The sequence below is a fragment of the Streptomyces sp. GL_140 genome, assembly GCF_057834465.1.
This window is the reverse complement of sequence record NZ_CM174404.1, coordinates 1,520,185-1,576,389: the sequence shown is the minus strand read 5'-3', so window position 1 is coordinate 1,576,389 and position 56,205 is coordinate 1,520,185. Positions and strand designations below refer to the sequence as shown.

Below are 56,205 nucleotides of genomic sequence, written 5' to 3'. Positions count from 1 at the left end.
TGCTCGCGGGCCGCGGCTACGATGCCATCGTGGCCCTCGGCGTGGTCATCCGCGGCGGAACCCCGCACTTCGACTACGTCTGCCAGGGCGTCACCCAGGGCCTGGTACAGGTGTCGATCGACACCGGAGTCCCCGTCGGCTTCGGCGTACTGACCTGCGACAACGACGAGCAGGCACTGGACCGTGCCGGACTCGAAGGGTCGAACGAGGACAAGGGGCACGAAGCGGTCACCGCCGCCGTCTCCACTGCCATGACCCTGCGCACCGTCAGCGAGCCCTGGCGGTAGTCCAAGGAATGAACCCCGGCACCGGGGGCCCCGGGTGAACCCTTACTCTGAAGGCATCATGGCGAACACACCCACCAAGAGCTTCGAAGAACTCTTCACCGAGCTCCAGCTCAAGGCCGCCAACGGCGACCCCAGCACCTCCCGTACCGCCGAGCTCGTCTCCAAGGGCGTCCATGCCATCGGCAAGAAGGTCGTCGAGGAGGCCGCCGAGGTCTGGATGGCAGCCGAGTACGAGAGCAAGGAAGCCGCCGCCGAGGAGATCTCCCAGCTGCTCTACCACGTCCAGGTGATGATGGTGGCGCGCGGAATCTCCCTCGACGACGTCTACGCGCACCTCTAGACCGGAGCAGTCCGCGCGGGCCCCGGCACACGCTGCCGGGGCATCCGCACGCCCCGCACACGTAACCAGCACACCCTTTCGCACCTACGCACCAAAGGAAGCCCCATGCTGCGCATCGCCGTCCCCAACAAGGGTTCTCTCTCCGGACCGGCGTCGGCGATGCTCCATGAGGCCGGCTACCGGATGCGCAAGGAGTCCAAGGAGCTCGTGGTCGTCGACCCCGACAACGAGGTGGAGTTCTTCTACCTCCGCCCCAAGGACATCGCGATCTACGTGTCCTCCGGCAAGCTCGACATCGGCATCACCGGCCGCGACCTGCTGCTCGACTCCGGCGCCAGCGCCGAGGAGATCCTGCCGCTGAACTTCGGCCGCTCGACCTTCCGCTACGCGACCATCCCCGGCACCGCGAAGGGCCCCGAGGACTTCCACGGGATGACCATCGCGACCTCGTACGAGGGAATCGTCGCCAAGCACCTCGCCGACAAGGGCATCGAAGCCTCCGTCGTCCACCTCGACGGCGCGGTCGAGACCGCCATCCAGCTCGGCGTCGCCCAGATCATCGCCGACGTGGTCGAGACCGGCACCAGCCTGCGCAACGCCGGCCTGGAGGTCATCGGCGAGCCGATCATGACCTCCGAGGCCGTGGTCATCCGTGGCAACGGCACCGACCCCGAGGACCCGCGCGCGCAGCAGTTCCTGCGCCGCCTCCAGGGCGTCCTGGTCGCCCGCAGCTACGTGATGATGGACTACGACTGCCGCGCCGAGCACCTGGAGCGCGCGGTCGCCCTGACCCCGGGCCTGGAGTCGCCGACCGTCTCCCCGCTGCACAACGAGGGCTGGGTCGCCGTCCGCGCGATGGTCCCCGCCAAGGAAGCCCAGCGGATCATGGACGACCTGTACGAGCTCGGCGCGCGCGCGATCCTCACCACCTCGATCCACGCCTGCCGCCTCTGACGGCGGGGGCAGCCGCCCCGCGCCGCCGTACCCCACTGGCACCACCCGAAGGCATCTGACGAACATGGCCGACGCCGCCCAGCCCGTACCGCCCACCCTGCCGGTCACCTTCCGGCCGACCCGCACCCGGGCCGTCCTGCTGGGCGTCGGCCTCGCCATGTTCCTCACCATCACGGCCATCGCCCTGGTCCTCGACACCCTGCACCCGGGCGAGCGGATCAGCTTCATCTTCACCGCCGTGCTGCTGTCCTCCGTCCTCGTCCTGCTCAGCCGCCCCAAGGTGGTCGCGGACGAGGGCGGGGTCACGGTCGTCAACCTCACCAACACCCGCCGCCTGGAGTGGGCGCAGATCGTGCGCGTCAACCTCCGCCCCGGCGACGCGTGGGTCTTCCTCGACCTCAGCGACGGCACCAGCCTGCCCGCCCTCGGCATCCAGCCGGGGGTCGCCAAGGCCCAGGCGATCGCCGACGCCCGCGCCCTGCGCGCCCTCGCCGACGCCCGCGGAACCGGTTCAAAGAACGACTGACCCCGCCCGACCTCGTCGCTGCGTCCCATTGCGGGGACGATCTCAGTGACTACCCTGGTACGGGGGCGCGACAGTGCGCCCTCCCACCGGCCCCGGGATCCCGCGGCCCGTGGACACCTGCGACTTGAGGAGTGACTCCCTCCAGCAATGGACGGATCGTCCGGTAGTACCCGCGCCGCCCTCCCAGTGGAGGCGGCGGCATGACCATCCCGCTACTCCTGCTCACGGCGGCATTCGCCCTGATCCTCGCCAACGGTTTCTTCGTGGCAGCCGAATTCGGCCTCGTCACGGTGGAGAGACCCGAGGCCGAACGAGCCGCCGCCGAAGGCGACCGCCGTGCCCGCACGGTCGTCAACGCCCTGCGGGAGCTGTCCTTCCAGCTCTCCGGCACCCAACTCGGCATCACCATCACCTCCCTGGTCGTCGGCATGCTCGCCGAACCGGCCCTCGCCGCCCTGCTGGCCGGGCCGCTCGAAGCGACCGGCCTCCCCAAGGGCGCCGTACCCGGCGCCGCCGTGGTCATCGGCATGCTGCTCGCCTCCGCCGTCCAGATGGTCGTCGGCGAGCTCGTCCCGAAGAACTGGGCGGTCTCCCGGCCGCTCCAGGTGGCCCGCTTCGTCGCCGGCCCGCAGCACGCCTTCTCCCGGGCCTTCCGGCCGGTCATCGCGGCCCTCAACGCCATCGCCAACCGGCTGGTCCGCGCCCTGGGCGTGGAGCCGACCGAGGAGATGGCCTCCGCCCGGACCCCCGGCGAGCTGGTCTCCCTGGTCCGCCATTCGGCCCAGGCCGGCGCCCTGGAACAGGACACCGCCGACCTCTTCGTACGGACCATCTCGCTGGGCGAGCTCACGGCCCAGCTGGTCATGACCCCCCGGGTCAGGGTCAAGGCCCTCCAGCACACGGCCACCGCGGCCGACGTGCTCAACCTGACCCGTGCCACCGGCCTGTCCCGCTTCCCGGTCTACCGCGAGCGCATCGACGAGATCACCGGGGTCGTCCACCTCAAGGATGCCCTCGCCGTGCCCGAGTCCGACCGCGCCCGCACCAGCGTCAGCCGGATCTGCGTCGCCCCGCTGCTGGTGCCCGGCTCCCTGCCGGTGCAGCCGCTGCTGGAACGGCTGCGCAGCGAACAGCCCATGGCCGTGGTCGTCGACGAGTACGGCGGCACCGCCGGGGTGGTCACCCTGGAGGACATCGTCGAGGAGCTCGTCGGCGAGGTCCGCGACGAGCACGACATCGCCGAGGACGGCAGCCCGGAACTGGCAGCCGTGCCCACCGAGGACGGCCGCCCCTCCTGGGAGGCCGACGGCAGCTGCCGGGTGCAGACCCTGCGCCGGATAGGCCTTGAGGTCCCCGAAGGCCCCTACGAGACCGTCGCCGGCCTCGTCGCCGACCTGCTCGGCCGCATCCCCGCCCCCGGGGACCGCGCCGAGCTCCCCGGCTGGAAGCTCTCCGTCCGCCAGGTCGGCCGCTTCCGGGCCGAACGGGTCCGCCTCGTGCGCACCGCCCCGCTGGGCACGGTTCCCGCCCCGGCCGAACTGCAGTCGGCGGGTGTCCGGTGAACGCGCTCCAACTCCTCTTCGCCCTGCTCCTCGTCCTGGCCAACGGCTTCTTCGTCGGAGCCGAGTTCGCACTCGTCTCCGTCCGCCGCAGCCAGATCGAGCCCCTCGCGGCCGGCTCCAAGCGGGCCCGCCAGGTGCTCCACGGGCTCGAGAACCTGCCGCGCATGATGGCCGCCGCGCAGTTCGGCATCACCATGTGCTCGCTCACCCTCGGCGCGGTCGCCGAGCCGACCGTGGCCCGGCTGCTGGAGCCCGTATTCCACGCCGCGCACGTGCCCGAAGGCCTGATCCACCCCCTCGGCTACGCGTTCGCGCTCGCCGCCGTGGTCTTCCTGCACCTGGTCATCGGCGAGATGGTCCCCAAGAACCTCGCCATGGCCGCACCCGAGAAGACCGCGCTGTGGTTCAGCCCTGGCCTGGTGGCTTTCGCCCGCGTCTGCGGGCCGGTCACCACGGCCCTCGGAGCCTGCGCCGCGCTGGTCCTGAAGCTCTTCAAGGTGGAGCCCAAGGACGAGGTCGAGGCCGTCTACACCTCCGCGCAGCTGGGCCGGCTGCTCAAGGACTCCCGGCAGGCCGGGCTCCTGGAGCCGGTCGAGCAGGAGCGCCTGGAGGACGCGCTGGAACTGGGCAGTCGCCCCGTCACCGACGTCCTCCTCGCCCGGGACCGGCTCGTCACCGTCGGCCCCTCCGTCACCCCGCGCCAGATCGAGCAGCTGACGGTCCGCACCGGGTACTCCCGGTTCCCCGTCCGTGCCGAGACCGGTGCCTTCATGGGCTACCTGCACGTGAAGGACGTACTGGACCTGGAGGAGCGGGAACGGGCCGTGCCGCAGCGCGTCTGGCGCCGGATGACCACGGTCTGCTCGACGCTCCCGCTGGACGACGCCCTCAGCGTCATGCGCCGCGACGCCACCCACCTGGCGCAGGTCGCCGACCCGTCCGGCCGGGTGCTGGGCCTGGTGGCCATGGAGGATGTCCTGGAGACCCTGGTCGGCGAGGTCCGCGACCCGGCCCACCGGGGGTACGCGCGGAGCGTGTAGGCGGCGGCCGGAGCGGGGGCCGGACGGGCTGGATTTGCCGCGCAGCGGCAAATCCAGCCCGTCCGGCGTTTGAGGACCGGGTCCGGGCAGCGCCCGGGGAAGGGTGGAACTGGGGGTCCCCCCGGACGGAGTCTGGGGGATGGGGCGGGGAGCAGCTCCGCGCAGCGGCTACAGCGGCGGCGGCTCGGGCCGTTCCTGGGGGCCACGGCCCGACAGGACCTCCCCGTAGGCCTGCATCAAATCGGCCAGCCGCAGGGTGGACAGGTCCTCCCGGGTCGGATCACCCGGGAACCCCGCCAGCCGCAAGTCCCGGTACGCGCAGCTCTTCTCGTACAGCGTCCGCAGGAACCGGCCGTTGCCGAGCTCGTCGATCCACCCCTGCTCCACCACGTGCCCGCTGATGCTCCGCAGCTCCTCCAGCGCCTCCGCGTCCCACCGGTCCCCGTTGGCGTCCGCCAGCACCCCGCCGATCGCGGTCAGTTCCAGCGGCCGGTAGCTCGGGAAGTCCACCCGGGTGGTGAACCGCGAGGACAGCCCCGGGTTGGTGGCGAGCAGCCGGTCCATCCCCGCCGGATAGCCCGCCAGGATCACCACCAGGTGGTCGCGGTTGTCCTCCGCCCGCTTCAGCAGCACCTGGAGGGCCTCGTCGCCGTACGCGTCGCCCTTGCTGTAGCCGGAGTTGGAGAGGCTGTACGCCTCGTCCACGAACAGCACCCCGCCGATCGCCGAGTCGATCAGCTCGTTCGCCTTCACGGCGGTCTGCCCGAGGAACTCGCCGACCAGGTCCGCGCGCCCCGCCTCCACGAGGTGGTCGCCGCCGAGCAGGCCCAGCGCGTAGAAGACCCGGCCCAGGATCCGCGCCACCGTGGTCTTGCCCGTGCCGGAGGGTCCCGAGAAGACGAAATGCCGCTTCGGAGGCTGTACGGGCAGCCCCTGGCCCGTACGCAGCCTGGCCATGTGCAGCTGCGCGGAGAGCGCCTTCACCTGCCGTTTGACGGGCTCCAGGCCCACCATCCGCTCCAGCTCCGCGAGCGCCTCGGCCAGCGCCTCCGGATCCGCGGGCCCGGCCGGCAGCCCCGCCGGGCCAGGCTGGGAGGGCAGCGCCACCTTGCGGCGCACGCCGCCGGGGCGGCCGGGGGCGGGAACGGCCGGAGCGCCGGGGCCGTGCCGGGGCTCCGGCGGCTCCAGCGGGGACAGCGGGTCCGCTTCCACCTGCCCGTCGGCAGCGATGTCCTGGACCGGGCCGCCGCCGCCCAGCGCCACCGCGGCGAAGTCCCCGCCCGACGGGGACGGGCCGTGCCCGCCGAGGCCCTCGTAGCCCGAGACGCCCGCGTACCCGGCGAGACCGTCGGCGTCCTCGCTGTCCTCGATCGCCGTCAGCCGGGCCGCCGTGTCCATGAACGCCGGGTCCACCCGGTGCACCGCCCGGTACAGCGGCAGCGCCGCCGCGCTGCGCCCGGTCCCCTCGTGCGCCCGCGCCAGCCAGTACCGCAACTCCTTGCGCTGCGGCTGCTCGCTGCGGCACCGCATCAGCGAAGCCGACAGCAGCGGCTCCGCCTGCCCGTACATCTCGAGCCGGACCCGGGCCATCCCGCCGAACAGGCCCGCCTCGATGCCGAGCAGCGGATCGTCGACGAGGGAGTCGGTGTGCCGCACCAACTGCTCCCAGTCCTTGACGAGATAGGCCCGACAGGCGTGCAGGAACCGCACCTGGGGGTCGGTGTCCACGGGCGGCAGCGCGGCCAGCGCCTGGTCCAGCTCGGGCACGTGGCGGCCGTCCAGCCAGTGCGAGGCATGGGCCAGCAGCAGGTCGCGCCGGCTCTCCAGCACCGGCTGCACCCACCAGCCCAGCCAGTACCAGGAGTTCAGGGTCCGCCGGTGGCGGGTCCGCTGTTCCCCGAAGCGGTCCCGGTGGGCGTACATGCGCAGTAACGCGTTGGTGGTGTCGACGCGCAGCGCGTGCAGGCCCAGCCAGGCGTCCGCCATCGCCGGATCCAGTCGTACGGCCGTGCGGAACTCCTCCTCGGCCTGCGGGTAGGCGCCCATGGTGCAGGCGTCCACTCCTCGCAGCCAGGCGAGTTCGGCCGGGGCGTGTGCGCTGCCCACCGCGGCGAAATCCATCACGTCCCCCACAAGCCTGCCCCCGTGGTGCGCGGCAACCCCCGCGATGAGCACGCGAGTTGGCCCGGCCCCGATGAAATCAGGGGTGCATCGTACCTGCGGTTACGCACCTTACGTAGGGTGCGGCGCAGACGGTTCGGCTGTGCGCCCATGGCGTAAATGGTGACGCAGGGTGAAGGATCCGTGGCGCTCCGACCCGCGCGAACCCGGCACGAAAGGCCGTCGAGGGGTGGATCCGAGGCGGATCGGGGGCAGAACGAAGCCCCCGATCACGGGGGAACGATCGGGGGCTCCGCGTCCGCGGCGGCCGGTGAGAGCCGCTCATTCAGAACGTAAGGCCGGTGCGGCCCCCGGGTCAAGGAGCGGGCGGGGGCCTGCGGCGGGGCCGGTCCGGGGGGTCCGTCAGGTGCGGGGGAGTCCGTCACCCTCGGTGACGGAACCGGGGGTTCCCGCGATCGCAGCAGTCCCGGAAGACCACTCGTATCCCGTACCGCTCTGCCGCACCAGAGTGTCCGCGAAGGGGCGCGAAGGATCGTCCGAGAAGTGCGCGAGCTCCGCGCGCTCCCATCCGTCCCAGAAGTCGGAAAGTTCACGCCCGTCCCGGTTTCGCCCGCGCCCCCAGGACTTCGCACGCGGCATCTCCATCCACAGCAGCCGCGCCAGCCACGGCCGCAACGCACGCCGCCCGGCGCCGACCCCTTCGACGAGCAGCACCGGAGCCGGCTCCAGCACCCGGTCCGGTCCGAAGCGCCGCTCGACCCAGTCGTACGGGGCCCAGTGCGCGGGCCGTCCCGCGGCGAGCGGCTCCAGCACCTGGACGCGCAGCCGCTCGTCCCAGCCGAACAGCTCCTCGTGGCTGGCCACGTCGTCCAGGTGCAGCACGGGCGCGCCCCCGAGAGCCTCGGCGAGCCGCCCCGCGAAGGTGCTCTTCCCGGACCCGGCATGCCCGTCGATCCCGACCAGCCGCACGGGCCCCAGCGAGGGCGCGAGCGAGGTGAGCTCGCGCGCGAGGGCATGAAGGGGCTGGTGTGACTCCTGAGCTTCCACCCGCCCAGGGTATGGGCAATTTCAGCCCCTCCGGCGTTTGAGGAGCGGGGTCCGGGGCGGAGCCCCGGGGAACGGCGGAGGGGTGGGTAGGGGACGGGCCCCGCAGGGCGGTCCCGACAGCGGCGGCGCCCCGTCACCCCCGACACGACCCCGCGGCTTCGCCGCCCGGCATACGGGAACTGGAAGGGTGGGACCACCACCGCACCGACCCCTGGGGGCCACTCCGATGACCGCACCCACACCTCGCCGGGCCCTGCTGGCAGTGGCCCTCGCGGCCGCCACCGCGGCCACCGTCCCCGGCGGCCGCGCCTCGGCCGCACCCGCGCGGGCGGGTACCGGCCCGGACCCCGCGTCCCAGGCCGCAGCCGAGGCCCCGGCCCCGATCCCCGCCCCGGCCGAAGCGGTGACAGCCGATGCCGCTGCCGGGGCCACCCGCAAGATGGTGGACAACCGGTTCTGGTACTCGTACGCCCACTGGCAGGCCGGCATCCACCAGGGCACCACCGCCATCGGCGGCGCCCGTCCCGGGCTGGAGATCAAGACCCCGGCCGGCCGCACCGAGTATGTGGACCCGCACACCGGGAAGAAGAGCACCTGGGAGTACGCCACCTGGACCTCCCCGGTGCACGCCTCCACCGTGCCCGCCACCGAGGCGATCGCCTCCTGGAACGCCCGCACCCCGACCGGAACCTGGCTCCAGGCGGAACTGCGCGGGACCTACAGCAACGGCGCCGCCACCCCCTGGTACGTCATGGGCCGGTGGGCCTCCGGCGACGCGGACATCCGGCGCACCTCCGTGGACGGCCAGACCGACGGGAAGTCCACCGTCTGGACCGACACCCTGGCCCTGGACGCCCCGGCGAAGGCCGGCGGGCTGCGGATCAAGGACTGGCGGCTGCGCCTGACGCTCTACCGCAAGCCCGGCGCGAAGAACACCCCGACCGTCTGGCTGGCGGGCGCCATGGTCTCCGACCTCCCGGACCGGTTCACCGTCCCCGCGTCCGTCCCCTCCGGTGCGGCCGCCCACGAGCTGAAGGTCCCGCGGTACTCGCAGGAGACGCATGCGGGCCAGTACCCCGAGTACGACAACGGCGGCGAGGCCTGGTGCAGCCCCACCTCCTCCCAGATGATCATCGAGTTCTGGGGTCGCAGGGCCAGCGCCAAGTCCCTGACCTGGGTCAAGAAGGGCTACGCGGACCCGCAGGTCTGCCACGCGGCCCGCTCCACCTACGACGCCGCGTACAAGGGCTGCGGGAACTGGCCCTTCAACGCCGCCTACGCCGCCACCTACCGGCAGCTGGCCGGGGTCGTCACCCGGCTCGGCTCCCTCGCCGACCTGGAGACCCTGGTGCGGGTCGGCATCCCGGCCATCACCTCGCAGTCCTTCACCGCCGAGGAGCTCACGGGCGCGGGCTACGGCACGGCGGGCCACCTGATGACCGTCATCGGCTTCACCGCGGCCGGCGACGTGATCGCCAACGACCCGAACTCCCGCGACAACCAGGCCGTGCGCCGCGTCTACCGGCGCAGGGAATTTGAAAACAACTGGCTGCGGACCAAGCGCCACAACACGGCGGGCAAGGTCGTCTCCGGCACCGGAGGCGTCTGCTACCTCTACGGCCCGGCCCGGCCGAATCCGGCGCAGATCCTCGCGCTGCGGGCGGTCGGGGTGCTGTGAAAAATTCCAGTTGACCCGAATGTATGACAAGCGGACGATAAGGGCATAAAGGTCGCGTAAAGGCTTCACGCTTCATAGGAGGCGGCCCGCCATGACCACCCACTCCATCGAACACCACCCCGACCTGGCCGAGATGCGCAGCCGGTTCGAGCGCGTCACCAGTACCCCGGCCGCCCAGGCCGTCGAGGCGTTGGCCCTCCTCACGGGCCTGTACATCGCCGCCTCGCCCTGGATCGCCGGATTCAGCGGACTCAGCTCGCTGGCGATCAACAACCTGATCGCCGGCCTGGCGTACTGCCTGTGCATGAGCGGACTGGGCTCCGCCTACGAACGCACCCACGCGATGGCCTGGACGGCGGTCGGTCTCGCCGCCTGGACGATCGTCGCGCCGTTCGTCATCGCCGGGGACGTCAGCACCACCCGCACGGTGGTGAGCAACGTGATCGCCGGCGGCATCGCCCTGTGCCTCGCACTGGCAATGGCGGGCATGGCGGGGCGCGACCGCGCCACCTGATCCCACGAGCCCCTGCCACTCACGCCCCCGCCCGCACCGCGCGGCCGGGGGCGTGAGGCATGCCACGAGTGACCATCGTCTCTACCGCGATCGCCGCGCCCGCTGTCACATTGGACGGTATGACCGCAGACAGCGCAGCCCTCACCTCACGTGCCCGCAACCTGGCCCGCACCGGCGGACCCGAGGACGGCTCCGCCTGGCTGGAGCACGTGCTCGGCTGGACCCTGGTGGTCGTCATCGCCATGTTCGTCACCCAGGTCGGCTGGTTCTGACCTTTCCAGCCTTTGGCTGTTTCTGCCACAGCAGGTATGTCCCGGCCCGGGGCGGGCAGCGGGGCCGCGTAGAGCACGGTGAGCGCCGGTACGGGCTGGCCGCGCGGCCTCGAAACAGACCCCTCACCCTGCACCGGGCGCTCCCACCACTGGAGCTGACGCCCGGCAGCCACCGCGAAGGTGGCGCCGACGGCGTAGGCCCACAACGGCGCCGCCTGTACGGGGATCACGACGCCTCCAGCCGTAGCCCGTCGGTCCTGATCACGTCGGCGGTGACCAGTGCCTGCTCCGCGCTGACCTGGGTCATGAAGACGAACGGCGGGATCACCGGGGGAGCGGGCAGTCCGTCCGGGCTGAAGGTGACGCAGAGCAGCCCTTCGATGCAGCCGCTGAACCTCGTCAGGTACAAGGTGACGTCGCCGCTCAGGTTCAGGGTCTTGGCGGCCAGCCCGTACTCCTCGCCGCCGTCGCGGGTGCGCAGCCGGTAGTCGGTGAGCGTGGCCGCCTGCATCCGCAGCACCAGCACCTTCAACGGGCCGTCCACCGTGGGCACCTGGGTGACGCCCGCGAAGGCGAAACCCCGGGGCGCGAACAGGGAGGTGGTCACGGTCGGCGGGGTGCGCGCGGCCGTCGGCGCCGCCGACGCGTCCGCCCTGGCCGGCGGGGCGCCCGTGGCCGTCGCGAGCGCGGCGAGCAGCACCACCGGCAGCGCCGCGGCCAGCGTGCGCGGCCCGCTGCCGTCCAGGCTCGGAACGTACGGTCCCTCCTCGCCCTCGTCGGGATCCGCCAGCGGGGTCCAGCCGAAGGCCAGGGCGCTGCCCGCGATGCCCAGCAGCATGCCGAGCAGGAAGCCGCCGAGGTTGGTCGCCACGAAGGACAGCACCGACAGCAGCAGCGCGTGGACGGAGACGTACGCCCGGGTCTGCGGCAGGAGCCACAGGAACAGGCCCGCGGCGATCAGCGCGATGCCGATGCCGATCGCTGCGATCCCGCCGAGACCCAGGCTGACCAGGATGGTGAGCGGGGAGAGCGGGACCAGCAGCAGTTCGGTCCCGCCCAGGATCACCAGCAGCCCGCCCCAGAACGGGCGGGTGCGGCGCCACTCCCGCAGCCGCCGCCGGGGGCCGGGGTACGGGAGCCGCTGCTCCAGCCACCCGGTCCCCGGCCCGGCCGGTCGGCGTAGGCCTAGAAGCACTTCTTGCCGTCCAGGCTGACGTTGAGCTTCATGCCCTTGAGGTGGAAGTTGCCGCCGGTCGCGGACCAGGCGTGCGACTTGACGTCCACGACCTCGATGTTCCCGGCCTGCAGCGCGAACTTCCCGGCCTCGCCCGTGACCCCGCTGACCTGGTCGAGGGTGGAGGCGTCGCGGCCGATCTGGGCGGTGCCGAAGGTGGCGTCGCCGGCCAGGTCCTCGCCGTCGATGACGAGGTTGCTGGCGGTGACGTCCCCGGCCGGGCCGCCGGCGGTCAGTTTGAAGGTCACCTTGCCGAGCGGGGTGTCCACTTCGGCGGCCTGGCAGATGTCGGAGAGGGTGGCCTCGCCGATGCCGAGCAGTGCGACCGGGTGCCCCTTGCCGTCGACGGAGCGGTCCGTCTGCACGTAGGAGGCCAGGCCCTTGCTGCTCAGCTTGGACGAGGAGACCTGGAAACTGGTCCCCGAAACGGCGAAGGAGGCGGCGAGCGCGCCTTGCGCCATGACCATGGCCATCGCCCCGACCGCGACGACCGCGGGCATCGCGGCGGCGGCCGTCTTCTTCCAGTTGACCCGGCCCTCAGGCGTACTTCTGGTCGTGCTCTTCCTGCTGTTGCCCATGATGTGTTCCTCCCGTACGTCGTCCGGTGCGCAGGGGGAGTGCAAGGTGCAAGGGTCTTACAAGATTTTCGTAGCCGGTGATCGCTTCAACTTGCCTGTGGTGTTGGCTGGTTGTCGGTGAGATGCTGGCTGTGTGTGTCGTGAGGGTGGGGGACCTGCTGCCGCAGCTGGCCGCGGTGCAGGTCGAGCGGGTGGAGGCCAGCGAGGATCTGCTGAGGATCACGGCCCGGACCAGGGATGACGCTCCGGTGGCATGTCCGGCGTGTGGGCAACCGTCGAATTGGGCGCACTCTCGATACGAGCGGCATGTCGCGGACGAGGCGGTGGGTGGCCGTGCGGTCGTGATCGACTTATCGGTGCGCCGCTTGTACTGCGAGAACCCTGGTTGCGAGAAGGCCACCTTCGTCGAGCAGGTCCCGGGGCTGACCCGGCGTTACCAGCGCCGCACTCCGGCCCTGCAGGCGGTGGTCAACGCGGTCGCCGTGGCACTGGCCGGGTCGGCCGGAGCCCGGCTGCTGAGTGTGCTGCACCACGTGCTGACCTGGGCGAGCGTACTGAACTGCCTGATGCGCATCACGCCGCCGCCACGGCCAGTCCCGCGGGTGCTGGGCATCGACGAGTTCGCCCTGCGCAGGGGCCACCACTACGCCACCATTCTGATCGACGCCACCACCGGCGAGCGGATCGATGTCCTGCCAGACCGCAGGATGGAGACGGTGACTGCCTGGCTGCAGGCCCACCCCGGCATCCACGTGGTCTGCCGGGATGGCGCTGGGGGCTTTGCCCAGGCCACGACGGATGCCGACCCCGCGATCACTCAAGTTTGCGATCGCTGGCACCTGTGGCACGGCCTGGCCGAGGCGGCACAGAGGGAGGTCGCAGCACACAGCGCCTGCTGGGCCAAGGCCGGTCCGCCGCTTCGGGAGGGCACTCGTGCGCAGACCACCCTCGAGCGGTGGCACCAGGTCCATCAGCTGCTTGATGCCGGCGCCGGCCTGCTGGAATGCTCCCGCCGCCTGGGCCTCGCGTTGAACACCGTCAAGCGCTATGCCCGTCACGCAAAGCCCGAGCGCATGGTCCGTGCACCGCAGTACCGGCCCACCCTGGTCGACCCCTACCGCGACCACCTGCGCCGACGCCGGACCGAGGACCCGGCAGTGCCCGTCACCCACCTCCTGCGAGAGATCAAGGAGCTGGGCTACACCGGCAGCGCGAACCTCCTGGTCCGCTTCATCACCCAGGGCCGGGTCGAGGCCGACCACGCCAGCCTCTCCATGCGCAAGGCCGCCCGCCTCCTGCTCACCGACCCCGTCCACCTGCGCGAGGATCAGCTGGTACTGCGCGACCAGCTCGCCGGAGCCTGTCCGCAGATGACGGCGCTGGCCACGGCATTGGGCGACTTCGCCTCCCTGCTCACCCCGGCACCGGCCAACGCCCGCGCGCTGACCGGCTGGATCACCAGGGTTCGGACCGCGGACCTGCCCTTCCTGCACTCCTACGCCACCGGCCTCGAACGCGACCGTGCGGCCGTCGACCACGCCCTCACCCTTCCCTGGCACAACGGCCGCACCGAAGGCGTCAACAACAAGATCAAACTGCTCAAACGCCAGACCTACGGCCGCGCCGGGCACCGCCTCCTACGCCAACGCATCCTGCTCAGCTGACATCCAGCTCGAAGCGATCACCGGCTACGAAAATCTTGTAAGACCCAGGTGCAAGGTGCAAGGTGCAAAGGGGAGTGCACAGGAGGGGTCTGCCATACTTCGGGCATCCTGTGGCAGTTCGAGGCTAGGGCTGAATTTGAATAATAGTCAACAGCGTGGAACGACCGGGCGTTCGCAGGTTCGGCGAGCCGAACTGATAGCGATCGGGCGCAAGTTGTTCGCCGACACCTCGTATGACGCGCTCAACATGGACGACATCGCCAAGCACGCCGGCGTCGCCAAGGGCCTCATCTACTACTACTTCAAGAGCAAACGCGGCTACTACCTGGCCATCGTCGAGGACTCGGTCGCCGAGCTGGTCGCCCGCGCCGGCGGCGAGAGCGACGTCCCGAACGCCGAGCGGGTGCGCGGCACCATCGACGGCTACCTGCACTACGCCGAACACCACCAGGCGGCCTACCGCACCATCGTCACCGGCGGCGTCGGCTCCGACTCCGAGGTCCTGGCCATCCGCGACGCCGTCCGCGAGGAGCTGATCGCGGCCATCGCCGAGGGCGCGTACGGCCACCGTGCCGTGCCCCCGCTCGCCCGGCTGGCACTCGTGGGCTGGCTGGCGGGGGTCGAGGGCAGCACCCTCGACTGGATCGGCTCGGCGGACGATCTCCCGGGCGCTCCCGGCCGCCCCGACCGGGCCGGGTTCGGCGCCCTGCTCGTACGCACGCTGCGCGCGACGCTCGCCGTCATCGAGGAGTTCGTCCCCGAGTGCCCGGCGCCGCCCGCGGCCGAGGACGAGCTCCGGGGGAGCGATCCGCGTGCGGGCGATCTCCGTGGGGATGATCTCGCACCCGTGACGGGAAGCGCCTGATCGGGCATACTCAACCGCCGCAGCCACTTGAACTGGAACTTCCCGCGATCCGGGAGGGCACCATCGGTTGTGAGCCCCGAGACCCGGTGACGCGTCCCACCCCCACGCGTCGCCCCGTGCTTTGCGAGTGAGGAGAGCGCTGCCATGACCGACCGCGCGCCGCAGCAGGTGGACCGATCGCTGCCGACCGAGGAGTCCCGCGACCTGCTCGCACTCGTACGCGAGATCGCGCAGCGGGAGATCCGCCCCCGGGCCGCCGAGGAGGAGGACCGCGGCACCTTCCCGAGGGAGATCTTCACGCTCCTCTCCGAGTCCGGACTGCTCGGCCTCCCGTACGCCGGCGAGTACGGCGGCGGCGACCAGCCGTACGAGGTCTACCTCCAGGTGCTGGAGGAGCTGGCCGCGGCCCGCCTGACCGTCGGGCTCGGCGTCAGCGTGCACTCCCTGGCCTGTCACGGCCTGGCCGGCTACGGCACCAAGGAGCAGCAGGGCGCCCACCTGCCCGCGATGCTCGGCGGCGGCCTGCTCGGCGCGTACTGCCTCTCCGAGCCGGGCGCCGGTTCGGACGCGGCCTCGCTGACCACCAAGGCGGTCCGGGACGGCGAAGAGTGGATCATCAGCGGTACCAAGGCCTGGATCACCCACGGCGGGGTCGCCGACTTCTACACGGTCCTGGCCCGCACGGGCGTGGACGGCCCCAAGGGCATCACGGCCTTCCTGGTGCCGGGCGACGCCGCGGGCCTCACCGCCGCGATCCCCGAGAAGAAGATGGGCATGAAGGGTTCGCCCACCGCCCAGCTGCACTTCGACGGCGTACGGGTCTCCGACACCCGCCGCATCGGCGAGCAGGGCCAGGGCTTCACCATCGCCCTGGCCGCCCTCGATGCGGGCCGCCTGGGCATCGCCGCCTGCGCGATCGGCGTGGCCCAGGCCGCGCTGGACGAGGCCCTGGCCTACGCGCTGGACCGCAAGCAGTTCGGCCACCCCATCGCCGACTTCCAGGGCCTGCGGTTCATGCTGGCCGACATGGCGACGAAGATCGAGGCGGGCCGCGCGCTGTACCTGGCGGCGGCGCGGCTGCGGGACGCGGGCAAGCCGTTCTCCCGGCAGGCCGCGATGGCCAAGCTGTTCTGCACCGACGCGGCGATGGCCGTGACCACGGACGCGGTCCAGGTGCTCGGTGGCTACGGCTACACGGCCGACTTCCCGGTGGAGCGGCTGATGCGCGAGGCGAAGGTCCTCCAGATCGTGGAGGGCACGAACCAGATCCAGCGCATGGTCATCGCCCGTCACCTGGCGGGTCCCGAGTCCCGGTAGGGTCACGCGGCTCCTGCGCGGCCCGGCCTTCCGGGTCCTCCTGGCTCTCCGGGCCTTCCTGGCCCTCCCGGCCCCTTCTTCGGGTTCAGCCCACGAAGAAGGGGCCGGTCGGCCAGATGGGCGAGGAAGCGATCTTGGTCCACTCCGGATCGCGCCGCCCGGGCACGGTCCGGCCGTCCTGGGCCCAGTGGGTGAGCAGCGCGCGGTAGATGGGCGGGTCGGGTGCGTGCCGAAGCGATTCTTCGCGCTCCGCGGCCGGCGCCCTCCGTCGGCGCCCCACCCTCGGCGTGGAACTCTCCATCGTGGTCATGCCGGGCCAACGCTCCACCGGATCCGCGGGTAACCCCGCCCATCCGTTCGACCCTGCACCCCCGGTCGGTGCCGAGCGTCCCGCCGGATGTCCCCGCCGGGCATCCCCGCCGGGCATCCCCACCCCGCCGCACGACGTGTCTTCCTGACAGTCTGTGCCACACCTCTGGTCCCCGCCCCCCGATCTGACGTACCGTCAACTCCGCTCAAGGTGCCAGCTCCCGCATGCCCCGCACCCACACCCGGAGGTTCGTCATGCCCGCCGACCGGCCCATATCGCTGGACGAATACCCCATCCACCAGGCCCCGTTGTCGATGAAGCACCTGGTCACCGGCGACCGCAACGCCTACGACCGCTGCATCTTCCACGTCTTCGACCACGCCGGCCGCGCCGTCCTGATCCTCGGTCTCGGCGTCTATCCCAACGCCGGCGTCATCGACGCCTACGCCACCCTGCGCGTCGGCGACGAACTCCTCACCGTCCGCGCCTCGGACGCCCTCGGCGACGACCGCATGAACCTCTCCGTCGGACCGCTCCGGATCACCATCGACGAACCCCTCAAGCGCATCGGCCTCACCTGTGCCGCCGACCCGGACGACCCCGACGGGCTCTCGTACGACATCACCTGGACCGCCGAGTTCCCCGCCGTCTGGGAGCCCCACCACACCCAGCGCCGCGGAGACCGGCTCATCCTCGAAGGACGCCGCTTCGTCCAGGCCGGCAACGTCACCGGCACCATCCGGGCCAAGGGCGAGGAGTTCACCCTCGACACCGCCGAGTGGACCGGCACCCGGGACCGCAGCTGGGGCGTGCGCCCCATCCCCGGCGAGGACGGCGGCAGGGCCGCCGAGGAACACCGCCCCGAGGGCTTCCACTGGCTCTGGATCCCCGTCCGCTTCGAGGACCGCTTCCTCATGGTCATCGCCCAGGAGGACGCCGACGGCCTGCGCGGCCTCAGCGAAGCCGTCCAGGTGTTCCCCGAAGGCAGCGGCAAGCACGACGTGCAGCTCGGCTGGCCGCACACCGACATCCGCTACCGCTCCGGCAGCCGCCACCCCGAGAGCGCCGTCGTCCACCTCACCGACCCGGCCGGCCGCAAGCCCCTGGAGCTCGGCGTGGAGATCCTGAACTCCTCGCCGCTGGCCGTCGGCGCCGGCTACCCGCCCGCCTCCGACTGGCAGCACGGCACCTGGCAGGGCCACGACTGGACCGACCGCCGCGTCTACGACCTCTCCGACCCCGCGGCCCACCCCATGGCCGCATTCGGGGTCACCGACCACTCGGCCCGCTTCACCCTCGAGGGCCGCACCGGCTTCGGCATCTTCGAGCACGGCAGCTTCGGCCGCCACGACCCGAGCGGCTTCACCGACTACGGCTCGGTGGCCCCGTAGGACCAGCCCGGAAGCACGCGGAAGCAACCCGCACGCAGGAACAGGAAGGGGTACCCAATGGCAGGACCGGCACCACGCCCCCGCACCTCCACCCGCGAACCCGAGGAACTCGGCCGGCGCCTCGCCGCCTGGCTCGACAGCGAGCTCCCCGGAGCCAAGGTCACCAACGTCTCCGTCCCCGGCTCCAACGGCATGTCCAGCGAGACCCTGCTCTTCGACATCGAGCACCCCGACGCCCCCGTCCGGGCCTGCGCACTGCGCCTCGCCGCCGACCCGGCCGCCTACACCGTCTTCCCCACCTACGACATGCCCCGCCAGCACCGCGTGATGAGCCTCGTCGCCGCCTACACCGACCTGCCCGTCCCGCGCGTGCAGTGGCTGGAAGAAGACCCCGGCCCGCTCGGCGCGCCGTTCTTCGTCATGGCCCGCGCCGAAGGCCGCGTACCGCCCGACGTGATGCCCTACACCTACGAAGGCAACTGGCTGCACGCCGCGAGCGACACCGAACGCGCCGTGCTCCAGGAGGCGAGCGTCTCCCTCCTCGCCCGGCTGCACGACCAGTTCCCGCCCGAGGAGGCGGAGTTCCTGCTGCCGCAGGGCGGGGGCAGCCCGCTGCGCCGCCACGTGGAAGGCCAACGCACCTACTACGACTGGGTGGTGGCGGGAAAATCCCGATCCCCGCTACTGGAACGGGCCTTCGAACGCCTCGAGGAACTCTGGCCGGCCGACGAAGGCGGCCCGGCCGTGCTCAACTGGGGCGACGCCCGCATCGGCAACGTCATCTTCGACGCCGACGGCTTCGAGCCCGTGGCCGTCCTCGACTGGGAGATGGCGGCCTTCGCACCGCGCGAGGTCGACCTCGGCTGGAGCGTCTACCTCCACCGGTTCTTCCAGGACCTGACCGTGAGTTTCGGCCAGCCGGGCCTGCCCGACTTCCTGCGCCGCGAGGACATCGAGCGCCGGTACGCCGAACTCACCGGGCACACGCCCCGGGACATGGAGTTCCACACCCTCTACGCCGCCCTGCGGCACGGGATCGTGATGCTGAGGATCGCCTACCGGCAGGCGCACTTCGGCGAGGTCGAGATCCCCGCGGATCCGGACAGCCTGATCCTGCACCATGCCAGTCTTGCCGCCATGGTGCAGGGAACGTACTGGTAGCTCCTACCCGCCGACCCGTACGGGCGGCTCAGGCGGCCTGCGCGTGCTGTTGCATCTGCGGCAGCGCCGTGGGCACCGGCGTCCGCACCGGACGCGAGCCGGGGCCGCCGACGTGCGAGAAGGGCTGCGTGCGCCAGTCCAGCCCCTGCGGCAGCGCCAGGTGCACGACGGGCTCCAGTTCCTGGCCCTCGTCGACACCGAGGCCCAGGGTGGGCAGGGCGTCGGAGGCGGGCCGCCCGGTGCCCGCGCACACCGTGAGCCCGAAGGGGTTCCACGGGGTCAGGCAGAGGGCGTGCTGCGGCAGGTACTCCTCGTCCGCGACGAGGGCGATCGCCTGACCGCAGTCGGGGCAGGTCGCGTGGTGGATCTCGAACGCCTCGGCGTATTCGAGGTATTCGTCGTCGTCGGCGTAACCACCATCGACGATTTCCAGGGGCTCCGGTTCGGTGCGACCGGCGCGCTTGGTGTTCAGCATGGATGTACTCCCCCTTGGGTGGGCCGGGCGGGCAGGTTCTTCGGCCACGGCCACCCCAAGCACTTCCCGTCACGCGGCACGAGTAACCACTTCCGGTCGCCGTACGCCCGCATACCCCTGTGGCCTTGGTCACATGCCCGCCGCAGGTGCCACGTCAATCCGTGGACACGGCTGTGCCTGGAGCCGTCCGGGGCCGTAAGTTGTGCGGCTATGAGCGCAATGGAGGAGCTGGACCGCCAGATCGTGGATCTGCTCGTGCGGGACGGGCGGATGAGCTACACGGACCTGGGCAAGGCCACCGGACTGTCCACATCGGCCGTCCACCAGCGAGTACGCCGCCTGGAGCAGCGCGGAGTCATCCGCGGCTACGCGGCCGTCGTCGACCCCGAGGCCGTCGGGCTGCCACTGACGGCCTTCATCTCCGTCAAGCCCTTCGACCCGAGCGCACCCGACGACATCGCGGAACGCCTCGCGGGGGTCCCGGAGATCGAGGCCTGCCACAGCGTCGCGGGCGACGAGAACTACATCCTCAAGGTCCGCGTGGCGACCCCACTGGAACTGGAAGACCTCCTGGGCCGTCTGCGCGCCCTGGCCCACGTCTCCACCCGCACGACGGTGGTCCTCTCCACCCCGTACGAGGCCCGCCCGCCGCGCGTCTAAGCAGTCCAGCCTCGCCGGCGTTTGAGGCGCGGGGTCCGGGGCGGAGCCCCGGCTGGGGGTCCCCCGGACGGAGTCTGGGGGATGGTGGAAGGGCGGGTAGGGGACGAGCCCCCGCAGGGCCCGCCCAACCCCGCGTCCTGCCAAGGACTCCGCACACGCGAAACTTGTCCCCATGACCGAGCGCGCGACACCCGCCCCCAGCGACCCCACCCGTACCGTCCTCCTGCGCGGCGGCGAGGTCCACAGCCCCGCCGACCCCTTCGCCACCGCGATGGTGGTGGAGCGCGGCCACATCGCCTGGGTGGGCTCCGAGGGCGCCGCCGACGCCTTCGCGCAGGGTGTGGACGAGGTGGTCGACCTCGACGGCGCGCTCGTCACGCCCGCCTTCACCGACGCCCACGTCCACACCACCTCCGCCGGCCTCGCCCTCACCGGGCTGGACCTCTCCGGGGCCGCCTCCCTCGCCGAGGCCCTGCAGCACGTGCGCGCGTACGCGGACGGCCGCCCCGCCGACCGGGTGCTCCTCGGCCACGGCTGGGACGCCGCCCGCTGGCCCGAGCGGCGCGCCCCCCTGCGGAGCGAGCTCGACGAGGCCACCGGCGGCCGGCCGCTCTACCTCAGCCGCATCGACGCGCACTCCGCCGTGGTCACCACCGCCCTGCTCCACCTCGTCCCCGAGGTCCGCGGAGCCGCCGACGAGCCGCTGACCCGCGACGCCCACCACGCCGTCCGCCGCGCCGCGCTCGGCGCCCTGACCCCGGCGCAGCGCGCCGAGGCCCAGCGGGCCGCCCTGGACCGGGCCGCCTCCCTGGGCATCGGCTCCGTCCACGAGTGCGGCGGCCCCGACATCTCCTCCGAGGAGGACTTCGCCGCCCTCCTGGAGCTCGCCCGCACGCACCCCGGACCCCGCGTCTTCGGCTACTGGGCCGACCGGGACCTCGACCGGGCCAAGGCGCTCGGGGCCATCGGGGCAGCGGGCGACCTCTTCGTCGACGGCGCCCTCGGCTCGCACACCGCCTGCCTGCACGCCCCCTACGCCGACGCCGCCCACACCGGCACCGGGTACCTCGACGCGCGGGCCGTGGCCGAACACGTCGCCGCCTGCACCGAGGCGGGGCTCCAGGCCGGCTTCCACGCCATCGGGGACGCCGCGATCACCGCCGTCGTCGAGGGCGTCCGGGCCGCCGCCGACAAGGTGGGCCTGGCCCGCGTCCGCGCCGCCCGGCACCGCGTCGAGCACGCCGAGATGATGACCCCGGCCACCATCGCCGCCTTCGCCGACCTCGGCCTCACCGCCTCCGTGCAGCCCGCCTTCGACGCGCTGTGGGGCGGCGAGGAGGGCATGTACGCCGACCGGCTGGGCGCCGAGCGCGCCCGTACCCTCAACCCGTACGCGGCCATGCTCAAGGCGGGCATCCCGCTCGCCTTCGGCTCCGACGCCCCCGTCACCCCGCTCGACCCCTGGGGCACGGTCCGCGCGGCCGCCTTCCACCGCACGCCGGCCCACCGCGTCTCGGTACGGGCCGCCTTCGCCGCCCACACCCGCGGCGGCTGGCGGGCCCTTGGCCGCGACGACGCGGGGATCCTCGTCCCGGGCGCCCCGGCCGACTACGCCGTGTGGCAGAACGCCGAACTGGTGGTGCAGGCCCCCGACGACCGGGTCGCCCGCTGGTCCACCGACCCCCGCTCGGGCACCCCCGGACTGCCCGACCTGACCCCTGGTACGGACCTGCCGGTCTGCCTCGCCACCGTGGTCGGCGGCCGGGAAGTATTCGTACGGCCACAGGGGTGATCCGGGGGGCCATGGTTCGGTAAGGGCGACCGGACCCGGATAGGTTCGGCCGGGTCCACCAACCGGACGTCCGAACCGGACGGAGCCGTTCGCTCAACCGCGCCCGCGCCTCGGGGGCGAGGGAAGGTTTCGCCGGAAGGGGTCCCCCCTGCTCCGAAGGGGCTTGGGGGAGGGTGGCCTCAGATCGGGGCCCGGCGGTCCAGTAGACAACGGTCAGGCGGCCCGCAGCCAGCGGGAGCCGGTCCGGCCCGAAGGACCGCGGGCTCCGATCGCTGTTCTAAAATCACCTCTGCGACACCACGTACACGACGTACAGGATGTACGGAACGCAAAAGGGGATTCAGTGAGCGACGGCGGACAGCGAAGCTACGGACCGCTCGGCACGGCCTTGGTGATCATTCCGACCTACAACGAGGCGGAGAACATCGGGCTGATCGTCGGCCGCGTCCGCGCGGCTGTGCCCGAGGCCCACATCCTGGTCGCGGACGACAACAGCCCGGACGGCACCGGAAAGCTCGCCGACGAGCTGGCGGCAGGGGACGAGCACGTCCACGTCCTGCACCGCAAGGGCAAGGAAGGCCTCGGAGCGGCCTACCTGGCCGGTTTCACCTGGGGCCTGGACAACGGCTACGGGGTCATCATCGAGATGGACGCCGACGGCTCCCACCAGCCCGAGGAGCTGCCCCGGCTGCTCACCGCCCTGGAGGGCGCCGACCTGGTGCTGGGCTCCCGCTGGGTGCCGGGCGGCCGGGTCGTCAACTGGCCCAAGAGCCGCGAGTTCCTCTCCCGGGGCGGCTCCACGTACTCCCGGCTGATGCTGGGCGTCCCGATCCGCGACGTCACCGGCGGCTACCGTGCCTTCCGCCGCGAGACCCTCGAAGGCCTGGGCCTGGCCGACGTGGCCTCTGCGGGCTACTGCTTCCAGGTGGACCTGGCCCGCAGGGCCGTGCGCAAGGGTTTCCGCGTGGTCGAGGTGCCCATCACCTTCGTCGAGCGCGAGTTCGGCGACAGCAAGATGAGCAAGGACATCGTGGTGGAGGCCCTCTGGCGGGTCACCCAGTGGGGCATCAAGGAGCACGCGGACAAGCTGACCGGCAAGATCCGCGGCAAGTAGTACGCCGCCGGGGGCCGGACGGCGAGACCTCCGGCCCCCGGCCCCGGTACCCCTAGGGGATGTCCGATACTTCCGACTGAGGACGCTTTTACGTCGGCCCAGGCACACTGGTGGTATGACGACCGGAGTTCCGACACAGACGGCCCGTCGGCGCCGTTCGCCCGCCCGTACGATCCTTCCCCTGGCCGTCGCCGCCTGGCTGATCCTGGAGATCTGGCTGCTCAGCCGGGTCGCCGCAGCCGCCGGTGGCGGGACCGTCGCCCTGCTGCTGGCAGGCGGCATGGTGCTCGGCGTGGTGGTCATCAAGCGGGCCGGGCGGCGCGCCTTCAAGAACCTCACGGAGACCTTCCAGCAGGCCCAGGCGGGCGCCGCGCCGACCCCGCCGCAGCCCGGCGCGGGCAATGGCCTGACCATGCTGGCCGGCCTGCTCCTGATCGTGCCGGGCCTGCTCTCGGACGTGGCGGGCCTGTTCCTCCTGCTCCCGCCGGTCCGCGCTTGGATCGGCCGCCGGACGGCCCGCGCCCTGGAGCGCAAGATGGCCTCCGCGCCGGCCGGCACCTTCGGCGACGCCTTCCAGCAGGCCCGCATCCACTACCCGGACGGCAAGGTCGTCCAGGGCGAGGTCGTCCGCGAGGACCGGCCGCAGCAGCCGGGGCCCGGTTCGGGCCCCGACGGATCCGACTACCGGCCTCCGCTCACCCCCTGATGATCACCCACTGGTCAATGCCGGGTTCCTGGCCGAGTTTCTGATCCCGGTCCGAATGGTCCTCACGGACAGTACGCCGAGGGCCCCCGCCACACAGTGTGTGGCGGGGGCCCTCGGCGTTGGTTGAGCTGTGTTGCTGTCGTCCGGGTGTCAGGCGGACTTGCGGCTGTCGCGCGGATGCACGGCAATGTTCATGGCGCCGGAACGAAGGACCGCGAGCCTCTCGGCCAGCACTTCCTCCAGCTCCTCGCGGGTGCGCCGCTCCATGAGCATGTCCCAGTGCGTTCGCGCAGGCTTGCCCTTCTTCTCTTCGGGCCCGTCCCCGTCGACCAGGAGTGCCATGGCGCCGCACGCCTTGCACTCCCACTCCGGCGGAATTTCTGCCTCAACCGAGAACGGCATCTCAAATCGATGTCCGTTCTGGCATGCGTACTCCACCGCCTGGCGCGGGGCCAGATCGATGCCGCGGTCCGTCTCGTAGCTGGTAACCACGAGCCGCGTACCGCGGAGAGCTCGCTCACTCATGAATCGTGCCTCCCGGGCTTGTCGCCCACAGGACAGGTGTCGCTGTCGTCGTCATCCGGTCAACGTCCGGTCGGCGGTATAGATTCCCGCTCCGGGTCATGCGTCGCCCGTCGTGCCGCCCCTTGTTGTACCCACCAATGCCCGTTTTGTCACATCTGGCAGCAGATGTCACCCAACGTCTTCACTTAGTGAGCACGCAGTAACGGTCCGCCTGGCAGGCCAAAGGCGTACACTACCGGCCCTTCGCTTGAACGTCGAAATCTGTTCCGAATTCGCGTCCCCGGATCCGGTCAGATCCGTTCCGGTACAGGATTCCCCGCCGCCTCCACCGCGCGCCGGACCGGCACTCTGGCGAGCAGCACGAAACCCAGTGCGAAGAACACCACCAAAGAGATGATCGCGTCCCGGTAGCTCCCGGTGACCTGGTAGGTGATGCCGAAGACCAGCGGTCCCACCCAGCTCAGCCCCCGGTCGCTCATCTCGTACGCCGAGAAGTACTCGGCCTCCTTGCCCGCCGGAACCAGGTGCGAGAAGAGCGAGCGCGACAGCGCCTGGCTCCCGCCCAGCACCAGCCCGATCATCGAGGCGAGGGCGAAGAACCAGACCGGGGTGCGGGCCGGCAGGAAGTACCCGGCCGCCAGCGTCAGGCCCCAAGCGGCCAGCGAACCCAGAATCGTCCGCTTGGCGCCGTAGAGCACGGCCAGCCGGCCCATCCCCAGCGCGCCCACCACGGCGAGGATCTGTACGAGCAGCACGGCCACGATCAGCGTCGACTGCTCCAGCTCCAGCTCCTCCGAGCCGTAGATGGACGCCTGGGAGATCACGGTCTGCACGCCGTCGTTGTAGATCAGGTACGCCAGCAGGAACGACAGGGTCAGCGGATAGCGCCGCATGTCCTTCAGGGTGGCGACCAGCTGCTTCCAGCCGCTGACGGTCGGGCCCGCCTCCCGGACCACGGCCCGGTCCCGCAGCCGCCGCAGCGGGATGATCGTGAAGGCGCCCCACCAGAGCCCCGCCGAGGCCAGGCAGATCCGTACGGCCTCGCCCTCGGAGAGCCCGAAGGAGTCGTGGCCCTGGAAGAGCACGAGGTTCAGTACGAGGACGAAGGCGCCCGAGGTGTACCCGAAGGCCCAGCCGCGCGAGGAGACGGTGTCCCGCTCGTCGGGGGTGGAGATCTGCGGCAGATAGGCGTTGTAGAGCACCATCGAGACCGACAGCGAGGCGTTCGCGACGATCAGCAGCAGCCCGCCGAGCAGGTAGCGGTCGCCGCCCAGCAGGAACATCCCGGTGGTCGCCGCGGCTCCCGTGTAGGCGGCCGCCGCCAGCAGCGGCTTCTTGCGGCCGCTGCGGTCGGCGAGCGCCCCGGCCAGCGGCATGATCAGGACGGCCAGGATCACCGAGGCCGACACGGAGTACGCGAAGTACGAACCGGCCCGGACCGGGATCCCCAGCGGATGCACGTACCCGTCGGCGTCCGCGGCGGCCTTGGCCACGGCGGTCAGGTACGGCCCGAGGAACACGGTGAGCACGCTCGTCGAATACACCGAGCAGGCGAAGTCGTAGAAGTACCAGCCGTGCTGCTCGCGCTTGCGCGCCGCCGCCGAGGCCGCCCCTCTGCCGTCCTCCGCCCCGGATTCCGCTTGATCTGTGGTCTGCGCACTCATGAGTGCCCCCTCGCTGGTCCCCGTACCGCCGCGGCCGCCGCACCGGGCGCGCAGGTCCACGGGCTCGTCAGGCCCAGGCCCCGCGCCCGTCCAGCACCGTGCGCAAGATGTCGATCCGGTCGGTCATGATGCCATCGACACCCAGGTCGAGTAGAGCCTCCATGCGTTCCGGTTCGTTCACGGTCCACACGTGGACCTGCAGACCCCGTTCGTGCGCGGCGCGGACGAACCTGCGGTCCACCACGCGGATGCCTCCCTGGGTCTCCGGAACCTGCGCCGCCACCGCCCCCGCGCGCAGCGCCGCCGGGATCGCGTACGAGCGCAGCCGCAGCCCGAGCACCCCGAGCACCCCGTACGAGGTCGCCAGCCGGGGACCGGCGATCTTCTGGGCCCGCGCCACCCGCCGCTCGGAGAAGGAGCCCACGCACACCCGGTCCCAGGCCCCGGCCCGCGCGATCAGATTGACCAGCGGGTGCAGGGCGGACTCGTCCTTGATGTCCACGTTCCAGCGGGCGTCCGGGAACTCCTCCAGGAGGTCCTCGAAGAGCGCGAGCGGCTCGGTCCCGCCGACCCGGGCCTCCCGGATCCGGCTCCACTGCTGCTCCCGGATGCGGCCGTGCCCGTCGGTGACCCGGTCCAGGGTCGCGTCGTGGAAGGCCACCAGCTTCCCGTCGGCGCTGGCGTGGACATCGGTCTCGAAGTACCGGTAGCCCGCGTCGGCGGCCCGCCGGAAGGCCGCGGCGGTGTTCTCCAGCCCGTCCGCGGCCCCGCCGCGGTGCGCGAAGGGGATCGGAGCCGGGTGGTCGAGATAGGGGTGGGGGAGGCGTACGTGCGTCACGGCGGCAGTATGCCTGCTGTCCCCGCCGGGGTGGGAGCGGCCCGGTGTCCGCCCGGTGAACGCCCGCGTGGCACTCTGGACCTGCGGAAGCAATCCAATTCCACCCCTCGACGGGGCGGTAGAGGCCAATTAGACGAAGGTGGACCGGATCCCATGGCGCAGTGGACCTCGGCCGTAGGTGCCGCACAGCTCGGCCGGCTCATCACCTCCCAGCAGGGCCGGACCGCGGTGCCCGGTGTGCGCAAGCCGCCCGCGTACCGCAGCCTCGCCGACGGGATCCGCCTCCTCGTCCTGGAGGGCCGGGTGCCCGTCGCCGCCCGGCTCCCCGCCGAGCGGGAGCTCGCCGTCGCGCTCTCCGTCAGCCGCACCACCGTCGCCGCCGCCTACGAGGCCTTGCGCGGCGAGGGGTTCCTGGAGTCCCGCCGGGGCGCCGGGAGCTGGACCTCCTTGCCCGCCGGCAACCCGATGCCCGCCCGCGGTCTGGAGCCCCTGCCCCCCGAGTCCCTCGGGTCGATGATCGACCTCGGCTGCGCCGCCCTCCCGGCCCCCGAGCCCTGGCTCACCAAGGCCGTCCAGGGCGCCCTGGAGGAACTCCCGCCGTACGCCCATACCCACGGGGACTACCCGGCCGGGCTGCCCAATCTGCGCCGCATGCTCGCCGACCGCTACACCGAGCGCGGCATCCCGACCATGCCCGAGCAGATCATGGTCACCACGGGTGCGATGGGCGCCATCGACGCCATCTGCAGCCTCTTCGCCGGCCGCGGCGAGCGGATCGCCGTCGAATCCCCGTCCTACGCCAACATCCTCCAGCTCATGCGCGCCGCCGGGGTGCGCCTCGTGCCGGTCGCGATGGGGGAGGGGCTGACGGGCTGGGACATGGACGTCTGGCGCCAGGTCCTGCGTGACTCCGCCCCCCGCCTCGCCTACGTGGTCGCCGACTTCCACAACCCCACCGGGGCGCTCGCCTCCGACGAGCAGCGCCGCGCGATGGTGGAAGCGGCCCGTTCGGCCGGGACCGTGCTCGTCGCCGACGAGACCATGATCGAACTCCAGCTCGACCCGGCCATGGAGATGCCGCGCCCGGTCTGCTCCTTCGACCCGTCCGGCTCCACGGTGATCACCGTGGGCTCCGCCAGCAAGGCCTTCTGGGCCGGCATGCGCATCGGCTGGGTCCGCGCGGCCCCCGACGTCATCCGCAGCCTCGTGGCGGCCCGCGCCTACGCCGACCTCGGCACCCCCGTGCTGGAGCAGCTCGCGGTGAACTGGCTGATGCGCACCGGCGGCTGGGCCGAGGCCGTGGAGATCCGCCGCGACCAGGCCCGCGAGAACCGGGACGCACTGGTGGCGGCGGTGCGCAGGGAGCTGCCGGACTGGGAGTTCCGGGTGCCGCTGGGCGGTCTGACCCTATGGGCCCGCGCGGGCGGGCTGTCCGGCTCCCGGCTGGCCGAGGTGGGCGAGCGGGTCGGCGTACGGGTTCCCTCGGGGCCCCGGTTCGGCGTCGACGGGGCCTTCGAGGGCTACGTGCGGCTCCCGTTCACCGTCGGCGGCCCGGTGGCCGAGGAGGCCGCGGCCCGGCTGGCGGCCGCGGCCCGGCTGGTCGGCACCGGAGCGGGCGGCGGCGGCGCGGAGCCGCCGCGCACCTTCGTCGCGTAAGGCCTTCGACCCGTAGGCCTTACGCGACGTGGGCCTGGCTCCATGGGCCTACGGGGCGTCCGCCGGGACCTCGGGGATCTCCGAGGCGTCGATCGCCGGGCCCTGGGGGCGGGCCGACGGCTGGACGATGTGCAGGGGCTTGCTCGGCGTGACGTGGTCCGGGACGGGCTTGGGCTGCGCCTGCCGCTCGGGCAGCAGTTCCAGCACCCCCTGCCGGTGTTCCGGGTGGACGGCCTCGTCGTACGGGTCCGGGGTGGCGGGCACCTGCAGCCGGTGCACAGGACCGGCGCCGAGCCTTGCGTACCCGCGCCCCGGCGGCACGACGGTCGTGGGCGTGGTGTGCGGGGGCAGCCCCAGCACGTCGGCGATCTGCTGGATGGTGGCGGCCCCGAGCACCACCCGGGCCCTGGTGTGCTGCCAGACGGAGTCGTGCAGCAGCTCGAGGTGGTCGAACTGCTCGGCCACCACCACGGTGACGTGGGCGGCCCGGCCGTGCCGCAACGGCACCTGGAGCTGCGCGAGCGGATCGGGTGCGCCCTCGGCGGTGGCCAGGTGGGCCAGCACGCTGGGCCGGTCGAGCAGGATCCACAGCGGGCGCCGGGTGTCCTCGGGCGCGGGCCGGGCCTTCGCGGGCCCGGTGGGCGGCGATCAGGCGCCGCTCGGTCTCGCGGGCGGCCCACTCCACGGTGGACAGCGCCCCACTGGGCCCGCACTCCACGGCGAGGACCCCGGAGCGGCCGGAGAAGCAGGAGTACTCGCCGCTGCCGCCGCCCTCCACGATCAGTACGTCGCCCCCGTGCCGCAGGGCCTGCAGGGCGACCGAGCGCAGCAGCGTGGACGTGCCGCTGCCGGGCTGGCCGACGGCCAGCAGGTGGGGTTCGCCGGAGCGCGAGCCGGTGCGCCAGATGACCGGCGGCATGTCGCGGGGCTCGTCGCCCTCCAGGACGGGCAGGGTGCGCTGCACGCTGCCCGGGTCGGTGAAGCCGAGCACGGTCTCACCCGGGGAGGTCACGAAGGGCTGTGCGGCGATACCCGTCGGCAGCGCCGCCAGCACACTCAGGTCGAGCTGGTTGCCCTCCTCGTCCCAGTCGAAGAGATACTCCCGTCCGCGCCCGGACTTGGCGTGCAGCAGTGCCTCGATCCGGGCCCGTGACGCGGCCTCGCCATCGGTGAAGTAGGCCGGGTAGCGGATGTGGAGCCGGGTGACGCGGCCCGCCTCGTCGAACTCGTAGCCGCTGAAGGCCTTGTCCCACTCGCCGCCGTGGGCGAAGAGCGGACTGGGGTCCTCCGGGATGGAGAAGTACGGCACGAGGGCTTCGTAGAGGGAGCCGAGGCGTTCGGTCTCGGCATCGCTGGGCCCGGTCTTCACCGGGGTGCGGTCGCGTCCCTGCCAGGCCGCCGCCGCCATGATGACGATCAGGGCGGTGAGGGGGCCGTAGGGGACGAGCGCGACCACGAGGACGCAGGCGGCTCCCAGGAACAGCGCGGGACCACGCTTGTCCTTTGGGGTGTCGCACCATTTGCGCCGCCCGGCCGAGGCCAGGATGCGCAGGCCGCGTCCGATGGTGAGGAGCGGATGGAGGACGTCCGTGGCGCTGTCGGCGGCCGTGCGAGCGAAGTCGCGGCCCCGGGCCAGCGACACGGTGCCGCTGCTGAGGATGCGGGGAAGTGGGCGCCGGGCCACGGGCGTCTCCTGGAGTTGTGGATGCTTCGGGTGGGTGCCTGGTGCCGGGCGCTAGAGCTTGATCCCGCCGAGAAGGCTCGCGAGGCTCGCCGTGCTCGCCGTGATGCTGGGGGCGATGGCGGACCCCGCGAGGAAGAAGCCGAAGAGCGCGCACACGAACGCGTGCGTCAGCTTCATCCCGTCCTTCTTGAAGAAGAGGAAGCAGATGATGCCGAGCAGTACGACACCTGAGATGGACAGGACCATGAGAAGTTCTCCTGGTGGGTGGGGACGGTCACCATCAGTTCTTCCAGGCTCACAGGAAGTATCAATGCGACAAAAGGTGCATACGGGTGAATCCCCGAGTTTTTCACTTGACCGGCTCAGCCCGGCTGGCGCGCCGGGCATGTAGGGCGCTAGTGCTGTGGCCAGCCGCAGCGCCAGAGCTCGCGGGGTGATCATTGCCTCGGCCCGGCCCGCTCATGTGCAGGTCCGGGCGCTACGCTGACGATTCACCCGTACGGACGCATTGCCGTACGCACCCCTGCCCGCGCAACCCCGGGTAACCCCGTGAAAGGCGGTACGACCGATGAGTGAGCACGTCGAGGACAGCTCGCAGGACGTTCCCGACGAGGACGTCATCGAGCTGGCCACCAAGATCTTCGACCTCGCCCGTCAGGGTGAGACCGAGACCCTCGCCGCTTACCTGGACGCGGGCGTCCCGGCGAACCTCACGAACGACCGCGGCGACACCCTCGTCATGCTCGCCGCGTACCACGGCCACGCCGAGGCCGTCACGGCCCTGCTGGCCCGCGGCGCCGAGGCCGACCGCCCCAACGACCGGGGCCAGACCCCGCTCGCCGGAGCGGTCTTCAAGGGCGAGGAGGCCGTCATCCGCGCGCTCCTCGCCGGCGGGGCCGATCCGGAGGCCGGAACCCCCTCCGCCGTGGACACCGCCCGCATGTTCGCAAAGGCTGACCTGCTGGAACTTTTCGGAGCCAAGTAGTCCGCTTTTGGCAGTTCCTTGCGCGGCCGTTGGCCGTTCCAGACCTCACGGATTGGTCACGGCGGCCTTAAATGTGGTCGCGGCGCACAAACCGCCTGGGTCATCATGACGTCGGATTCGATTCGCGGACAGGACGGACGGGCAGGAGCGGGCAGGACACAACGGGTGTCCGACCCCACCCCTGCCGGGGGACCGCCGCCCTGGCCGCGAAGCACCGACGAGAGTGAGAAGGCAATGGTCTACATCGAGCGGAACATGACGGCGGACGACCTCACATGCTGTTACGCGGCCCTGTGAATCCCGATTCCCGGTTGCGTCCCCAGCTTGATTTGAGGCCATTCCCATGTTCGAACCAGTCATAGCGCCAAGCGGCACCCTGCTCGGGCTCCTCCAGCGGGGGCGCGGCGACGGCACGCTGCACGCACTTGCCGCACCCAGGGCCGAGGCCCTGGCCGCGCTCAACCAGTGCGTCACCGGCGATCCCCGCCAGGACTGGCAGGTCGAGAACCGCTCTTTGTACTACGCACGCCTGTACGTGGATCTCGACGGCCCCCTCGGCGAGATCGAGAACCACCTCCTCGGCGTCGACGACCTCGTCGACGAGGACGAGCACCGCACCGGCCTCGCCCTGTCCGTGCTCGGGCACCTGGCCTCGTACGGCCGTGACGACGCGCTCATGCTGCTGCGCCGCTACGCCGCCACGGGAGCCGGCTGGGCCTGGGCCCTCGACGAGCTCGCCCTGCGCGACGACGACGAGGGGCTGCGCTCACTGGCCGCCCCCGTGCTCGCCCGCTTCCCCGCCACCGCGGAGGGTGAGGCGCGGCTCGCCGCCGCCGTCCGCGACGCGTACGAACCCAGGCCCTGGTGCCTGTGGGAGGAGGACCCCGCCTACGGCGAGCGCCTGCGCGCCGCCCGCCAGCAGGGCTCCTTCGACCGCTGGCAGCGCCAGCTCACCCCGCGCGGCCCCCAGCCCGGCTGGGGCGTCCAGGCCGTCTTCGACTGGGCCGCCGACGGCCTGCGCCGGGGCACCCCGCTGCACGTCCCCGCCGCCCGCTGCCTCGCCGCCGTGGCCACCCCAGAGGACCGCTCCGCGATCCTCGCGGCCGCCGCCGGCGCCGGTGGCGAGGCCGCCCGCGCCACCGCACTGCACCACCTGGTCCTCGCCGAGCCGGAGAATCCGGCCGTACTGGACCTCATCGAAGCCGCCGGGGACGAGCCCGCCGTGGCCGCCTACGAGCGCATGTGCGGCCCCGCCGCCGTCGAGCGGGCCCGACGCTGGGCCCACCGCCCCGACGCCCTCGGAGGGGCCGCCGCGGCCCTCCTGGCCGCCCGGGGCGGAGCCGAGGACGCGGGCTCGGTGCTCGGAGCACTGCGCTCCACGGTGCGGGGCTCCGGCCCCGACTCGGTGCGCCTGTTCGCCCTGGTCGACGGGGTCGGCCGGCTCGCGATCGCCTGCTCCGCGCCGGTGCTGCGCCACATCTACCGGGAAACCGCCTCCTCGCACCTGAGGGGCCGGGCCGCACGGGCCCTGGCGGCCACGGACCCGTCCTTCGGATCGGGCTTCGCCGTGGAATGCCTCTGGGACTGCGAGGAGACCACGCGCGAGGTGGCCGCCCACCATGCCGAGACGGCCGACGCCCGCGTCGCGCCCAGACTGCGGCGACTGGCCGCGGACCCGGCCGAGGAAGAGGACGTGCAGTCGGCCGTGCGCAACCGGATCGCGCCGGAGTCGGCGGTGTAGTCGGCGGTAGGGCCGCGCTTCAGGGTCCCGGGCCCGCCGCACCGGGCCCGGGGGCGCCTGAAGGGCATGGCGGCGCGTGTGAGGTAATGGGCCGACGGCCCAAGGAGGTTGCGTGATGAGCGGAACGGTTCGCCGACGGGTCGCGCCGGTGCTCGGGGCCGCGATCGAGAGCCTCGGGTCCTACGACCACGTGGACGCGGTGGCGGTGGACGTGCCGGCCGGAACGAGCGCCGCGGACTTCGTCCGGCTCGTCTCCGCGGGAGGCCCGGCCTGGGTGGGCCGGCTCATGGCCCTGCGCGACAGGCTGGTCGCCCCGTTCGGCCTCCAGGTGCAGGAACGGGGCAAGCCGGCCGAGACCCGGATCGAACCGGGCGTCAGACGCGGGCCGTTCCGGGTCCTGTCGGTCACGCCGGACGAGGTCCTGTGCGGGGACGACGACAAGCACCTCGCCTTCCGGGCCTCCTTCGCCGTGCGGGCCAAGGCGGACGGATCGGGCCAGGAAGGCGTCTGCACCACGGTGGTCCGGTTCGAACGGACCGCCGGGCGGCTCTACTTCCGTGCCATCGAGCCCTTTCACCACCTCGTCGTCGTAAGCCTGCTGCGCCCCCGCCGCCCCCGCCGCCCCCGCTGACCGTCCGGCGGGTGGTTGACTGCGCCCCATGGATCTCGCGCGAGTCTTCCCGCCGTGTGCGGACGTGACGGCCGGGCGGCCGTCGTGAGCGCGCCGCCCTTCGACCGCGAACTGGGCTGCGCGCTCGCGGCCCTGGGGGACGCGGTGCGCGAGCCGTTCACCCCCGGGAACCTCGCCGCCCGCCAGGAGCGGGACGCCGCGGTCCGGTCGAGGCCGACGGCCCGGGACCTTGCCGACGGCGGCCGCTTCGAGGTGGACGAGCTGCGGGTGCCGGGACCGCCGGGCGGACCGGACGTCACCCTCGTGAGCGCGCGGCCCGCCGCAGCCACCGGGCCGCTGCCGGCGCTGTACTACATGCACGGCGGCGGAATGATCATGGGCAACGCGTGGTCCGTGCTCCCGCGGCTGCTCCGGGAATGGGCCCTGCCGCTCGGCCTGGCCGTCGTCTCCGTCGAATACCGGCTGGCGCCGCGGGCCCAGTACCCCGGACCGCTGGAGGACTGCTACGCCGGGTTCCTCTGGACGGCCGGGCACGCGGACCGGCTCGGCATCGACCCGGACCGCATCCTCGTCGGCGGCAAGAGCGCCGGCGGCGGACTCGCGGCGGCGCTCGCCCTGCTCACCCGCGACCGGCGCGGGCCCGCTCCGATCGGGCAGCTGCTCCTGTGCCCGATGCTCGACGACCGCGACGACACCTTCTCCGGCCGCCAGATGGCCGGAGTCGACCTCTGGGACCGGACTTCCAACGCCACCGCGTGGCGGGCCGCGCTGGGCGAGCGCTACGGCGCCGCGGACCTGCCGCCCTACGCGGCTCCGGCCCGCGCCACCGACCTGTCCGCACTGCCCCCGGCGTACATCGAGGTCGGGTCGGCGGAGACCTTCAGGGACGAGGACGTGGCCTACGCCAACGCCATCTGGCAGGCCGGCGGCCAGGCCGAACTGCACGTGTGGCCCGGGGCCTTCCACGGGTTCGACACCCTCGCACCGGAGGCGGCCCTCAGCCGGGACGCCCGCGAGGCCCGGCTGCGCTGGCTCAGGCGCATCCTGACGACGGCCTAGGGCTGCGGCCCCCCGCAGGCCCCGGGGCCCGTCGTCACCGCCGTACGAAGCGCACCGTCGCTCCCGGCCTGGCCTGCGCCGCCGCGTCCAGGGCGGGGCCCGGCGGGACCACGCCGACGACCGGGTAGCCGCCCGTCACCGGGTGGTCGGCCAGGAAGACCACCGGAAAGCCGTCCGGGGGGACCTGGACCGCGCCCAGGACCATGCCCTCGCTCGGGAGTTCCCCGGACCGGGCGCGCAGCAGGGGCGGACCCGCCTCCGTGCGCAGGCCGATGCGGTTCGAAGCCGGGGAGACGCGGTACGGGGCGCGCAGCAGGCGGTCCGTCAGCGACCGGGCGTCGAACCAGTCGGCCCTCGGGCCCAGGCGGAGCGGGAGGACGAGCTCGCGGGGCGGGCCCGGGGTGGCGGGGGCGTCCACCCCGGCCACCGGATCCGGGCCGGGCGGGCCCACCGGCAGCACGGCTCCCGCCGTCAGGACCGGGGGCCCCAGGCCCGACAGCAGGTCCGTCGAGCGACTGCCGAGGACCGGGTCCACGGCGAACCCTCCCCGCACCGCGACGTAGCTGCGCACCCCCGCCTCCGCCCGGCCCACGGAAAGCTCCGCCCCGGCGCGCAGCAGGACCGGGGCTCCCCAGGGTGCGGCCCGCCCGCAGACCCGTACCGCACAAGGGGCGCCGGTCACGGCGACGAGCAGGGGGCCGGCCAGGGCGCGCAGGGACACGCCGTCGAGGGTCGTCTCCAGCACGGCGGCCCGGGGCGGGTTGCCCAGGAGGCGGTTGGCCAGGGTGTGGGCCGCCGTGTCGAGGGCGCCCGAGCGGGGTACGCCGAGGTGCGCGTGGCCGGGGCGGCCCCCGTCCTGGACCGTCGTCAGCGCGCCCGGCCGGACCACTTCGAGGGCCCTCATGCCGGCACCTCGGTCGTCTCCGTGAACCGGACCCGTACCCCGGGCGCGAGGAGGGCGGCCGGTTCCCGTGCCGGGTCCCACAGCACCGCGTCGGTGGAGCCGATCAGCTGCCAACCGCCGGGGGAGGAGCGGGGATAGACCCCCGCGTACTCGCCCGCCAGCGCCAGCGAGCCCGCCGGGACGGCCGTACGGGGACTCGCGCGGCGGGGCAGCCGCAGGCGGGCCGGGAGGCCGGTGAGGTAGCCGAAGCCGGGGGCGAAGCCGCAGAAGGCCACGCGGAAGGAGACGGAGCCGACGATGCCGGGGACCTCCTCGGGGGCGACCCCCCACAGGGCGGCCACCTCCGCCAGATCGGGCCCGTCGTAGCGCACCCGGACCGTGACCAGGGGGCCGTCGGCGGCGGCGAGCGGCGGGATCCTCCAGCGGCCGATGCGGGCGGCCAGGGCGCGCGGGTCGCGCACGCCGTCGAGCAGGACGGTACGGGCCGCGGGCACGATGTCCCGTACGCCGTCCGGTCCGGCGAGCTCGCCGGCGTCCCGGCGGCGCAGCAGTTCCGCGTGGAGCGCGGCCACCTCCTCGGCGGAGTCCACCTCCAGGAGCAGCGCCCCGGCGCCCACGGGCAGCGCCCTCACCGCGCCGTTCACGCGAAGGCCTCCACGCGGACCCCGGCCGCGCCGAGCGCCGACCGGACGCGCAGGGCCAGTTCCGCCGCCCCGGGGGTGTCCCCGTGCAGGCACAGCGAGCGGGCGGCCACGGGGATGCGCGATCCGTCGGCGGCCACCACCGCGCCCTCGGCGGCCATCGCGACCGCGCGGGCGACCACCGCGTCCGGGTCGTGCACGACGGCTCCCGGCTCGCCGCGCGGCACGAGGGTGCCCGCCGGGGTGTAGGCGCGGTCGGCGAAGGCCTCCGGGACGGCCGGTAGTCCGGCCCGTTCGGCGGCGGCGAGCAGCAGCGAGCCGGGCAGGCCCAGCACCGGGAGGCCCGCGCTCCCGGCCGCCAGCAGCACGCCCGAGACGACGGCGCCGGCCTGATCGGCGTCGTGCACGGTCCGGTTGTAGAGCGCGCCGTGCGGTTTCACGTACGACACCGTGGAGCCGGCCGCCTTCGCGAACACCTCCAGCGCCCCGATCTGGTACGCCACCTCGTCGGCCAGCTCACCGGCCGGCACGTCCATGGCGCGGCGCCCGAACCCGGCCAGGTCGCGGTACGAGACCTGCGCGCCGATCCGCACCCGGCGGGCGGCCGCCAGCTCGCAGACGCGGCGCATGATGGACGGGTCGCCCGCGTGGAACCCGCAGGCGACGTTGGCGCTGGTGACGACGGACAGCAGAGCCTCGTCGTCGGTCAATGTCCACCGTCCGAAGCCCTCGCCGAGATCGGCGTTGAGGTCGATCACGGGGGCGGGGCCGGAAGCATCCGGTGTGATCATGGAAGCCATGCGGTGAGGGTAGAGCAGCGCGCGTCGGTGTTCGCGTCCGTGCTCGCGTCCGTCTTCGGGTTCCGTGCTCGCGTCCGCCGGGGACGAAGACGCCGAACCATCCCGTTTGGGATGTTGTCACTGTCAGCGCCTAGTCTTTGTCCGTGACTTTCCCTGCCCCGGCGAAGACCCTTCCGTCCCCGGCGCCGGGCCCGGCCGCCGACGAGGGCCTGGCTCGGCGCCTGCGCGCGCTCGCCTGCACCGCCCCGCTGCACGACCTCGACGTACGCAAGGCCAATCTGGCCGGCGAGTACGGGGGCTACGCGATGGCGGAGGTCGCGCTCGCCGCGATCGACCTGGTCACCCTCAACATGGACTTCGACACCGGAGCCGACCACGAACAGATAGTGGCCAGGCTGCTTCCGCGCATCGCCGCCCAGGCGCCGGGCCGCCCGGCGGCCGAGCACGAGCGGGTGGCCCGCTGGGTGCTGGAGAACCTGATCAACGTCGGCAGCGTCGACCGCGGCTTCCGGGCGATCTACGGCACCTTCGGGCCGGACGGCGTGTACGTCCGCCGGGACTACGACTTCAAGCTGATCGAGGAAGTCCCGGGCTACGGCGGCGCCGTGTACCTGCGGACCACGGACGAAGCCGTCAACGTCCTGGTCGGCGCCCTCGACACGGACGTCACCAGCGCGCAGATCGCCGCCGAGGTCAAACTGGAGGTCCTGATCAGCCGGGGCCGGCTCGCCGACGCCCAGCTCGCCGCCGAACAGGCCCGCTACCGGACCGTCCAGTACGCCGAGACCCTGCGGCGCACGCTCGACGCGACCCGGCGCAACGTGCGGGCGGTGGACTGGCTGGTGACCGTCCCCGACATGATCGCCGAGGCCCTCGACCACGTCGCCGACCGCTACCGCCACGAGAACGCGATCCTGACCAACATCCGCAAGGCGCGCGACGAAGCCGAGGAGCCCGACAACAAGCGGCGCGCCGCCGAGCTCGTCGACATCGTCAAGGACTGCATCCGCCGCCACACGCAGCTGCAGTCCCGGCTGCTGGACGCCGGCCCGCTCTTCCGCGCCGAGCAGGACCGCCAGGCCTTCGCGGCCCCCGCGCCGCGCTCCGGCATCGACCTGTACGGGCAGCTCGTGGCACCCCTGCTGCCGCTGCCGCTCTCCCAGGCCTCCAGGGTCACCGACGCCTTCTTCGCGGCCGGAGCCGGGCTGCGCACCCCCGTCTCGGTCCGGGTCGCCGACCTGGTGGAGATCCTGCTGACCCCGCCGGTGGAGCGGGAGCACCTCGGCGCGGAGATGCCGGAGCCCGACCTGATCGCGACCCCGGACGACAGCCGGTTCAGCGAGGAGCAGCTCGCCGCCGCGATGGAGCTCCTGGAACTCCCGCACGACGCCCCGCGCCGGCTCTCGGGCCTGCTGGCCGAAGCCCGCCGAGCGGACCCGGACCTGCCGTACCTGGTCGCCCTGCTGGCCGTCCACGCGGCGAGCCCGGCGGTGGGCACGGCGTACCGCCAGGGCGAGGAGCGGCTGCTCTTCGCGGTCGACGACGGCACCGAACTCCAGGACCCGGAATTCGGCGGCGCGGACCTCATCGTCGGCACCGCCCTGCTCGACGCGGCCGCCATGACGGCGGACCGCACGGAGGCGGCATGACCTCGCCCCTGCCCCGGCCGGGTCGCGCAACGGCCCCCGGGCCCGCACCCCGCCGACCGGCCACCCCCGGAGCGGCCCCCCGCCCCGTTGCCCGCGCTGTCGGGCCTACGGCGCTGCGTGTGCCGGCCGCAGCAGGGGCGGTGCCCGAGTACGGCGGGGAGCCCGCCGCACCCCGAGGCCCGGGCGGCCGTCGTACCCTGCTCCACCGACCCGGAGCGGGTGGCGGTGCGGCCGCTTCGTCGGCCCCTTCGGGGCCTGCGTCGGCGGGCACGGGTACGAGCGTCCGCCGCGCCCCGTTCCACCGGTCGGGGGCGATCGGTCGTGCGACCGCTCCGGCCGTCCTGTCCGGGGCCGGGCCGGCTGTTGCTTGGGCTGCCCCGTCGGGGCCCGGGACCGCCGCCTGCGCCGCCCTGGCGCGGCTGCGTCCCTGCCCGACGCCCGCCCCGACGCCCGCGTTGATCCGTACCTCCGTGCCGGGCGCCGGGGCGCAGGCCCCGGCCCGGCGGCTCCGTCCGGGGGTGTGGGGGCCGGCCCCCGCTTTCGGGAAGGGGCGGGGTGGGGGAGATGCCCCACCCGTCGCCGGAGCCACCGCACCGCACACCATCACCCGCACCGCCGAGGAGACGTACCCGTGAGCGACCACCACGCCGAGCAGCACCCCGCGTGGAGCGAGCCCGACGCACACGAGGCATCGGTCCCGGCGGCCACCCTCCAGGGACAGGCCCAGGTCCAGGTCCAGGCCCCGCCCCAGGGACAGGCTCCGACCCCGGGACCCGGGGTCACCCCCGTGACCCCGGCCGACGCCGCCGACGCCGCGCGACTCGTCGCCTTCGGGCTCCAGCCCAAGCTGCTGCCCGCTCGTGACGCCGAGTACGCGGAGCTGCTGCGCCGCTACCGCGAGGACCCCGCCTTCGGCCGGCTCGCCGACGCCGTCGCCACCGGCCTCGGGCTCGTCGTCCTGGAGGTGTCCCCGCGCGCCGGGATGGCCGTCGCCGCCGGTGAGGACTCCGTCTTCGCCGTCCGCATGGGCGACTACGCCCGCCGTGCCACCGCCGACTCCGCCGACCGCTTCCTGCACGGCCTCGCCCACCTCGCCGTCGCCGCCCTGGCCTTCCCCCGCCCCGAGGACCTCGCCGACGACGGCTACATCGGCCGGATCACCGTCAACGGGGTCGACGCCTTCGTCCGGCAGACCTGCCGCCGCCTGGAGGAGCGTGCCGAGGAGCTCGGGGAGAACACCGACCCGGCCTCCGACGCCCCCGGCCTGGAGGCCGCCTGGCGGGTCTACGCCCGCCGCAGCGCGACCGGCGCCACCAAGGACGCGCGCCGCCTGGCCGGTTCCACCACCGGCATCGTCGGCAAGGCCGCCGCATTCCTCACCGACTCCGGATTCCTCCAGCGCACCGGGGACGACTCCGGAGGCACCTACCGCACCACCCCCCGCTACCAGCTCCAGGTCCGCGACATGGCGGGCAGCGCCGCCATGGCCGAGCTGCTGGAGCTGGGAGTGGTCCCCGTCAGCGACGGGTCCGCCAGCCTGCTGCCGCCGCCCGAGGGCGACGACCTCGAACTCGCCGCCGACGCCGGTCTGCCCTTCCACGGCTGAGCCGCCGGTCCGCCGAGCCGGCCGGGCTCCCCGCCGCGGAGCCGCCGACCCGCCGAGTCACCGATCCCCGTACGAACCACGAGAGACCGCGAGAACCCGCCGCCATGTACGAGCTGTCCCGGATCCGCCTCTACTCCATCGGGCCCGCGGGCGCGCGCTACGCCGACACCGTGCTCGACCTGCGCGGAGTCGGCCAGCCGGTGCCCCACCCGGCGCCCGCGCAGGCGGAGTTCTTCGAGGACGAGCCCACCGGCCCGCCGCGCCGCCCCGCGCCGGCCGGCGTGCTGTTCCTGGAGAACGGCGGCGGCAAGTCCGTCCTCCTCAAGCTGATCTTCTCGGTGATGCTGCCCGGCCACCGCAACACCCTCGGCGGCGCCAGCTCCGGCGTGCTGCGCAAGTTCCTGCTCGCCGACGACTGCGGCCACGTGGCGCTGGAGTGGCAGCACACCCAGACCGGCGAATGCGTGGTCGTCGGCAAGGTCAGCGAGTGGCGCGGACGCCAGGTCTCCAACGACCCGCGCAAGTTCGCCGAGGCCTGGTACTCCTTCCGCCCCGGCCCCGGGCTGAGCCTGGACAACCTCCCGGTGGCCGAGGCCACTTCGGTGCGCCCGCCCGTCGAGGGCGTCTCCGGCGCCCGGGGGCGGCGCCGCACGATGAAGGGCTTCCGCGACGCCCTCACCGAAGCCGGCAAGGCCTACCCGCACCTCGAGGTGTACTTCGAGGAGATCCACGACCGCTGGAACGAGCACCTCACCGAGGTCGGCCTCGACCCCGAACTCTTCCGCTACCAGCGCGAGATGAACGCCGACGAGGGCGAGGCCGCCGGCCTCTTCGCGGTGAAGAAGGACTCCGACTTCACCGACCTCCTGCTGCGCGCCGTCACCGACACCCGGGACACCGACGGCCTCGCCGACCTCGTCCACGGCTTCGGCAACAAGCTCGGCCGCCGTGCCGAGCTGATGGCCGAACGGGAGTTCACCGCGGGCTCCGTGGACCTCCTCACCAAGATCGTCGAAGCCGCCGGGACCCGCTCCCGGCTGCGCGACGTCCACGCCGGCGCCGAACGCCGCACCCGCTCCCTCGCCCGGCGGCTGTCAGCCCGCGCGACCGAGGAACGCGGCCTCGCCGCCGACCTCGCGCAGCGGGTCACCGGCGCCGCCCACGAGGTCACCGCCGCCGAGTCCGCGCGCTCCCGCAGCGCCGCCGTCTCCGCCGAACTCGCCTACCGGCACGCCTCGCTGGCCCTGACCGTCGCGGACAAGGCCGCCGCCGCGCAGCGCCGCGAGCTCCTCGAAGCCCGCACCCTGCACTCCGCCTGGCAGGCCGCCGAGATCGTCCTGCGCCACCGCGCCGCCGCCGACGGCTCCGCCCGGGTCGCCGCCGCGATCCTGGAGGCCGAGCGTGACGCAGCCCCCGCGCTGGCCGCCCGCGCCACCGCCGCCGCCGAACTCGTACGGGCCCTGCACACCGCCGCGGAGCAGGGCGAACGGGCCGCCAACGAGGAGGAGGAGCGGTCCGCCGTCCTCCAGGCGACCGGCGAGGCCGCCCACCGCGACGCCACCGCCGCCGCCACGGCCGCCCAGCGCACCCGCAGCGAGGCCGAGCACCTGCGCGCCCGCCTCGCGGAGGTCCAGCAGGAGACCGACGAGGCCGTCCGGGCCGGCTGGCTCGACGACTCCGCCCCCGACGCCGACCCGGCGCGCGCCGCCCTGGCCGCCGCCGACGCGGAGAAGACGGCCGTGGCCGCCTGGGACGAGTCCCGCGAAGCCGCCCGCAGCGCGTCGGAAGCCGCCCGTGAGGCCACCGGGGCGGAATCCCGCGCCGAACTCACCGCCGCCCGGGCGGCGGACGCCGCCGACGCGGCCGAGGCCGCCCACGAAGCCGAGGAACGCGCCGCCGCCTCTCTGGCGGCGTCGTCCCGCCTGGCCGCCCTGCTCGGCCTGCCTTCTGCCTCCGACACCACCGACGCCTCCGTCCCCGGGGCCGGCCCCGTCGGGCAGCCCGGCAGCGCCGCAACCCCCGGCGGGCTCACCGTCGCCGACCTCGACCGGGGCTCCGACGAACTGGCCCGGATGCTGACCGATACCGTCGGCTCGGCCGAACGCCAGCTCTTCGAGCTGCGCACCGCCGCCGCCGACGACTCCCGGATCCTCGGAGCCCTCGGCGACGGCGGCCTGCTGCCGCCCGGCCCGGACGTCCTCGCCACCGTCGAGTACCTCGGCGAACACGGCATCCCGGCCCTCCCGGGCTGGCGCTACCTCGCCCAGTCCGTGGACCCCGCCGCCCACGCCGCCGTCCTCGCCGCCCGCCCCGAACTCGTCGACGGCGTCGTCATCACCGACCCCGACACCCACGCCCGCGCCCGCGAGGTCCTCTCCGGCGCCGCCCTGCTGCCCCGCTCCACCGTCGCCGTCGGCACCGCCGCCGCGCTGCTGGCCCCCGCGCCGGCGGTGGACGGCGACGACGGCACCGGCACCGGAGTCTCCGGCATCTTCATCGTCCCGCCGAACCCGGCGATGCACGACGAACACGCCGCCGACGAGGAGCGCCAGGCGCTGCGCACCCGCGCCACCGCCCGCGACACGGAGATCCGCGAGCTGGCCGCCCGCCTCTCCGGCGACCGCGAACTCGCCGCCCGACTGCGCTCCTGGCGCACCGGCTGCCCGCCCGGCCGGCTCGCCGAACTCGCGGAGCAGGCCGCCGCCGCCCGCACCTTCGCCGAGGAGACCGAGGCCGAGCTCACGCAGGCCCGTACCGTTCGCGCCGAGGCGGACGAGGTCTCTGCCGACGCCGCCCGCATCCGCGACGAACGCCAGGACACCGCCCAGCGCGCCCGCCGCGTCGCCGACGCCCTCGCCGGACTCGCCTACCGGCTGCGCGAGCGCGCCGGCTGGCAGAGCCGACTGCGCGAACTCGCCGAGGAAACCGCCGAGTCCGAGGCCCGCGCCGAGGTCTTCCTCGACCGGGCCCGCGCCGCCGACGAGGACCGCCGCGCCGCCCAGCGCGCCGCAGACGACGCCCGCCGCACCGCCCGCGCCCTGCGCGGCGAACGCGCCGAGGTCGCGGGAGCCCCGGACCCGCTGCCCGCCGACGACGGCACGGCCAAGGCCCCGCTGCCCGACCTCCGCGAGGCCTACCGCGCCGCTTCCCGCCTCTACGAGAAGGTCGGCGTCGGCGCCGACCTGCGCGCCGAACAGGCCCGCGCCGAGAGCGACGAGAGCGCCGCCCTCGCCGAGCTCGACCGCCTCACCAACAAGGTCCGCACCCGCGCCGCCCAGCTCCTGGAAGGCACCGACGGCGCCGACGGCCCCTCCCGGCAGGCCGCGGCCGCCCGCGCCGAGGCCCTCGTACAGATGCTGGAAACCCGCGCCTCCACCGCGAGCGAGCAGCTCGGCCGACTGCGCGGCGAGGCCGAACGGCACGCCCCCGCCGAGGGCGAGGCGCACACCGAACTGCCCGAGGAACTGGTCCCCGACGACGTCGAGCAGGCCCAGGCCATGCTCCGCACCGCCACCGCCCGGCTCGGCGCCCACAGCGCCGCCCTGGACACCGCGCGGTCGGCCCACGCCGACCTGCTGCGCGCCCACCGCACGGCCGAGGACGGCGCGGGCGGCTTCGACGAGACCGCCGCCCTGCTCCGGGACCTGCTGCGCGACCACACCCACCAGGAGGACGAGCAGGAGCCGGTGTCCCACCCCGGCACCCTGGAGGAGGCCCGCCAGTCGGCCATGGAGGCCCGCCGCTCGCTACGGGGCTGCGCCGCCGAGCTGTCGGCCGCCGAGGCCGCCGTCCGCGAGGCGAGCGACATCCTGGTCCGCCACGCCAACGCCAACCGCTACGAGCAGGTACGCACCCCCGCGCGCCAGCAGATCCGCGAACTGCCCGCCTCCGCCCTGCCCGAGCACGCGGCGGCCTGGGCCACCGCCTTCGCCCCCCGGCTGCGCGTCCTCACCGACGAGCTGGCGCAGCTGGAGCGCAACCGCGACAGCATCGTGGACCGGCTGCGCGGACTCGTGGAATCCGCCCTGGCCACCCTGCGCTCCGCCCAGCGGCTCTCCCAGCTCCCCGAGGGCCTGGGGGAGTGGTCGGGCCAGGAGTTCGTGCGGATCCGCTTCGAGGAGCCCGACCAGGCCACCCTCACCGAGCGGCTCGGCGAGGTCATCGACGAGGCGACCCGCGCGGCCGTGAAGAAGAACAGCACCGCCTCCTTCGGCGAAGGCCGCCGCGACGGCATGTCGCTGCTGCTGCACGGGGTCTCGGCGGCCCTGGAGCCCAAGGGCATCTCGGTGGAGATCCTCAAGCCGGACGCGGTACTGCGCGCCGAGCGGGTCCCGGTCGGCCAGATGGGCGACGTGTTCTCCGGAGGCCAGCTGCTCACCGCCGCGATCGCGCTCTACTGCACGATGGCCGCGCTGCGCAGCAACGACCGGGGCCGGGACAAGCACCGGCACGCGGGCACGCTGTTCCTCGACAACCCGATCGGGCGCGCGAACGCCACGTACCTGCTGGAGCTCCAGCGGGCCGTCTCGGACGCCCTCGGGGTCCAGCTGCTGTACACGACGGGCCTGTTCGACACGACGGCCCTCGCCGAGTTCCCGCTGGTCATCCGGCTTCGCAACGACGCCGACCTGCGGGCCGGGCTGAAGTACATCAGCGTCGAGGAGCACCTGCGCCCCGGGCTGCCCCAGCAGTCCCCCGGCGAGGAGACGATCCACGGCGAGATCACGGCGACCCGGATGTTCCGCCGCGACCTCTCGTCTTCCTGACGCGCCGCTCGCACGGCTCGGCCGTAGACGGCCTCCCCGGCTTCGCGCCGCTGCGCCGGCCTCCGACCGGCGGGCGGCCGGCCGTGGGGCGGAGTCCGGGGCCGCGGGAACGCCGTGCCGCGGACGCACCGGCTCCGGACCGTACTGCCCCTACGTCCGCACCGGCCGGGCTGCCGGGGCCCGGACCGGAGGGGTCAGTGCTGCCCGGTGCCGGTCCGGTAGCGCCCGTCGCCCGCGGGCGGAGACCAGGCGGCGCCGGTCGCCGCGCCGCGCTCGCGCATTCGCCCCGCCTGCCGGGCCGCCTGCCTGTCCGCCTTCCGCCGTGCCCGCGGAGCGACCCGCGCCGTGCTGCTCGGCTCCGAGAGGACCCCGTACCGCTGGTTCCACATCTGCCGGGTGATCAGCACGTCCAGCACGCCCCAGGTGGCCACGACCGTCCCGGCTATCGCGCAGAGCGACAGCGGGAAGGCCAGCCAGGAGCCGGTGACCGCCAGGAAGAAGGCGATCGTCGCGTCCGTCAGCGTCACGGCCACTATCAGCACCGCGCGCACGGCGGACTCGCGCACCGGATCCGGCATGCGACGGCGCCCCGCCGCCTCGTCGACCCACAGGGCCCGCCCGGCCGACGCCGCAGACCCCGCGCCGCCGTCCTCGTACCTCTTCGCCATGCCCCGCTCCCTCCCCTCCACAAGGTCGCTCATGCCCACCCGAACAGCTAGACGTACGGCATCTTCGAGAGATTCCCGTATCCCGGACCTCCGGAACGCGCGGCTTCATCGCGGAACGAAGAATTCCAGCCATCCATTCAGGTACGGGAACTGACGCCGCACCAAGTGTCATCTGCCACATATCGGTCCGCTCCTGACCGGAACTATCGGACAACTCGTGATCTTCGCACGAGGCTTCGGCCGAAAACGTCCGGACAGGCCTTCGAGGGTGCCCTGTGGCAGTAGTAGGCTCACGCCGTTTAAATGACGGAACACCAACCCCCGGTAACGGGGTTGAGCTGGGGGAGGCTGGGGAGGCCATGCGCTTTCGCGGGAAGTCCATCCGCCGGAAGATCGTGGCGTTGCTCCTTGTGCCGCTCGTCTCCCTGACCGCCCTCTGGGGCTTCGCCACCGCGATCACCGGTCAGGAGGCCTTCCAACTCCTCGGCGTGGCCTACGTCATCGACAAGGTCGGCTACCCCGTGGAGGACGTCGTCCGCGTCGTCCAGAAGGAACGCCGCCAGACCCTCGTGGTCATCGGAGACCCCCGCGCGTCCACCGCGACCGCCGAACTCGCCAAGCGGCGCGGCGCCACCGACGAGTTGGTCGCGAAGATCGCCGCCGACGCCAGTGACCCCAAGGTGGCCGACGAGCTCACCCCGCCCGCCGCCCAGCGCCTGAACTCCATCCTGGAAGCCCTCCACGGCATCGGCGCCCTGCGCGGAGCCGTCGACGCCGGCTCCCTCAACACCACCCAGGCGCTGGACCTGTACAACCGCCTCGTCGACCCCTGCTACGAGTTCCTCATGAACCTCCACGCGCTCGAGAACGTGGAGATGGACAAGCAGGGCCGCGCCCTCGTCGGGATCACCCGCGCCCGCGAGACGCTCTCGCGCGAGGACGCCGTCATCGCCTCGGCCCTGGCCTCCCGCAACGTCGGCCAGGAGGATGTCCGGCACGTCTCCGACTTCGTCGCCAACCGCAAGCTGCTCTACGAGTTCAACCTCGCGATCCTCCCGGCCGCCGACCGGGAGCTGTTCGAGCAGTACTGGAACAACCCGGAGAGCCGCGCCCTGCGCGAGGCAGAGGAACGATTCATCACCTCGGGCCCCGGCCACAACAACCCGCGCGGCGTCAGCGCCGCCCAGTGGGACACGGCCGCGCAGAAGGTCCTCGACGACCTCGCCACCATGGGCACCGCCGCCGGCGACCGCTACCAGAAGCGCGTCCAGCCCGTGGCCATGAACGTGCTGCTCCAGGCCGCCGTCGCCGGAATCCTCGGCTTCATCGCCCTCATCGTCTCCCTCGTCCTGTCCGTGCGCATCGGCCGCGAGCTGATCCGCGACCTGTCCCGGCTCCGCAAGGAGGCCCACGAGGTCTCCGGCGTCCGCCTCCCCGGCGTCATGCGCCGCCTCGCCGCCGGCGAGACCGTGGACGTCGAGACCGAGGCGCCCCGCCTGGAGTACGAGAAGGACGAGGTCGGCCAGGTCGGCCAGGCCCTCAACACCCTCCAGCGCGCCGCCATCGAGGCCGCCGTCAAGCAGGCGGAACTGCGCCGCGGCGTCTCCGAGGTGTTCGTCAACCTCGCCCGCCGCAACCAGGTGCTCCTGCACCGCCAGCTCACCCTGCTCGACACCATGGAGCGGCGCACCGAGGACACCGAGGAGCTCGCCGACCTCTTCCGCCTCGACCACATGACCACCCGCATGCGCCGCCACGCCGAGGGCCTGGTGATCCTCTCCGGCGCCGCACCCTCCCGCCAGTGGCGCAAGCCCGTCCAGCTGATGGACGTCGTACGGGCCGCCGTCGCCGAGGTCGAGGACTACGAGCGCATCGAGGTACGCCGACTGCCGCGCCTGGGCATCGTGGGCCCGGCCGTCGCCGACGTCACCCACCTCGTCGCCGAACTCCTGGAGAACGCCACGGTGTTCTCCCCGCCCCACACGGCGGTCCAGGTCCTCGGCGAACGCGTAGCCAACGGCTTCACCCTGGAAATACACGACCGCGGCCTCGGCATGACCCCGGAGGCGCAGCTCGACGCGAACCTGCGCCTCGCCGAGACCCCGGAGTTCGAACTCTCCGACACCGACCGGCTCGGCCTGTTCGTGGTCAGCCGCCTCGCGCGCCGCCACGACGTCAAGGTCGGCCTCCAGCCCAGCCCCTACGGAGGCACCACCGCGGTGGTCTTCCTCCCCGTGGCCCTGCTCACGGAGGCCCCCGAGACCGACGGCGCCGGCATCCGCCTGGCCGGCGGCAAGGCCGTCGGCGGCCCCGCCCGTCCCGCGGCCGCAGCCGTCGAGGGCGGCCCCGCCGACCGCCGGCTCCCGGCCGGCGCCGAACTGCGCGGCCCTGTCGAACTGGAGGCCCCTGTCGGCATCCCGGGGCTGGAGGACCCCGTCACGGCCCTGGAGGGGACCTCCGGCGCCATCGCGGGCCTCACCGGGATCTCCGGGGCCACCGGGAGCCCCGGAGCCAAGGGGCGGCCCGCCATGGCCACCCTCGACGACGAGACCCCGCCGAACGGCACCCCGCGCAGCGCCCTGCTGGGCCTGCGCCCGGCGGGCCGGCCGCACGCGGAGCGGCACACCGAGCGGCACGCCGAGCGCGGCACGCCCTGGAAGGGCGACCGCATCGGGGAGCGCATCAGCGAGCGGGCCGCGGACGCCGCCGAGCGCGGCGGCGCCCGGCCCCTCGAACGCGACGGGGGCCGCGACGGCTTCCGCGACCTCGACGGCTTCCGCGACCGGAGCGGCAACGGCGCCCCGGACCGGGACCGCGGCTCCGACCGCGACCGCGAGCCCCTGGCCCCTACCGGCCCGGTCCGCCTGGAGTCCCCCCGCCCGGAGCCCGCCCGAGCCGAAGGCTCCCGCGCGGCGGGCACCGTACCGCTCCCGCGCCGCCGCCCCACGCCGACCCTGGTCGCCGAGCACGGCCGCCGGGTGCCCCGGCCGGTCTCCGCGGTCCCGGACCCCGAACCGGCCCAGGGCGCCCCCGAAGCGACCCGGGCCAGGACCGGCCAGGCCCAGGGCACGGCCCTGCCGCGCCGGGTCCGGCAGGCCAGCCTCGCGCCCCAGCTCAAGAACGCCCCGGCCCCGGCACCCGCCGAAGCCGCCGCCGAATCGGTGGAGGACCGCGACGCGGAGGACGTACGCCGCCGCATGTCCGCGCTCCAGCGCGGCTGGACGGCCGGACGTGACCAGCAGGCGCAGCAGAACGCGCAGCAGGACCCGCAGCAGGACGCACGCCGCGACGCCCGGCCCGAGGCCCGGCAGGACGTCCGGAACCAAGCACCGCAGCCGTCCGGGACCGAGGCCGGCACCCCTGCCGCCACCGGGCCCGGATACGAGAACGAAGGGGACGGTCGATGACCGCACCGCAGTCCGGCAACGACACCAGGGGCCGCGGCTCCGGCCCGCTCAACTGGCTTCTCGACGAGCTCGTGGACAAGGTCGCCAGCATCCGCAAGGCGGTGGTCCTCTCCGGCGACGGCCTGCCCACCGGCAGCTCCAAGGACCTCACCCGCGAGGACAGCGAGCACCTGGCGGCCGTGGCCTCCGGATTCCACAGCCTGGCCAAGGGCGTCGGCCGCCACTTCGACTCGGGCAAGGTCCGCCAGACCGTGGTCGAGCTGGACGAGGCGTTCCTGTTCGTCATGGCCGCCGGGGACGGCAGCTGCCTGGCGGTCCTCGCCGACTCCGACTCCGATGTCGGGCAGGTCGCTTACGAGATGACCCTCATGGTCAAGCGCGTCGGTGACCACCTGGCGACCGCCCCGCGCACAGGGCTGCCAGCCGGAGGGTGAGTCGTACGGCATGAGCGATTCAGGCCAGGACCACCCCGCCCGCTTCCCCCACCCCGCCCGCGACGAGGCGCCCGGCCAGCCTTCCGACCAGCCGTCCGACCAGGCGCCCGAGCAGTGGTTCGACGACGAGGCGGGTCCCGTCGTGCGCCCGTACGCGATGACCCGCGGCCGGACCAGCCACGCGGGCCAGCACCGGCTCGACCTGATCGCCCTCGTGGTCGCGGAGCCCGCGGCCGACGACCCGGTCTGGGACGCGACGCTGTCCCCGGAACACGCCCACATCCTCGGACTGTGCCGACAACGCCCGCAGTCCGTCGCGGAACTCGCGGCGGAGCTCGACCTCGCGGTCGGTGTCGTACGCGTCCTGATCGGCGACCTCGTCGACGACGAACTGGTCCACGTGACCAGGCCGGTCCCCCCGGCCGAACTGCCCGACGAATCCATACTGCGTGAGGTGATCGATGGCCTTCGGGCGCTCTAGCCGCACCGGCGCCATGCATGCCGTGACGCCGGTCGAGCCGCTGACCCTGAAGATCCTGGTCGCGGGCGGTTTCGGGGTGGGCAAGACCACCCTGGTCAGTGCGGTGAGCGAGATCAGACCGCTGCGGACGGAGGAACGGCTCTCCGAACCGGGCCGCCGCGTCGACGACACCGGGGGAGTGGAGGGCAAGAACACCACGACCGTGGCCATGGACTTCGGGCGCATCACGCTGCGCGAGGACCTGGTGCTCTACCTGTTCGGCACGCCCGGACAGGACCGGTTCTGGTTCCTGTGGGACGAGCTGGCCCAGGGTTCCCTCGGGGCGGTCGTCCTCGCGGACACCCGGCGCCTCGCCGATTGCTTCGCCGCCGTCGACTACTTCGAACGGCGCGAGATCCCCTTCGTGGTGGCGGTGAACTGCTTCGACGGCGCCGACCGCCACCCCGTGGTGTCCGTGCGGGAGGCGCTCGACCTCACCCCGGAGGTGCCGGTCCTGCTGTGCGACGCCCGGGACCGGGAGTCCGTGAAGGACGTCCTGGTGGGGGTCGTGGAGCATGCGATGACGCTGGCGCGGGCCCGGCGCCGGAGCCTGACGGCCGGGGCCTGACCCCGGCGGACGACCCCGGCCGCCGGCCCGTGACATGGAGGCGGCCCGTACCCCCGCCGACTGGGGTACGGGCCGCAGCTCTCATGGGGGGATCAGGGGTCCCGGTCGCGGAGCGGGACTGTGGAGAGAGTGTGAACCCGCCGTCAGGGGCCGTCAAGCGTGTGGACAACAGCCCCTGTTCAGCCAGTGTCCGGCGCCGGGCTCACCGCACCGCGACGACCGCGGAGCCGTGGCCGAACAGCCCCTGGTTCGCGGTGATTCCGGCCCGCGCCCCCGGCACCTGGCGGTCCCCGGCGGTACCCCGCAGCTGCCAGGTCAGCTCACACACCTGGGCAATGGCCTGCGCCGGGACCGCCTCGCCGAACGAGGCCAGCCCGCCACTGGTGTTGACCGGGATCCGCCCGCCGAGCGCGGTCGCGCCCTCCCGTACGAGCTTGGCCCCTTCGCCCTGCCCGCACAGGCCGATGTCCTCGTACCACTCCAGCTCCAGCGCGGTGGACAGGTCGTACACCTCGGCCAGCGAGAGGTCGTCGGGCCCGAGCCCCGCCTCCTCGTAGGCCGCCCGTGCGATCGAGGCCCTGAAGGACCCCGCCGCAGGCTCCACCGCGGTCACCGAGTCGGTGGCGATGTCCGGCAGGTCCAGGACCGTACGGGGATACGTGGGCGTCACCGTGGACACGGCCCGGATCCGCACCGGGTCGGCGACCCCCCGGGAGCGGGCGAAGTCCATGCTGCTCAGCACGAGCGCCGCGCCCCCGTCGGAGGTGGCGCAGATGTCGAGCAGCCGCAGCGGATCGGCGACGATCGCCGAGGCGGCCACCTCCTCGGCCGTCACGGCCTTGCGGTAGCGGGCGTTCGGGTTGAGCAGCCCGGCCGCCGCGTTCTTCACCTTGACCTGCGCGAAGTCCTCCCCGGTGTCCCCGTAGAGGGCCATGCGCCTGCGGGCGTACAGCGCGAAGTAGGCGGGGTTCGTGGCCCCCAGGACCCGGAAGCGCAGCCAGTCCGGGTCGTCCGGCCGGTCCCCGCCCGCCGGGGCGAAGAACCCCTTCGGCGCGGCGTCCGCCCCGACCACCAGCACCACGTCGGCCAGTCCGGCCAGGATCTGCGCGCGGGCCGCCCCGATGGCCTGGGCTCCGGACGCGCAGGCCGCGTACACGCTGGTCACGCGCGCGCCCTGCCAGCCGAGGGCCTGGGCGAAGGTGGCGCCGGCCACGTAGCCGGGGTAGCCCGACCGTACGGTGTCGGCCCCGACGATGGACTGCACGTCGGTCCACTCCAGCCCGGCGTCGGCGAGCGCGGTCCGGGCGGCGGCCCGTCCGTACTCGACGAAGCTGCGTCCCCACTTGCCCCACGGGTGCATACCGGCCCCGAGGACGGCTATGTCTGCGGAGGAGCCGCTCATTCCTTCACCTCCACCGGCCGGAAGTGCCAAGTGGTCCAGGTGGTGGCGGACTCGGCGTCCTCGTTCAGCACGCCGCCCACCACCTCGACCTCCATCCCGACCGCCAGATCGGCGACCGTCACCCCGGGCACCGTCTGCCCGAGCACGACCATCCCCTCGGCCTCCAGCTCCACGGCGACCAGGGTGTACGGGGTCCAGGGCGCGTCCGGGTCGGACACGTACGGCGCGGGCGGCCGGTACCGGCCGTCGGTGTAGGACCAGACGCGGCCGCGCGGGGACAGCTCGGTCTGCGCGAGCTCGCCGCCGCCGGGACAGTGCGGATTGCGGCAGTACGCGTCCTCGCGCGGGAAGAACACGGCGGCGCAGGCGGAGCACCGGGTGCCGAGCAGCCGGAAGCCGCCGGCGGGCGCGACGCCCTCCGCCGCGTCGTCCCCGGTGAACCACCCGCTGACGACGGGTGTGCGTGTGCGTTCCAAGACCCCTCCCGAAACAGACTCCTGATGATCTGACGATCCGTCAGGAGTCTGTCATGGGAACACCCGGTCGGCACGGGTTCTCGGCGAGCCACTTCCGCGCGATCTCGCCCAGCTCCGCGTCCCGCCCGGCCAGCATCATCCGGATCATCTGCGCGTCCCCGCGCAGCGACCAGCCCGGATTCCCGAAGGTGGCCGGGTTGTTCCCCTCGATGAGGAAGTGCGCGGGCCATGCCGTCCCGTACCCGATGAGGGGGAGTGCGGCGAGGTAGCGCCTGCGCCCGCGCGCCAGTCCGCAGGCGGTGACGGCGAGGCCGGTGAGGGTGCCGGTGAGATGGATCCACCGGGTGGCGGCGCGGGAGTGCATCGCCACGTAGTAGGGCCAGAACTCCTCGTAGGAACCGAATGTCATGCCGGGCACCGTACTCAGGGGTGGACGGCGGCGACAGAGACGGGGAAGTCGAAGTACGTGTCCGGGAACGCCTCCGGCCTGTACGTGAAGTGCCACCACTCCTCGGGCAGGTTCACGAACCCCTGGGCGGCGAGCACCCGCCCGAGCAGATCGCGGTGCTCGCGGGCCGGGCCGGTGACGAGCGGGCTGTCGGTGTGCGCGAGCGGATCGAAGCGGTCGAAGGGGGTCCCCATGTCCACGGGCTCCCCGCCGGGGCCGGTCAGTGTCAGGTCCACGGTGCTCCCGCGACTGTGCCCCGACCTCTCGGCGATGTACCCCTCCGGGATCAGCCGGTCCTTGTCCACCCGGGGGTAGTACTCCGCCTTCGTGCTCTGATCCGCCGGGTCCCCGGCCCAGCGCACGAACCGGTCCACGGCCCGCTGCGGCCGGTAGCAGTCGTGGACCAGGAGGGAGTACCCGCGCCGCAGCACCTCGCGCTGTGCCCGCCGCAACGCCCGGGCGGCGGGCCGCGCGAGGAGGCAGGCAGGCTCCTCGTAGCCGTCGACGACGGCCCCGGTGAAGTTGTGCGCGGTGGCGTACCGCATGTCCTGGCCGATGGTCGGATCGACCTCCGCCAGCACGGCGAACCCGGGGGCCGGGGGCGGGGACCCGCCGGCCGTCGCTCCCGCACTTCCCGAAACGGCCGCGAGGACCGCAGCGACCGCACCGACCACAACGAGCGTCGTCCTCATGTCCCTTGGCATACCATCGCCGCATGCCGGCACACCTGAGGGACTCGCACTGCTCCACCTGCGGAGCACTGTTCGATTCGGCCGACTGGCCCCGTACCTGCCCCTCGTGCGGCCAGGTCGCCTACCGCAACCCGCTCCCGGTCGCGGTGGCCCTCCTGCCCGTCGAGGACGAGCTCGGCACCGGCCTGGTGGTCATCACCCGCACCATCGAGCCGGCCCTCGGCGGCGTGGCCCTGCCCGGCGGGTTCATGGACTTCGGCGAGGACTGGCGTACGTCGGTCGTCCGCGAACTCCGCGAGGAGACCGGCATCGAGGCCCCGGCCCACGAGGTGACCCTGGCGGCCGCCCACAGCTCCCCGGCCGGCCACCTGATCCTCTTCGGCCTCCTCCCCACCCGCCCGGCCTCCGCCCTGCCCGCGTCCGCCCCCACGGACGAGACCACGGGCTGGCACGTCCTGCGCGGCCCGCAGCCGCTGGCGTTCCCGCTGCACACGAAGGCGGCGGGGGACTGGTTCGCGGGGCGGTACGCGTAAGCGCACTGCGCCGCCCGCGTCCGCCGAGCGGTGAGGGGAACACCTTTACCGAACTCTGATGGCATGCTCCGGTCAAATCTGCCAGGCTTCCGGCAGCCGTCACCCCCGCGGCTGCCATCCGGCGCACCCAGGTCGGCCGGGCAGCCACCGAGCAGGCCGGAATCCCGGCCGCCTCAAAGGAGTTTCGTGTGAGATCAACCCCCCACAAGGTCCTCGCCGCGAGCGCTTTCGCCATCGCCGCGCTGATCGCCGCCGCACTTCCCGCCACCTCGGCGGCAGCGGCCCCGGCCGCACCCGCCGCACCCGCCGCCTGCACGCCGACCCAAGTGGTCGGCAACGGCGGCTTCGAGAGCGGTACTTCACCCTGGACCCAGTCCCAGACCAGCGTGATCACCAACCGCGCCGGCCAGACCGCCCACGGCGGCACCTACTTCGCCTGGCTGAACGGAGTCGGCAGCACCCACACCGACACCCTCTCCCAGAGCGTCACGATCCCCTCCGGCTGCAGCACCGCCACCCTGACCTTCTGGCTCCACATCGGCACCGCCGAGACCACCACGTCCACGAAGTACGACAAACTGACGGCGAAGATCGGCACCACGACGCTGGCGACGTACTCGAACCTCGACAAGAACACCGGCTACGTCCAGAAGTCCTTCGACGTATCGGCGTTCGCGGGCCAGACCGTCAGCGTCGCCTTCACCGGCACCGAGGACTCCAGCCTCCAGACGAGCTTCGTCGTCGACGACATCGCCCTCGACACCTCCGGCGGAACCGTCCCGCCCGCGGACAACGCGCGCACTCCGGCGACGCCCGCGTACACCGTCGACCTGAGCAGCAACGCGAGCGGCACCGGCTGGACCGGCCACGAGAGCGCGAGCTTCACCAACGCCTCGGCCACCGCCCTCAGCGAGGTGTACCTGAGGCTGTGGGACAACTACCACGGCACCTGCGCCGCCATGCCGATCACCGTCACCAACGTCACCGGAGGCACCGCGGGCGCGCTGTCCGTCGGCTGCACCGCCCTCCAGATCACCCTGCCGACGCCGCTGGCACAGGGGCAGAGCGCCACGATCGGCTTCGACCTGGGGATCACCGTTCCCAGCGGCGCCGACCGGTTCGGCTACGACGGGGCCTTCAGCATGGTCGGCAACGCCCTGCCGGTGCTCGCGGTCCGGGACGGAGCGGGCTGGCACCTGGACCCGTACACCAACAACGGCGAGTCCTTCTACTCGCTGGCCTCCGACTTCAAGGTGACCCTGGACCACCCCACTTCCCTGCTGGTGCCGGCCACGGGCGCCTCGGTCGACACCCCGGGAACCAGCGGGCGCACCGTCACCACCGCCACCGCCACCAAGGTCCGCGACTTCGCCTGGGCCGCCGGCCCGTTCAGCAAGATCTCCGGCACCTCGGCCTCCGGCACCCCGGTCAACATCTACTCCGTCTCGGGCATCAGCGCCTCCGACTCGCAGTCGATGCTCACCACCGCGAAGTCCGCGGTGGACGCCCACTCCGCCCGCTTCGGGGCCTACCCGTACGGTGAGCTGGACGCGGTGATCGACAACAACTACTGGTTCGGCGGCATGGAGTACCCCGGGTTCGTCCTCGACCTGGTCAGCACCACGGCCCTCACCCACGAGATCGCCCACCAGTGGTGGTACGGCATCGTCGGTGACGACGAGTACACCAGCCCCTGGCTGGACGAGTCGTTCACCGACTACGCCACCGACCTCGCGCAGAACAAGACCGGCGCGAGCTGCTGGAACAGCGTCTCCTGGGCCTCGTCGGCCGAGAAGATCACCAACTCGATGGCCTACTGGGACACCCACTCGTCCCGCTACTCCACCGTCGTCTACGGCTACGGCAAGTGCGCCCTGCACGACCTGCGGCGCGTCCTCGGCGACACGGTCATGGCCAAGCTCCTGAAGGACTACGCCACTTCGCACTGGTACGGAGTCTCGACCACAGCCGAGTTCAAGGCGGCCGCCCAGGCCGCCACGACCACGGACCTGACCTCGTTCTGGACCACGCACCGCATCGACGGCTAGCAGGACCCGGTTCGCCGCGGGGGCGCCTCCTACGGGCGCCTCCCGCGGCGGATCCGGCCGCTCCTCAGAGCCCCCGCACCACCACGCCCTCCACCGGCGCTCCCGCCTCGTCCTCCACCACCACCGCGTCCCCCGCCCACCGCACGGTGTACCGCTCCACCTCGCCCGGCTCGAAGCCCGGCCCGGGATCGCGGACCACCAGCCCGCCGCCCGTACGGCCCCGCGCCGGCGCCCAGGCCTCCAGGACCACCG

Annotated in this window: 51 protein-coding genes and 1 pseudogene (2 of these 52 cut by a window edge); 32 read left to right on the top strand and 20 right to left on the bottom strand. The window is 73.1% G+C overall.

From position 1 onward, the window contains the following. The 6 genes from ribH to AC3IYJ_RS07280 all read left to right on the top strand — a co-directional run. Positions 1–287, top strand: partial view of a 6,7-dimethyl-8-ribityllumazine synthase gene (gene ribH, locus AC3IYJ_RS07305; RefSeq protein ID WP_007262951.1) — the 3' portion only. The gene continues 199 nt to the left of window position 1, outside the view; only the last 287 of its 486 coding nucleotides appear in the window; its start codon lies off the left edge, out of view; its stop codon occupies positions 285–287. A 58-nt stretch (positions 288–345) separates the two neighbouring features. Continuing rightward, a complete protein-coding gene (locus AC3IYJ_RS07300) occupies positions 346–627 on the top strand; it encodes a phosphoribosyl-ATP diphosphatase (protein WP_489400519.1) in 282 nt (93 codons plus the stop codon). A 105-nt stretch (positions 628–732) separates the two neighbouring features. After that, on the top strand, positions 733–1,581 hold the full coding sequence (hisG, locus tag AC3IYJ_RS07295) for an ATP phosphoribosyltransferase (protein WP_389696226.1): 849 nt from the start codon (positions 733–735) through the stop codon (positions 1,579–1,581). 64 nt (positions 1,582–1,645) lie between these two features. Beyond that, a complete protein-coding gene (locus AC3IYJ_RS07290) occupies positions 1,646–2,107 on the top strand; it encodes a PH domain-containing protein (RefSeq protein WP_489400518.1) in 462 nt (153 codons plus the stop codon). A gap of 200 nt (positions 2,108–2,307) precedes the next feature. Continuing rightward, positions 2,308–3,669: a hemolysin family protein gene (locus tag AC3IYJ_RS07285; RefSeq protein WP_489400517.1), complete on the top strand. Its 1,362-nt coding sequence runs from the start codon at positions 2,308–2,310 to the stop codon at positions 3,667–3,669. Further along, positions 3,666–4,709: a hemolysin family protein gene (locus AC3IYJ_RS07280; protein ID WP_489400516.1), complete on the top strand. Its 1,044-nt coding sequence runs from the start codon at positions 3,666–3,668 to the stop codon at positions 4,707–4,709. The genes AC3IYJ_RS07285 and AC3IYJ_RS07280 overlap by 4 nt, the downstream gene beginning before the upstream one ends. Positions 4,710–4,877: 168 nt before the next feature. On the opposite strand, the gene AC3IYJ_RS07275 is transcribed toward AC3IYJ_RS07280, so the two are convergent. Both AC3IYJ_RS07275 and AC3IYJ_RS07270 read right to left on the bottom strand, forming a co-directional pair. Then, positions 4,878–6,830, bottom strand: a complete 1,953-nt coding sequence (locus AC3IYJ_RS07275) for an AAA family ATPase (protein ID WP_489400515.1) — start codon at positions 6,828–6,830, stop codon at positions 4,878–4,880. 402 nt (positions 6,831–7,232) lie between these two features. Further along, the gene (locus AC3IYJ_RS07270; protein ID WP_489400514.1) at positions 7,233–7,877 is read right to left on the bottom strand and encodes a uridine kinase family protein; all 645 of its coding nucleotides are present in this window, start codon (positions 7,875–7,877) and stop codon (positions 7,233–7,235) included. A gap of 226 nt (positions 7,878–8,103) precedes the next feature. Between AC3IYJ_RS07270 and AC3IYJ_RS07265 the strand changes: the two genes are divergently transcribed. The 3 genes from AC3IYJ_RS07265 (at position 8,104) to AC3IYJ_RS07255 (ending at position 10,341) form a co-directional block, all read left to right on the top strand. After that, positions 8,104–9,555 (top strand): C39 family peptidase, encoded by a 1,452-nt coding sequence (locus AC3IYJ_RS07265; RefSeq protein ID WP_489400513.1) that lies wholly within the window; start codon positions 8,104–8,106, stop codon positions 9,553–9,555. A 91-nt stretch (positions 9,556–9,646) separates the two neighbouring features. After that, positions 9,647–10,069, top strand: a complete 423-nt coding sequence (locus tag AC3IYJ_RS07260) for an SPW repeat protein (protein ID WP_489400512.1) — start codon at positions 9,647–9,649, stop codon at positions 10,067–10,069. A 119-nt stretch (positions 10,070–10,188) separates the two neighbouring features. Continuing rightward, positions 10,189–10,341: an SCO1431 family membrane protein gene (locus AC3IYJ_RS07255; protein ID WP_489400511.1), complete on the top strand. Its 153-nt coding sequence runs from the start codon at positions 10,189–10,191 to the stop codon at positions 10,339–10,341. Between the two features lie 226 nt (positions 10,342–10,567). Here the strand turns inward: AC3IYJ_RS07255 and AC3IYJ_RS07250 are convergent, their stop codons facing one another. Together AC3IYJ_RS07250 and AC3IYJ_RS07245 are read right to left on the bottom strand one after the other, a co-directional pair. Next, positions 10,568–11,536 (bottom strand): DUF6114 domain-containing protein, encoded by a 969-nt coding sequence (locus tag AC3IYJ_RS07250; protein WP_489400510.1) that lies wholly within the window; start codon positions 11,534–11,536, stop codon positions 10,568–10,570. Further along, complete coding sequence (locus tag AC3IYJ_RS07245; protein WP_489402727.1) at positions 11,527–12,075, bottom strand: DUF6230 family protein; 549 nt, start codon at positions 12,073–12,075, stop codon at positions 11,527–11,529. Before AC3IYJ_RS07245 ends, AC3IYJ_RS07250 begins: the two co-directional genes overlap by 10 nt. Before the next feature lie 200 nt (positions 12,076–12,275). On the opposite strand from AC3IYJ_RS07245, the gene AC3IYJ_RS07240 reads away from it, so the two are divergent. The 3 genes from AC3IYJ_RS07240 to AC3IYJ_RS07230 all read left to right on the top strand — a co-directional run bounded on the left by AC3IYJ_RS07240 (position 12,276) and on the right by AC3IYJ_RS07230 (position 15,999). Then, positions 12,276–13,817, top strand: coding sequence for an ISL3 family transposase (locus AC3IYJ_RS07240; protein WP_489400509.1), 1,542 nt, complete (start codon positions 12,276–12,278; stop codon positions 13,815–13,817). A gap of 136 nt (positions 13,818–13,953) precedes the next feature. Further along, positions 13,954–14,682 (top strand): TetR/AcrR family transcriptional regulator, encoded by a 729-nt coding sequence (locus AC3IYJ_RS07235; RefSeq protein ID WP_489400508.1) that lies wholly within the window; start codon positions 13,954–13,956, stop codon positions 14,680–14,682. Positions 14,683–14,826: 144 nt separating this feature from the next. Continuing rightward, entirely contained in the window at positions 14,827–15,999 is a 1,173-nt protein-coding gene (locus AC3IYJ_RS07230) for an acyl-CoA dehydrogenase family protein (RefSeq protein ID WP_489400507.1), read from the top strand. An 85-nt stretch (positions 16,000–16,084) separates the two neighbouring features. Here AC3IYJ_RS07230 and AC3IYJ_RS07225 read toward each other — a convergent pair whose 3' ends face one another. After that, a complete protein-coding gene (locus AC3IYJ_RS07225) occupies positions 16,085–16,309 on the bottom strand; it encodes a hypothetical protein (protein ID WP_489400506.1) in 225 nt (74 codons plus the stop codon). 254 nt (positions 16,310–16,563) lie between these two features. Between AC3IYJ_RS07225 and AC3IYJ_RS07220 the strand changes: the two genes are divergently transcribed. Both AC3IYJ_RS07220 and AC3IYJ_RS07215 read left to right on the top strand, forming a co-directional pair. Further along, positions 16,564–17,700 (top strand): Rv3169 family protein, encoded by a 1,137-nt coding sequence (locus tag AC3IYJ_RS07220; protein WP_489402726.1) that lies wholly within the window; start codon positions 16,564–16,566, stop codon positions 17,698–17,700. Between the two features lie 57 nt (positions 17,701–17,757). Then, complete coding sequence (locus AC3IYJ_RS07215) at positions 17,758–18,861, top strand: phosphotransferase family protein (RefSeq protein ID WP_489400505.1); 1,104 nt, start codon at positions 17,758–17,760, stop codon at positions 18,859–18,861. A gap of 28 nt (positions 18,862–18,889) precedes the next feature. Here the strand turns inward: AC3IYJ_RS07215 and AC3IYJ_RS07210 are convergent, their stop codons facing one another. After that, a complete protein-coding gene (locus AC3IYJ_RS07210; RefSeq protein WP_489400504.1) occupies positions 18,890–19,336 on the bottom strand; it encodes a hypothetical protein in 447 nt (148 codons plus the stop codon). 219 nt (positions 19,337–19,555) lie between these two features. On the opposite strand from AC3IYJ_RS07210, the gene AC3IYJ_RS07205 reads away from it, so the two are divergent. The 4 genes from AC3IYJ_RS07205 (at position 19,556) to fxsA (ending at position 23,608) form a co-directional block, all read left to right on the top strand. Beyond that, the gene (locus tag AC3IYJ_RS07205; protein ID WP_030240692.1) at positions 19,556–19,996 is read left to right on the top strand and encodes an Lrp/AsnC family transcriptional regulator; all 441 of its coding nucleotides are present in this window, start codon (positions 19,556–19,558) and stop codon (positions 19,994–19,996) included. Between the two features lie 172 nt (positions 19,997–20,168). Next, a complete protein-coding gene (locus tag AC3IYJ_RS07200) occupies positions 20,169–21,788 on the top strand; it encodes an amidohydrolase (protein ID WP_489400503.1) in 1,620 nt (539 codons plus the stop codon). 343 nt (positions 21,789–22,131) lie between these two features. Next, positions 22,132–22,902: a polyprenol monophosphomannose synthase gene (locus AC3IYJ_RS07195; RefSeq protein WP_489400502.1), complete on the top strand. Its 771-nt coding sequence runs from the start codon at positions 22,132–22,134 to the stop codon at positions 22,900–22,902. Positions 22,903–23,017: 115 nt separating this feature from the next. Continuing rightward, positions 23,018–23,608, top strand: a complete 591-nt coding sequence (gene fxsA / locus AC3IYJ_RS07190; RefSeq protein WP_489400501.1) for an FxsA family membrane protein — start codon at positions 23,018–23,020, stop codon at positions 23,606–23,608. Between the two features lie 150 nt (positions 23,609–23,758). Here the strand turns inward: fxsA and AC3IYJ_RS07185 are convergent, their stop codons facing one another. The 3 genes from AC3IYJ_RS07185 to AC3IYJ_RS07175 form a co-directional block, all read right to left on the bottom strand. Further along, complete coding sequence (locus tag AC3IYJ_RS07185; protein ID WP_007262928.1) at positions 23,759–24,133, bottom strand: RNA polymerase-binding protein RbpA; 375 nt, start codon at positions 24,131–24,133, stop codon at positions 23,759–23,761. A gap of 290 nt (positions 24,134–24,423) precedes the next feature. Then, positions 24,424–25,797: an MFS transporter gene (locus AC3IYJ_RS07180; RefSeq protein ID WP_489400500.1), complete on the bottom strand. Its 1,374-nt coding sequence runs from the start codon at positions 25,795–25,797 to the stop codon at positions 24,424–24,426. A 67-nt stretch (positions 25,798–25,864) separates the two neighbouring features. Beyond that, positions 25,865–26,635, bottom strand: coding sequence for a glycerophosphodiester phosphodiesterase family protein (locus AC3IYJ_RS07175; RefSeq protein ID WP_489400499.1), 771 nt, complete (start codon positions 26,633–26,635; stop codon positions 25,865–25,867). A gap of 153 nt (positions 26,636–26,788) precedes the next feature. Between AC3IYJ_RS07175 and AC3IYJ_RS07170 the strand changes: the two genes are divergently transcribed. Continuing rightward, a complete protein-coding gene (locus tag AC3IYJ_RS07170; RefSeq protein WP_489400498.1) occupies positions 26,789–28,291 on the top strand; it encodes an SCO1417 family PLP biosynthesis transcription factor in 1,503 nt (500 codons plus the stop codon). 48 nt (positions 28,292–28,339) lie between these two features. Here AC3IYJ_RS07170 and AC3IYJ_RS07165 read toward each other — a convergent pair. After that, a pseudogene (locus AC3IYJ_RS07165) lies at positions 28,340–29,975 on the bottom strand (hypothetical protein). 51 nt (positions 29,976–30,026) lie between these two features. After that, positions 30,027–30,221, bottom strand: coding sequence for a hypothetical protein (locus AC3IYJ_RS07160; protein ID WP_007262923.1), 195 nt, complete (start codon positions 30,219–30,221; stop codon positions 30,027–30,029). Positions 30,222–30,543: 322 nt separating this feature from the next. On the opposite strand from AC3IYJ_RS07160, the gene AC3IYJ_RS07155 reads away from it, so the two are divergent. The 4 genes from AC3IYJ_RS07155 (at position 30,544) to AC3IYJ_RS07140 (ending at position 34,391) form a co-directional block, all read left to right on the top strand. Next, the gene (locus AC3IYJ_RS07155; protein ID WP_489400497.1) at positions 30,544–30,960 is read left to right on the top strand and encodes an ankyrin repeat domain-containing protein; all 417 of its coding nucleotides are present in this window, start codon (positions 30,544–30,546) and stop codon (positions 30,958–30,960) included. Positions 30,961–31,303: 343 nt separating this feature from the next. Next, complete coding sequence (locus AC3IYJ_RS07150) at positions 31,304–32,701, top strand: HEAT repeat domain-containing protein (RefSeq protein WP_489400496.1); 1,398 nt, start codon at positions 31,304–31,306, stop codon at positions 32,699–32,701. A 115-nt stretch (positions 32,702–32,816) separates the two neighbouring features. Next, positions 32,817–33,332 carry a DUF2867 domain-containing protein gene (locus AC3IYJ_RS07145; protein ID WP_489400495.1) on the top strand — a complete coding sequence of 172 codons (516 nt, stop codon included), beginning with the start codon at positions 32,817–32,819 and terminating at the stop codon, positions 33,330–33,332. A 54-nt stretch (positions 33,333–33,386) separates the two neighbouring features. Beyond that, positions 33,387–34,391: an alpha/beta hydrolase gene (locus AC3IYJ_RS07140; protein WP_489400494.1), complete on the top strand. Its 1,005-nt coding sequence runs from the start codon at positions 33,387–33,389 to the stop codon at positions 34,389–34,391. A 34-nt stretch (positions 34,392–34,425) separates the two neighbouring features. Here the strand turns inward: AC3IYJ_RS07140 and AC3IYJ_RS07135 are convergent, their stop codons facing one another. From AC3IYJ_RS07135 to AC3IYJ_RS07125, 3 genes are read right to left on the bottom strand one after another with little or no spacing between them, the layout of a single operon-like run. Further along, entirely contained in the window at positions 34,426–35,295 is an 870-nt protein-coding gene (locus tag AC3IYJ_RS07135; RefSeq protein ID WP_489400493.1) for a 5-oxoprolinase subunit C family protein, read from the bottom strand. Next, positions 35,292–35,927: a 5-oxoprolinase subunit B family protein gene (locus AC3IYJ_RS07130; RefSeq protein WP_489402725.1), complete on the bottom strand. Its 636-nt coding sequence runs from the start codon at positions 35,925–35,927 to the stop codon at positions 35,292–35,294. The genes AC3IYJ_RS07135 and AC3IYJ_RS07130 overlap by 4 nt, the downstream gene beginning before the upstream one ends. An 8-nt stretch (positions 35,928–35,935) precedes the next feature. After that, on the bottom strand, positions 35,936–36,736 hold the full coding sequence (locus AC3IYJ_RS07125) for a LamB/YcsF family protein (RefSeq protein ID WP_489400492.1): 801 nt from the start codon (positions 36,734–36,736) through the stop codon (positions 35,936–35,938). Between the two features lie 143 nt (positions 36,737–36,879). Between AC3IYJ_RS07125 and AC3IYJ_RS07120 the strand changes: the two genes are divergently transcribed. The 3 genes from AC3IYJ_RS07120 to AC3IYJ_RS07110 all read left to right on the top strand — a co-directional run bounded on the left by AC3IYJ_RS07120 (position 36,880) and on the right by AC3IYJ_RS07110 (position 44,757). After that, positions 36,880–38,385: a hypothetical protein gene (locus AC3IYJ_RS07120; RefSeq protein ID WP_489400491.1), complete on the top strand. Its 1,506-nt coding sequence runs from the start codon at positions 36,880–36,882 to the stop codon at positions 38,383–38,385. 631 nt (positions 38,386–39,016) lie between these two features. Then, positions 39,017–39,991, top strand: a complete 975-nt coding sequence (locus AC3IYJ_RS07115) for a hypothetical protein (protein ID WP_489400490.1) — start codon at positions 39,017–39,019, stop codon at positions 39,989–39,991. Positions 39,992–40,095: 104 nt separating this feature from the next. Then, positions 40,096–44,757, top strand: a complete 4,662-nt coding sequence (locus AC3IYJ_RS07110; protein ID WP_489400489.1) for a hypothetical protein — start codon at positions 40,096–40,098, stop codon at positions 44,755–44,757. Between the two features lie 194 nt (positions 44,758–44,951). Here AC3IYJ_RS07110 and AC3IYJ_RS07105 read toward each other — a convergent pair whose 3' ends face one another. Next, the gene (locus AC3IYJ_RS07105; protein WP_489400488.1) at positions 44,952–45,425 is read right to left on the bottom strand and encodes a hypothetical protein; all 474 of its coding nucleotides are present in this window, start codon (positions 45,423–45,425) and stop codon (positions 44,952–44,954) included. Positions 45,426–45,784: 359 nt separating this feature from the next. Here AC3IYJ_RS07105 and AC3IYJ_RS07100 point away from each other — a divergent pair, with 359 nt between their 5' ends. Genes AC3IYJ_RS07100 through AC3IYJ_RS07085 form a run of 4 tightly spaced genes read left to right on the top strand, consistent with a single transcriptional unit; the run spans position 45,785 to position 50,354 of the window. Next, positions 45,785–48,832, top strand: a complete 3,048-nt coding sequence (locus tag AC3IYJ_RS07100) for a nitrate- and nitrite sensing domain-containing protein (protein ID WP_489400487.1) — start codon at positions 45,785–45,787, stop codon at positions 48,830–48,832. Further along, on the top strand, positions 48,829–49,266 hold the full coding sequence (locus tag AC3IYJ_RS07095; protein ID WP_330295286.1) for a roadblock/LC7 domain-containing protein: 438 nt from the start codon (positions 48,829–48,831) through the stop codon (positions 49,264–49,266). Before AC3IYJ_RS07100 ends, AC3IYJ_RS07095 begins: the two co-directional genes overlap by 4 nt. Before the next feature lie 10 nt (positions 49,267–49,276). Continuing rightward, the gene (locus tag AC3IYJ_RS07090) at positions 49,277–49,747 is read left to right on the top strand and encodes a DUF742 domain-containing protein (protein ID WP_489400486.1); all 471 of its coding nucleotides are present in this window, start codon (positions 49,277–49,279) and stop codon (positions 49,745–49,747) included. Further along, the gene (locus tag AC3IYJ_RS07085; protein ID WP_489400485.1) at positions 49,728–50,354 is read left to right on the top strand and encodes a GTP-binding protein; all 627 of its coding nucleotides are present in this window, start codon (positions 49,728–49,730) and stop codon (positions 50,352–50,354) included. The genes AC3IYJ_RS07090 and AC3IYJ_RS07085 overlap by 20 nt, the downstream gene beginning before the upstream one ends. A gap of 202 nt (positions 50,355–50,556) precedes the next feature. Here the strand turns inward: AC3IYJ_RS07085 and AC3IYJ_RS07080 are convergent, their stop codons facing one another. From AC3IYJ_RS07080 to AC3IYJ_RS07065, 4 genes are read right to left on the bottom strand one after another with little or no spacing between them, the layout of a single operon-like run. Beyond that, the gene (locus tag AC3IYJ_RS07080) at positions 50,557–51,756 is read right to left on the bottom strand and encodes a lipid-transfer protein (RefSeq protein WP_489400484.1); all 1,200 of its coding nucleotides are present in this window, start codon (positions 51,754–51,756) and stop codon (positions 50,557–50,559) included. After that, positions 51,753–52,232, bottom strand: a complete 480-nt coding sequence (locus tag AC3IYJ_RS07075; RefSeq protein ID WP_489400483.1) for a Zn-ribbon domain-containing OB-fold protein — start codon at positions 52,230–52,232, stop codon at positions 51,753–51,755. Before AC3IYJ_RS07075 ends, AC3IYJ_RS07080 begins: the two co-directional genes overlap by 4 nt. A 40-nt stretch (positions 52,233–52,272) precedes the next feature. After that, a complete protein-coding gene (locus AC3IYJ_RS07070; RefSeq protein WP_489400482.1) occupies positions 52,273–52,641 on the bottom strand; it encodes an Mpo1-like protein in 369 nt (122 codons plus the stop codon). A 14-nt stretch (positions 52,642–52,655) separates the two neighbouring features. Beyond that, entirely contained in the window at positions 52,656–53,372 is a 717-nt protein-coding gene (locus AC3IYJ_RS07065; RefSeq protein ID WP_489400481.1) for a M15 family metallopeptidase, read from the bottom strand. A 23-nt stretch (positions 53,373–53,395) separates the two neighbouring features. Between AC3IYJ_RS07065 and AC3IYJ_RS07060 the strand changes: the two genes are divergently transcribed. Both AC3IYJ_RS07060 and AC3IYJ_RS07055 read left to right on the top strand, forming a co-directional pair. Continuing rightward, positions 53,396–53,905, top strand: a complete 510-nt coding sequence (locus AC3IYJ_RS07060; RefSeq protein ID WP_489400480.1) for an NUDIX domain-containing protein — start codon at positions 53,396–53,398, stop codon at positions 53,903–53,905. A gap of 188 nt (positions 53,906–54,093) precedes the next feature. Then, positions 54,094–55,953 carry a M1 family metallopeptidase gene (locus AC3IYJ_RS07055; RefSeq protein WP_489400479.1) on the top strand — a complete coding sequence of 620 codons (1,860 nt, stop codon included), beginning with the start codon at positions 54,094–54,096 and terminating at the stop codon, positions 55,951–55,953. Between the two features lie 64 nt (positions 55,954–56,017). Here the strand turns inward: AC3IYJ_RS07055 and AC3IYJ_RS07050 are convergent, their stop codons facing one another. Next, positions 56,018–56,205, bottom strand: partial view of a glycoside hydrolase family 31 protein gene (locus AC3IYJ_RS07050; protein WP_489400478.1) — the final stretch only. Its footprint extends 2,161 nt past the window's final position; 188 of the gene's 2,349 nt are visible here — the last part of the coding sequence; its start codon lies off the right edge, out of view — the gene reads right to left on this strand; it ends in the stop codon at positions 56,018–56,020.

Coding starts and splice junctions, on each gene's coding strand:
- AC3IYJ_RS07300 (WP_489400519.1), top strand. CDS start 346: ATGGCGAACACACCCACCAAGAGCTTCGAAGAACTCTTCACCGAGCTC.
- hisG (WP_389696226.1), top strand. CDS start 733: ATGCTGCGCATCGCCGTCCCCAACAAGGGTTCTCTCTCCGGACCGGCG.
- AC3IYJ_RS07290 (WP_489400518.1), top strand. CDS start 1,646: ATGGCCGACGCCGCCCAGCCCGTACCGCCCACCCTGCCGGTCACCTTC.
- AC3IYJ_RS07285 (WP_489400517.1), top strand. CDS start 2,308: ATGACCATCCCGCTACTCCTGCTCACGGCGGCATTCGCCCTGATCCTC.
- AC3IYJ_RS07275 (WP_489400515.1), bottom strand. CDS start 6,830: ATGGATTTCGCCGCGGTGGGCAGCGCACACGCCCCGGCCGAACTCGCC.
- AC3IYJ_RS07265 (WP_489400513.1), top strand. CDS start 8,104: ATGACCGCACCCACACCTCGCCGGGCCCTGCTGGCAGTGGCCCTCGCG.
- AC3IYJ_RS07260 (WP_489400512.1), top strand. CDS start 9,647: ATGACCACCCACTCCATCGAACACCACCCCGACCTGGCCGAGATGCGC.
- AC3IYJ_RS07255 (WP_489400511.1), top strand. CDS start 10,189: ATGACCGCAGACAGCGCAGCCCTCACCTCACGTGCCCGCAACCTGGCC.
- AC3IYJ_RS07245 (WP_489402727.1), bottom strand. CDS start 12,075: ATGCCCGCGGTCGTCGCGGTCGGGGCGATGGCCATGGTCATGGCGCAA.
- AC3IYJ_RS07240 (WP_489400509.1), top strand. CDS start 12,276: ATGCTGGCTGTGTGTGTCGTGAGGGTGGGGGACCTGCTGCCGCAGCTG.
- AC3IYJ_RS07230 (WP_489400507.1), top strand. CDS start 14,827: ATGACCGACCGCGCGCCGCAGCAGGTGGACCGATCGCTGCCGACCGAG.
- AC3IYJ_RS07225 (WP_489400506.1), bottom strand. CDS start 16,309: ATGACCACGATGGAGAGTTCCACGCCGAGGGTGGGGCGCCGACGGAGG.
- AC3IYJ_RS07220 (WP_489402726.1), top strand. CDS start 16,564: ATGCCCGCCGACCGGCCCATATCGCTGGACGAATACCCCATCCACCAG.
- AC3IYJ_RS07215 (WP_489400505.1), top strand. CDS start 17,758: ATGGCAGGACCGGCACCACGCCCCCGCACCTCCACCCGCGAACCCGAG.
- AC3IYJ_RS07210 (WP_489400504.1), bottom strand. CDS start 19,336: ATGCTGAACACCAAGCGCGCCGGTCGCACCGAACCGGAGCCCCTGGAA.
- AC3IYJ_RS07205 (WP_030240692.1), top strand. CDS start 19,556: ATGGAGGAGCTGGACCGCCAGATCGTGGATCTGCTCGTGCGGGACGGG.
- AC3IYJ_RS07200 (WP_489400503.1), top strand. CDS start 20,169: ATGACCGAGCGCGCGACACCCGCCCCCAGCGACCCCACCCGTACCGTC.
- fxsA (WP_489400501.1), top strand. CDS start 23,018: ATGACGACCGGAGTTCCGACACAGACGGCCCGTCGGCGCCGTTCGCCC.
- AC3IYJ_RS07185 (WP_007262928.1), bottom strand. CDS start 24,133: ATGAGTGAGCGAGCTCTCCGCGGTACGCGGCTCGTGGTTACCAGCTAC.
- AC3IYJ_RS07180 (WP_489400500.1), bottom strand. CDS start 25,797: ATGAGTGCGCAGACCACAGATCAAGCGGAATCCGGGGCGGAGGACGGC.
- AC3IYJ_RS07170 (WP_489400498.1), top strand. CDS start 26,789: ATGGCGCAGTGGACCTCGGCCGTAGGTGCCGCACAGCTCGGCCGGCTC.
- AC3IYJ_RS07160 (WP_007262923.1), bottom strand. CDS start 30,221: ATGGTCCTGTCCATCTCAGGTGTCGTACTGCTCGGCATCATCTGCTTC.
- AC3IYJ_RS07155 (WP_489400497.1), top strand. CDS start 30,544: ATGAGTGAGCACGTCGAGGACAGCTCGCAGGACGTTCCCGACGAGGAC.
- AC3IYJ_RS07150 (WP_489400496.1), top strand. CDS start 31,304: ATGTTCGAACCAGTCATAGCGCCAAGCGGCACCCTGCTCGGGCTCCTC.
- AC3IYJ_RS07145 (WP_489400495.1), top strand. CDS start 32,817: ATGAGCGGAACGGTTCGCCGACGGGTCGCGCCGGTGCTCGGGGCCGCG.
- AC3IYJ_RS07135 (WP_489400493.1), bottom strand. CDS start 35,295: ATGAGGGCCCTCGAAGTGGTCCGGCCGGGCGCGCTGACGACGGTCCAG.
- AC3IYJ_RS07125 (WP_489400492.1), bottom strand. CDS start 36,736: ATGGCTTCCATGATCACACCGGATGCTTCCGGCCCCGCCCCCGTGATC.
- AC3IYJ_RS07110 (WP_489400489.1), top strand. CDS start 40,096: ATGTACGAGCTGTCCCGGATCCGCCTCTACTCCATCGGGCCCGCGGGC.
- AC3IYJ_RS07105 (WP_489400488.1), bottom strand. CDS start 45,425: ATGGCGAAGAGGTACGAGGACGGCGGCGCGGGGTCTGCGGCGTCGGCC.
- AC3IYJ_RS07100 (WP_489400487.1), top strand. CDS start 45,785: ATGCGCTTTCGCGGGAAGTCCATCCGCCGGAAGATCGTGGCGTTGCTC.
- AC3IYJ_RS07095 (WP_330295286.1), top strand. CDS start 48,829: ATGACCGCACCGCAGTCCGGCAACGACACCAGGGGCCGCGGCTCCGGC.
- AC3IYJ_RS07090 (WP_489400486.1), top strand. CDS start 49,277: ATGAGCGATTCAGGCCAGGACCACCCCGCCCGCTTCCCCCACCCCGCC.
- AC3IYJ_RS07085 (WP_489400485.1), top strand. CDS start 49,728: ATGGCCTTCGGGCGCTCTAGCCGCACCGGCGCCATGCATGCCGTGACG.
- AC3IYJ_RS07080 (WP_489400484.1), bottom strand. CDS start 51,756: ATGAGCGGCTCCTCCGCAGACATAGCCGTCCTCGGGGCCGGTATGCAC.
- AC3IYJ_RS07070 (WP_489400482.1), bottom strand. CDS start 52,641: ATGACATTCGGTTCCTACGAGGAGTTCTGGCCCTACTACGTGGCGATG.
- AC3IYJ_RS07065 (WP_489400481.1), bottom strand. CDS start 53,372: ATGAGGACGACGCTCGTTGTGGTCGGTGCGGTCGCTGCGGTCCTCGCG.
- AC3IYJ_RS07060 (WP_489400480.1), top strand. CDS start 53,396: ATGCCGGCACACCTGAGGGACTCGCACTGCTCCACCTGCGGAGCACTG.